Origin of the sequence: Granulicella mallensis, assembly GCF_014203225.1 — a bacterium.
GTDB classification, from domain to species: Bacteria; Acidobacteriota; Terriglobia; order Terriglobales; family Acidobacteriaceae; genus Granulicella; species Granulicella mallensis_A.
The window spans coordinates 57,672-115,342 of sequence record NZ_JACHIO010000020.1 but is presented as its reverse complement, the minus strand read 5'-3'; the positions used below and the strand labels follow the sequence as shown (position 1 = coordinate 115,342).

Annotated in this window: 36 protein-coding genes and 1 pseudogene (1 of these 37 only partly in view); 23 read left to right on the top strand and 14 right to left on the bottom strand. The window is 57.9% G+C overall.

Translation table 11 applies throughout. From position 1 onward, the window contains the following. Window positions 1–766 carry the 3' portion of an energy transducer TonB gene (locus HDF15_RS20410; protein ID WP_184258922.1) on the top strand. The gene continues 251 nt to the left of window position 1, outside the view, so only the last 766 of its 1,017 coding nucleotides appear in the window; its start codon lies beyond the left edge, outside the window; its stop codon occupies window positions 764–766. A gap of 57 nt (window positions 767–823) precedes the next feature. Next, window positions 824–1,867, top strand: a complete 1,044-nt coding sequence (locus HDF15_RS20405; protein ID WP_184258920.1) for an NAD(P)-dependent alcohol dehydrogenase — start codon at window positions 824–826, stop codon at window positions 1,865–1,867. A 71-nt stretch (window positions 1,868–1,938) separates the two neighbouring features. Here the strand turns inward: HDF15_RS20405 and HDF15_RS20400 are convergent, their stop codons facing one another. Both HDF15_RS20400 and HDF15_RS20395 read right to left on the bottom strand, forming a co-directional pair. After that, window positions 1,939–3,102 (bottom strand): lactonase family protein, encoded by a 1,164-nt coding sequence (locus HDF15_RS20400; protein WP_184258918.1) that lies wholly within the window; start codon window positions 3,100–3,102, stop codon window positions 1,939–1,941. Between the two features lie 52 nt (window positions 3,103–3,154). Then, the gene (locus HDF15_RS20395; protein WP_184258916.1) at window positions 3,155–3,601 is read right to left on the bottom strand and encodes a hypothetical protein; all 447 of its coding nucleotides are present in this window, start codon (window positions 3,599–3,601) and stop codon (window positions 3,155–3,157) included. Window positions 3,602–3,811: 210 nt separating this feature from the next. Between HDF15_RS20395 and HDF15_RS20390 the strand changes: the two genes are divergently transcribed. From HDF15_RS20390 to HDF15_RS20380, 3 genes are all read left to right on the top strand, one after another. Beyond that, on the top strand, window positions 3,812–4,972 hold the full coding sequence (locus HDF15_RS20390) for a DUF481 domain-containing protein (RefSeq protein ID WP_184258914.1): 1,161 nt from the start codon (window positions 3,812–3,814) through the stop codon (window positions 4,970–4,972). 183 nt (window positions 4,973–5,155) lie between these two features. Further along, window positions 5,156–5,884, top strand: a complete 729-nt coding sequence (locus tag HDF15_RS20385) for a hypothetical protein (RefSeq protein WP_184258912.1) — start codon at window positions 5,156–5,158, stop codon at window positions 5,882–5,884. A 49-nt stretch (window positions 5,885–5,933) separates the two neighbouring features. Further along, window positions 5,934–6,194, top strand: a complete 261-nt coding sequence (locus HDF15_RS20380; RefSeq protein ID WP_223295460.1) for a hypothetical protein — start codon at window positions 5,934–5,936, stop codon at window positions 6,192–6,194. A 159-nt stretch (window positions 6,195–6,353) separates the two neighbouring features. On the opposite strand, the gene HDF15_RS20375 is transcribed toward HDF15_RS20380, so the two are convergent. From HDF15_RS20375 to HDF15_RS20360, 4 genes are all read right to left on the bottom strand, one after another. Then, window positions 6,354–7,130: an SDR family NAD(P)-dependent oxidoreductase gene (locus HDF15_RS20375; RefSeq protein WP_184258910.1), complete on the bottom strand. Its 777-nt coding sequence runs from the start codon at window positions 7,128–7,130 to the stop codon at window positions 6,354–6,356. A gap of 377 nt (window positions 7,131–7,507) precedes the next feature. Next, entirely contained in the window at window positions 7,508–7,993 is a 486-nt protein-coding gene (locus HDF15_RS20370; RefSeq protein WP_184258908.1) for a nuclear transport factor 2 family protein, read from the bottom strand. Window positions 7,994–8,398: 405 nt separating this feature from the next. Beyond that, window positions 8,399–9,940: an OmpA family protein gene (locus tag HDF15_RS20365; protein ID WP_184258906.1), complete on the bottom strand. Its 1,542-nt coding sequence runs from the start codon at window positions 9,938–9,940 to the stop codon at window positions 8,399–8,401. A gap of 408 nt (window positions 9,941–10,348) precedes the next feature. Next, window positions 10,349–11,899, bottom strand: coding sequence for a fumarate hydratase (locus HDF15_RS20360; protein ID WP_184258905.1), 1,551 nt, complete (start codon window positions 11,897–11,899; stop codon window positions 10,349–10,351). 147 nt (window positions 11,900–12,046) lie between these two features. Between HDF15_RS20360 and HDF15_RS20355 the strand changes: the two genes are divergently transcribed. Next, window positions 12,047–13,003: an ABC transporter ATP-binding protein gene (locus HDF15_RS20355; protein WP_184258903.1), complete on the top strand. Its 957-nt coding sequence runs from the start codon at window positions 12,047–12,049 to the stop codon at window positions 13,001–13,003. Window positions 13,004–13,022: 19 nt separating this feature from the next. Beyond that, window positions 13,023–13,883: an ABC transporter permease gene (locus HDF15_RS20350; protein WP_184258901.1), complete on the top strand. Its 861-nt coding sequence runs from the start codon at window positions 13,023–13,025 to the stop codon at window positions 13,881–13,883. Between the two features lie 259 nt (window positions 13,884–14,142). On the opposite strand, the gene HDF15_RS20345 is transcribed toward HDF15_RS20350, so the two are convergent. After that, window positions 14,143–15,171, bottom strand: a complete 1,029-nt coding sequence (locus tag HDF15_RS20345) for a YpdA family putative bacillithiol disulfide reductase (protein ID WP_184258899.1) — start codon at window positions 15,169–15,171, stop codon at window positions 14,143–14,145. A gap of 125 nt (window positions 15,172–15,296) precedes the next feature. Between HDF15_RS20345 and HDF15_RS20340 the strand changes: the two genes are divergently transcribed. Both HDF15_RS20340 and HDF15_RS20335 read left to right on the top strand, forming a co-directional pair. After that, entirely contained in the window at window positions 15,297–16,616 is a 1,320-nt protein-coding gene (locus HDF15_RS20340; RefSeq protein WP_184258898.1) for a hypothetical protein, read from the top strand. A 65-nt stretch (window positions 16,617–16,681) separates the two neighbouring features. Continuing rightward, on the top strand, window positions 16,682–17,458 hold the full coding sequence (locus HDF15_RS20335) for a lipopolysaccharide assembly protein LapB (protein ID WP_184258896.1): 777 nt from the start codon (window positions 16,682–16,684) through the stop codon (window positions 17,456–17,458). Between the two features lie 269 nt (window positions 17,459–17,727). On the opposite strand, the gene HDF15_RS20330 is transcribed toward HDF15_RS20335, so the two are convergent. Beyond that, window positions 17,728–20,472, bottom strand: a complete 2,745-nt coding sequence (locus HDF15_RS20330) for a DNA translocase FtsK (RefSeq protein WP_184258891.1) — start codon at window positions 20,470–20,472, stop codon at window positions 17,728–17,730. A 202-nt stretch (window positions 20,473–20,674) separates the two neighbouring features. On the opposite strand from HDF15_RS20330, the gene HDF15_RS20325 reads away from it, so the two are divergent. The 3 genes from HDF15_RS20325 (at window position 20,675) to HDF15_RS20315 (ending at window position 23,436) form a co-directional block, all read left to right on the top strand. After that, window positions 20,675–21,811 (top strand): alginate lyase family protein, encoded by a 1,137-nt coding sequence (locus HDF15_RS20325; RefSeq protein ID WP_184258890.1) that lies wholly within the window; start codon window positions 20,675–20,677, stop codon window positions 21,809–21,811. 641 nt (window positions 21,812–22,452) lie between these two features. Continuing rightward, entirely contained in the window at window positions 22,453–22,926 is a 474-nt protein-coding gene (locus HDF15_RS20320; protein ID WP_184258888.1) for a PA2169 family four-helix-bundle protein, read from the top strand. Window positions 22,927–23,031: 105 nt separating this feature from the next. Beyond that, window positions 23,032–23,436: a DoxX family protein gene (locus HDF15_RS20315; protein WP_184258886.1), complete on the top strand. Its 405-nt coding sequence runs from the start codon at window positions 23,032–23,034 to the stop codon at window positions 23,434–23,436. 274 nt (window positions 23,437–23,710) lie between these two features. Here HDF15_RS20315 and HDF15_RS20310 read toward each other — a convergent pair whose 3' ends face one another. Further along, a complete protein-coding gene (locus tag HDF15_RS20310) occupies window positions 23,711–24,616 on the bottom strand; it encodes an undecaprenyl-diphosphate phosphatase (protein ID WP_184258885.1) in 906 nt (301 codons plus the stop codon). A gap of 122 nt (window positions 24,617–24,738) precedes the next feature. Here HDF15_RS20310 and HDF15_RS20305 point away from each other — a divergent pair, with 122 nt between their 5' ends. The 4 genes from HDF15_RS20305 to HDF15_RS20290 all read left to right on the top strand — a co-directional run bounded on the left by HDF15_RS20305 (window position 24,739) and on the right by HDF15_RS20290 (window position 32,346). Next, the gene (locus HDF15_RS20305; RefSeq protein ID WP_184258884.1) at window positions 24,739–26,049 is read left to right on the top strand and encodes a chloride channel protein; all 1,311 of its coding nucleotides are present in this window, start codon (window positions 24,739–24,741) and stop codon (window positions 26,047–26,049) included. Window positions 26,050–26,118: 69 nt separating this feature from the next. Next, complete coding sequence (locus HDF15_RS20300; RefSeq protein ID WP_184258937.1) at window positions 26,119–26,874, top strand: ZIP family metal transporter; 756 nt, start codon at window positions 26,119–26,121, stop codon at window positions 26,872–26,874. 222 nt (window positions 26,875–27,096) lie between these two features. Then, window positions 27,097–28,554: a DHA2 family efflux MFS transporter permease subunit gene (locus HDF15_RS20295; RefSeq protein WP_184258882.1), complete on the top strand. Its 1,458-nt coding sequence runs from the start codon at window positions 27,097–27,099 to the stop codon at window positions 28,552–28,554. 192 nt (window positions 28,555–28,746) lie between these two features. Further along, the gene (locus tag HDF15_RS20290; RefSeq protein WP_184258880.1) at window positions 28,747–32,346 is read left to right on the top strand and encodes a chemotaxis protein CheB; all 3,600 of its coding nucleotides are present in this window, start codon (window positions 28,747–28,749) and stop codon (window positions 32,344–32,346) included. Between the two features lie 9 nt (window positions 32,347–32,355). Here HDF15_RS20290 and HDF15_RS20285 read toward each other — a convergent pair whose 3' ends face one another. Further along, window positions 32,356–32,781 (bottom strand): helix-turn-helix transcriptional regulator, encoded by a 426-nt coding sequence (locus tag HDF15_RS20285; protein WP_184258878.1) that lies wholly within the window; start codon window positions 32,779–32,781, stop codon window positions 32,356–32,358. 670 nt (window positions 32,782–33,451) lie between these two features. On the opposite strand from HDF15_RS20285, the gene HDF15_RS20280 reads away from it, so the two are divergent. Further along, a complete protein-coding gene (locus HDF15_RS20280) occupies window positions 33,452–35,938 on the top strand; it encodes a TonB-dependent receptor (RefSeq protein WP_184258876.1) in 2,487 nt (828 codons plus the stop codon). Window positions 35,939–36,448: 510 nt separating this feature from the next. Here the strand turns inward: HDF15_RS20280 and HDF15_RS20275 are convergent. After that, complete coding sequence (locus HDF15_RS20275; protein ID WP_184258872.1) at window positions 36,449–37,357, bottom strand: extracellular solute-binding protein; 909 nt, start codon at window positions 37,355–37,357, stop codon at window positions 36,449–36,451. A gap of 571 nt (window positions 37,358–37,928) precedes the next feature. On the opposite strand from HDF15_RS20275, the gene HDF15_RS20270 reads away from it, so the two are divergent. The 4 genes from HDF15_RS20270 (at window position 37,929) to HDF15_RS20255 (ending at window position 49,353) form a co-directional block, all read left to right on the top strand. After that, window positions 37,929–41,423: a carboxypeptidase regulatory-like domain-containing protein gene (locus tag HDF15_RS20270; RefSeq protein WP_184258870.1), complete on the top strand. Its 3,495-nt coding sequence runs from the start codon at window positions 37,929–37,931 to the stop codon at window positions 41,421–41,423. A 205-nt stretch (window positions 41,424–41,628) separates the two neighbouring features. After that, a complete protein-coding gene (locus tag HDF15_RS20265; RefSeq protein ID WP_184258868.1) occupies window positions 41,629–44,277 on the top strand; it encodes a glycoside hydrolase family 2 protein in 2,649 nt (882 codons plus the stop codon). Between the two features lie 236 nt (window positions 44,278–44,513). Continuing rightward, a complete protein-coding gene (locus HDF15_RS20260; RefSeq protein ID WP_184258866.1) occupies window positions 44,514–47,918 on the top strand; it encodes a DUF5107 domain-containing protein in 3,405 nt (1,134 codons plus the stop codon). Window positions 47,919–47,922: 4 nt separating this feature from the next. After that, window positions 47,923–49,353 carry a sugar porter family MFS transporter gene (locus HDF15_RS20255; RefSeq protein WP_184258864.1) on the top strand — a complete coding sequence of 477 codons (1,431 nt, stop codon included), beginning with the start codon at window positions 47,923–47,925 and terminating at the stop codon, window positions 49,351–49,353. A gap of 290 nt (window positions 49,354–49,643) precedes the next feature. On the opposite strand, the gene HDF15_RS20250 is transcribed toward HDF15_RS20255, so the two are convergent. Next, window positions 49,644–51,881 (bottom strand): alpha-galactosidase, encoded by a 2,238-nt coding sequence (locus HDF15_RS20250; protein ID WP_184258862.1) that lies wholly within the window; start codon window positions 51,879–51,881, stop codon window positions 49,644–49,646. Between the two features lie 160 nt (window positions 51,882–52,041). Between HDF15_RS20250 and HDF15_RS20245 the strand changes: the two genes are divergently transcribed. Next, on the top strand, window positions 52,042–53,136 hold the full coding sequence (locus HDF15_RS20245) for a LacI family DNA-binding transcriptional regulator (protein ID WP_184258861.1): 1,095 nt from the start codon (window positions 52,042–52,044) through the stop codon (window positions 53,134–53,136). A gap of 14 nt (window positions 53,137–53,150) precedes the next feature. On the opposite strand, the gene HDF15_RS20240 is transcribed toward HDF15_RS20245, so the two are convergent. Beyond that, complete coding sequence (locus HDF15_RS20240; protein WP_184258859.1) at window positions 53,151–55,151, bottom strand: glycoside hydrolase family 97 protein; 2,001 nt, start codon at window positions 55,149–55,151, stop codon at window positions 53,151–53,153. A 684-nt stretch (window positions 55,152–55,835) separates the two neighbouring features. On the opposite strand from HDF15_RS20240, the gene HDF15_RS20235 reads away from it, so the two are divergent. Further along, entirely contained in the window at window positions 55,836–56,789 is a 954-nt protein-coding gene (locus HDF15_RS20235; protein WP_184258857.1) for an aldose epimerase, read from the top strand. A 455-nt stretch (window positions 56,790–57,244) separates the two neighbouring features. On the opposite strand, the pseudogene HDF15_RS26005 reads toward HDF15_RS20235, so the two are convergent. Further along, a pseudogene (locus HDF15_RS26005) lies at window positions 57,245–57,457 on the bottom strand (cupin domain-containing protein); the annotation flags it as partial. Between the last annotated feature and the right edge of the window lie 214 nt (window positions 57,458–57,671).

Sequence of the window (57,671 nt, the reverse complement as noted above, 5' to 3'; positions counted from 1 at the left end):
TATCACCAGTCCTTCTTTCAACGAGACAATTCCATCCGCGAAGAATGAGCCGACGACTATAAACCGCGAGGCTTATTTAGTTCACAATCTGCTGGATCAGGTGGCCCATCCTATTCCTCACTTTGGTGGGCCTACGAATTTAAAGGTGGAAGAAAAACCTTACGCCGTTGGCAAAGTAAAGTTATCCTGCCTTGTCGTCACGTCATCCGTTGCCAAGGATAAAAAGGAGTCGTCACAGGCTAAACCCGTCAATTCACAGTTCTGTACTGAGCCTGATCGTAATGTGCTCCGTATTCGCTTTGATGATGGTTATGGTCTTGAGATTGTTCGCAACCGTTTGGCGAATTTTCTGACTACTTCAGTGGCCCTGGAGAACGGTGTTTCGTACGGGAAGTTGGCGATTACGGGGCATGTCGATGTTCTTGAAACTTACGATCCTGTAAAGACGCCTGTTGAGCTCGAGACCTCTTCCAGAGAGCCTGAGACGATTTCGGGTTTGGTCATTGCAGGGCGTAATTTGAGTAAAACTGTTCCCTCATACCCACAATATGCCCGCGATCAGCATATAAGTGGAACTGTAGTTCTCTGCGCTATTATTTCGAAACAGGGAACGATTAGTTCGCTTGATGTTGTTGCCAGTCCTGATCCATCGCTTTCCCAATCTTCTCTCGAAGCCGTCAAGCACTGGACCTATACGCCTTATCTTCTGGATGGGGTTCCAACTGAAATCGATACGACTATTACAGTGAATTACGCACTTCGGTAACGTCTCGAATCTGCATTTCATTCCAAACATCCAATCGCTAAGGAGATCTCTACCCCAATGATTAAGACTCATGGCTATGCAGCCCAGTCCGCTACTACTGCTCCTGCGCCTTTCGACTACGAACACCGTAGCCCTGGCCCCAAAGATGTTCATATCACAGTCGATTTCTGTGGCATCTGCCACTCCGATATTCACCAGGCCCGCAACGAGTGGGGCAATGCTATCTATCCCATGGTTCCCGGTCATGAAGTACTCGGCACCGTCAAAGCCATTGGCTCCGAGGTGACGAAGTTCAAGGTTGGCGATCTTGCGGCCATTGGCTGCATGGTCGACTCCTGTCGCGTCTGCGAGAGCTGTAAGGCGGGCGAGGAGCAGTACTGCAACAACCAGGCAACGGTCTTCACCTACAACTCACGCGATAAGCAGGGCAACCTGACCTTTGGCGGCTACGGCAACAACATTGTTGCGGACGAGAGCTTCGTCCTCAAGGTGCCGGCGAATCTTGATCCCGCCGCGACTGCACCGCTGCTCTGCGCGGGCATCACCACCTACTCGCCGCTGAAGCACTGGAACGCCGGTCCTGGAAAGAAGGTTGGCGTTGTCGGACTGGGCGGGCTGGGCCACATGGCGCTCAAGTTCTCGCACGCTTTTGGAGCCCACACGGTACAGTTCACGACCTCGGCTTCGAAGGTAGAAGACGCGAAGAAGCTCGGTGCGGATGAGGTCATTCTGACCAAAGAGGAAGGTTGGGCGGCCAAGCACGCGGGCAGCTTCGATCTCATCATCGACTGCGTCTCCGCGGATCATGATGTGAACAGCTATCTCAACCTGCTCAAGCGCGACGGCGTGCTCTGCACGGTCGGTGCGCCGGAAGATCCGATCAAGATCGCGGCGTTCTCGATTCTGGGCCGCAAGACTCTTACCGGCTCCATGATCGGTGGGATCGCCGAGACGCAGGAGATGCTGGATTTCTGCAGCAAGCACAACATCGTCTCGGACATCGAGATGGCCAGCTTCGACAAGCTGGAAGAGGTCTGGGATCGCGTCGTCAAAGGCGATGTGAAGTACCGCTTCGTGCTCGACCTCAAGACGCTGAACTAGAGCAACTCGATTGCACACGAGAACGCCCCGCCTGCTCAGGCGGGGCGTTCTCGTGTGGCTCTATTTTTTGTTTATATCCACTGCACGAACATGGGAGTGTCTGCGGCGAAGGTCTTGGGGGTCTCGCTGAGGCGTCCGGTTTTTGCGTCGTGTGCGAACACGGTCACGCTTCCGGGGGCAGTCTGGTTGCAGCTGACGAGCCATTTGCGGGTCGGGTCGAACGCGATGATGCGGGGAATCTTGCCACCGCAGCTCAGCCGCTGTTGTTCGGTCAGCAGGCCTGAGGTTGCATCGACGCGGTAGACGATGATCTCGTCCACTCCGCGGGAGCAGGTGTAGACAAAACGGCCATCGTCGCCGACGATGATCTCGCAGCCGGAGTTGCCGGGGAGAGAGGTTCCCGGCGTGAGCGTGAAGATCGTGCTGCCTTCGCGCAGCTTCATCGATGCCGTATGTTTGTGCGCGCTCCAGTCGTAGAGGTCGATGGTCGCGTCGAGTTCGTGGACGCAGTAGACCCATTTCCCATTCGGGTGGAAGGCCACATGCCGCGGTCCGGAGCCGACGCGTGCCTGCACCCGTGTCGGCGTGCCCAGCGGAGCTTTCTTGCCCGGCGAGATGGGGAAGACTTCAATCGCGTCTTCCCCGAGATTGCAAACCAGCAGGAACTTGTTGTCGGGTGAGACGGTCGTGCAATGCAGGTGGGCGGCTTCCTGCCGGTCCGTCACGGGGCCGAGTACGCCGCAGGAGGGGTTGTTGCGGCAGTCGAGTCCGCCTGCATCGGCCATCTCCCCTGCGGAGCCCAGCGTGTAGGCCGACATGCTTCCGCCGCCGTAGTTCGCGACAAAGGCTGTCTTGCCCGTGTGGTCTACCGACACGTAGCAGGGACCGTTGCCATGGGAGCTTACCCGTTGTACGAGTTCCAGGCTTCCCTGGGCTGCGTTGACGCGAAAGCTGGAGAGTCCGCCGTCGCCTTTGGCTGCTTCGTTCGCGGCATAGAGCAGGGGCCGCTTCGGATGCATCGCCAGGAAGGTGGGGCGCTCGGTTGCAACCGCGAGTTCTATGGCGCCAAGTTCGCCGGTAGCGGCGTTCCAGGGCGCGCGGTAGATACCTTTTCCGTCACCGGTCCCCAGGAGGACCCAGCGGGGTTCGGCTGACGATTGCGCAAAGCTCCGCAGTGCAAAGGGAAGGGCAGCGGAGGCGACGAGGAACTGGCGGCGTGTGGATTTGGTGAGCATGGGCAGCAGCTCCTCCGCGATGAAATGGCAGTGCGAATAGAAGAAGCTACAGCTAGATTGTCTCGGCCACGGTGCGCGGCTCGCCAGGGAGTTTGAAGTCGAGTTCGGACGGGTGCGTGTCCTGGTTGATGACCGGCAGGCTGGGCAGGTTGTCGGTGCGGCCAGCTTCTTTTACGACGGCTGCGGCGTGGTCCAGGACCTCGTCCACCGTCATGGTGTACATCTCGCGGCCGTTGTCGTAGCCACTCTCAATGGCGTGCTTGAGATAGCGTCCGGCGATCTGCGCGGCAAGATAGTCGGTGATGACCTTGCCGTTGCGGCGCTTCTGTTCGACCCATGCCATGTTGGGCATGGCGACCCAGAGGGGACGGCCATTCACGGCGAAGCGAATGTCGGTTGCGTCAGCATGGCGCGTCGCGATGGCGACGACGGTGCCCTTCCAGACACAATGCTGAGGTTCTCCAGTCCAACGGTCGGTTGCTACGAAGTCTTCATACATGGCCTTCTCAGGTTAGAGCATTTCTCCCGTTCCTGTAACCCGGATAAATTTCGGAGATCGTTTTTCAGAAGAAATGGCAGTTTTTAGCGTGCAACGGCGGGGAAAACGGTCGAGTTGGTGGGGTACAGACCGGCAAGCGGTAGCGGCAATGACACTTGGAGAAGAGCAGACCGACGTTTATCCTAGGTGGCTATAAGGAGACGAACCCCCTTGCGTCGATTCCCGGTCCTCTTTTCTGCCGCAATCCTCGGTTTATCCGGCCTGATCCAGGCCCAGGCCCAGACCCCCGCACCTAAGCCCACCCCCGATGTGTTGGTCTTTTCCAATGGCGACCAGCTTACGGGCAAGCTCGAACGCGTTGCCGGCGGCAATGCTGTCTTCAAAAGCGATATGGCCGGGGAGCTTACCATCTCCCTCGACAAGGTCAAAGAGCTGCGTTCCGGCGAGAAGTTTGCCCTGCTTCGCAAAGGCATTCCGGTTACGAAGGCAGACGCCCCGACCGGAACCGTGGATATGGCGGGCGGCAATGTCGTGCTGACAAATCCCGGACATGAGCCCGATACCGTTCCCACCAAGGATGTCAATTACCTGATCGACAAGGACTCTTTCGACAGACAGATCGCGCGCAAGACGAAGTTCCTGCAAGGCTGGAATGGCACCGTCACCGGCGGCGCCACGGTGGTGCGCGCTACAGACAACGGGACCACGTTTACGGCGGCCGTCAACCTCATTCGGACGACCCCCGTGGTGCCTTATCTTCCGCCGGATACGCGTACGACCGTTAACGTTGCGGAGAGCTATGGCAAGTTGACCACGCCGTTGATTCCGCCGACTGATCCACCCACGCCGCCTTCGGTCGCCAAGACGAGCATCTTCCATACCGATGCCGAGCATGACAAGTACTTCAGCCCACGTTTCTATGCTTTGGCCGATCTCTCTTTCGATCACAACTTCTCGCAAGGCCTGCAGTTCCAGCAGGTCTACGGTGGTGGTGTCGGCTGGACAGCCATCCAGAAACCCAAGCAGCAGCTTGATCTCAAGGTCGATCTGCACTATGAGACGCAGCAGTTCATTCAGCAGCTTGGCGTTCCCAACGTTCCCAGCGTGAATCTCATTGGTTCGACCTTTGCGGAGACGTACCACTACAACCTTCCGCACGGCATCCTCTTTACCGAGACCGGCGATGTCCTGCCGGGCTGGAACGACATGACGGCGTACTCGGCGAATGGGACCGCGACGCTGGCACTGCCGGTCTACAAGCGTCTGAGCGCCTCGTTCTCGACCACAGACAACTTCCTCAATAACCCCCCGCCGTTCAATAAAAAGAACTCTTACCAGTTCGTTACCGGCGTCACGTACACCCTGCACTAGAGGCTGTTGCAAGACTCGCAAGGAATGGCGGAAGGGCATGGCTGAGGCCATGCCCTTCCGTTTTAGGGGATTTCCGGCACGAACCAATCCTGCGAATGGACGCCCCTTCCGCCCTCCGGAGATGTTCTAATGAAGAGATGCGGGCTTTCCTAGCCTGTGAGTGTTTCCAGGAGTTTGAGATCGATGTGTGATGTGCGGAAGTCGGTAGTGCGTTTGATGGTGATGGGGTTGGCAGCCGGGTTGTTCGCCGGAGTTTTGACGACGGCAAATGCCCAAACGAATAAGCAGCAACAGCAGCGTCACACCCGCCGTGAGACGAATGCCAGCCGTCAGGCCCGCATCCAGCGCACCATCGACTACACGTACTCGCATCGCTGGGAGGTCTTTGGTGGTGGCGGCTACCTGCGCTTCAGCAGTGGCGACCTGACCAAGAGGACCAACCAAGTGAGCTGGGCAACGGCGGCCAACTACTACCTGAACCCCAAGTTCGCTATTGTAGGCGACGCCCGCGGCTCCTTCGGCAACGCGAGTCCGCTCCAGTTCAACAACAATATCAATCTCGCAGTTCACAATCCTCAAATCAACGAGTACACCTTCATGGGAGGCGGCAGCTACCGCTTTTATGCCCAGGAAAAGTACGCCCTTAGCGTGCAGGGGCTCGGCGGCGTGGGCTGGGGTATCTTCAGCGGCGGCGCAAAGGGATTCACCGGCCCTCAGGTTGGTTTCTGGCAGGACGGGTTCAAGCCCGCTTTCTCGATCGGCGTCAGCGGAGATTACAACGTCTATCCGAATATTGCCGTTCGCTTTACCCCGACCTATGTTGCAACCATGTTTTCCGGGACGAGCGGAACGAAGGTTCAGAACAACTTTGGATTCAACGCCGGCGTTGTCTATCGCTTTGGACGCCGGTAGGGAAACCGGCGATTTCGGTTCTGGTAAGTTCGCGGCGTAAAATACATTTATGTCTAAAGGCTGGGAATCGAAGAGCGTCGAAGAACAGCAGGCGGAGGCTGTCATGCCCAAGGCCGCCCGCCCAGAGGATGACCCTGCGGTCAAGGCCGCCGAAGCGGATCGCAAGCGCCGTATCCAGGCCCTGGAGATGACGCGCGAGCGTGTACTTTCGGAGCGCACATCGAGCCCGCATCGTCGCAGTGCGTTGGAGCTTGCACTGGCGACGATCGAGCGCGAGTTGGAGCAGTTGGGGTGGTCGATTAAGCTTTAGGGGCTTGCTCCGGAAGCATTCCCTCAGTGGCTAAAGCCACGGCGCGTAGCGGGTTCTAGCGGCGGGGCTGAAGCCCCGCCCTTTCAAAGCTCCCGTTTCAGATCCTGCCCTTTCAAACCCCATTTTTTCAAAATCCTGTTTTTTCAAAGCCTCACTGATTTAGATCTTCCGTGTGAGAACGAACGGGTTGGCCTGGGCGACGCATGTCAGCACAACCGTCTGGATGCCTACATGGGCTGGCCGGGTTGCGGCCCACACGATCGCGTCGGCGATGTCTTCCGGCTGTAGCGGATCGATGTTCTGATAGGTCTTTGCCGCCCGCTCTTCATCCCCACGGAAACGCACCTTGCTGAAGTCCGTCTCCACCATGCCAGGATCGATGGACGTCACGCGTACCGGAGTTCCGTTCAGGTCGAGGCGCAGGCCATCGCTGATGAAGCGTTCCGCGGCTTTTGTCGCGCAGTACACGCCGCCGTTGGGATAGGCCATATGTCCGGCGATCGACCCGAGGTTAATGACGTGCCCGCTGCCGCGCTGGACCATGCCGGGAACGACGATGCGGGTCACGTAGAGCAGCCCTTTGACGTTGGTGTCGATCATCTCCTCCCAGTTCTGAATGTCGTCCTCGTAGAGCTTGTTCAGCCCACGGCTGAGGCCGGCGTTGTTGACCAGGATGTCGATCTCGCTCCAGGAATCGGGCAGGGTCTGGAAGGCCATCTCCACGGCGTTGCGGCTCTGGACGTCCAGCTCAAAGCTGAAGACAGAGGCCGCGCCCGCCGCGAGCAGGCTGGGTTCCATCGTGTGCAGCAGGTCGCGGCGGCGGGCACAGAGCAGAAGCCGCGCTCCAAGTTTTGCAAACTCCATGGCCGTTGCCGCGCCGATACCGGCGCTTGCGCCGGTGATCAGGACTACCTTGTTTTTTAGCGAAATGCCCAAACGAACCTCCCAGGCTTGTTCATCGGATGGAGGCAGACCGGGGTATTCGCGGTCTGTGTCTCTTTATTTATTAGAGCATTTCCGGAATGGGGGTAAGGAGGGTAGGTGCTTTTGCTTTTCTGGTTGTCATTCCGAGCGCAGCGAGGAACCTCCTTCCTCCCGCTCTTTGCTCATGCTCCCAGAAAGTATAAGAGAGAACCTGAACAGTCTGGTTTTCGCTGGCCCTGACATTTGCGGCGGCATAGCCGAAAAACGGGAGGAAGCAGGTTCCTCGCTGCGCTCGGAATGACAACCAGAAAGGCAAAAGCAAAGGCAACTGCCTTGATTTGTTTGTCCTACCCTAGTCAGTCCTGTTTCACAGGCCATTTTGCGGAGGTTTATTTCGCGCTCCCGTGGTCGTAGCTGATCACGCGGGTTATCTGCCATGCTCCGTCTTTGAAGCGCCAAAGGTGAATGAACTTGGCTTCTCCGACGACATCATGGTCTTGAGCGCCGATGTGGTGGAAGCGATGAACGCCGATCTCGACGGCTCCGTAGCCTTGAATCGGGTATACCTCGAGCGAGCTGGGTACCAGCTCTCGTTGGATCTTGCCGCAGAGATTGTTCTTGATGCCGTCGACGACTGTCTTGCGCCCGTATTGCGGATCGTTCTTATCGTGATAAAACTCCAGGTTTTCTGCAAACTTGCTTTCCACCGTGGGGAGATCGCAGGCGTTTACGGCGTTAAACAACACGCTGTCCTGTGCCGAGATTGTCTGGAATAGCGTCTGGCTTGGTTCTGGTGTTGATTGAGCGAAACCGCGGGTGAGCGGCGTGATGCAGAGGATGAGAGCCAGACTACGCAGGACGATGGGTGTGTTCATGAGGAATGCCTCTTTGAGATCGAGATGAGTGCAGTACGTGGGCCGGGGGATGCAGGTTCCGTGGGGAAGAGGGCAACTTGGGTATGGTGCTCTTTGCGTCTGAAGCGGAGGCGGGCTTGAGGGTGCTGACGGGCTGTGGCGCGCTGAAGCGCGTTCCCTCAGCGGCTAAAGCCGCGGTGCAAGGGAAGCATCTATGGCACGGCTGAAAGCCGTGCCCTTAACGAAACAGGGCTATTTAGGCGCAGAGCTATTGCACTACGAGAGTTATTGCAGCAGACAGTTATTGCATATTGCAGCACAGAGCTATTGCAGCAGACTGCTGCTTGATTTCAGCAAACTGCTGCTTAACGCGCGAAGGCCGCGATATGAATCGCGGCCTTCGTCTTGTTCCAAGCGGTGGTTTGCTTATTCGGGGTTGGTGGTTTGTACGCCGATCGCATCGCCTGAGACGACCAGGTTTACGCGGCGGTTCTGTGCACGGCCAGCGGCTGTGCCGTTATCCGCTACAGGCTTATTTTTGCCGTAGCCGGCAGCGGTTACGTTCGCCGCGGGAACGCCGTTCTGCACCAGGAAGTCGTGCACTGCGTTCGCGCGGTTCTCGCTCAGCTTCTGGTTGTACTCATCGCCGCCGACCGAGTCCGTGTAGCCCTCGACCTGGACCTTCAGCCCAGGATAGAGCTGCAGGATCGTCGAGACCTTTGCGAGGCTTACCTTGGTGTCGGGCTTCAAGGTGAACTTCGCGGTGTCAAAGAGCACATCGCTCAGGTTGACGATCAGGCCGCGTGCGCTTTCGCTGGTTGCGAGGACCGAGTTCAACTGTGCGCGCAGTTTCTCGCGCACAGCTGAGGCGTCCGCTTCGCTCTTCTGGGCGTTGTGCTGTGACTCTGCCGCCTGAGCACGAGCGTTGGCCGCATCGGCCTCCGCGCGAGCCTTTGCAGCAGCGGCGGCTTCAGCCTGGGCGTTGGCGTTGGCGGCTGCAATCTGCGATTGCGCGGCGTCAGCCTGGGCTTGTTCCTTGTCTGCGCGCTCCTGCTGCTGGCGTTCGGAAGCCTGCTTGCGCAGAGACGAGATACGCGCATCCTCGGCCTTCTGGACGGCTTCACGAGCGTAGGTGATCTCCATCTTCTGATCGCGATGCTTGGAGCTGTCCATCGTATCCGCGTTCTGCAGGTCGGTTGCAACGTCCTGCATGATGTCGGGAGAGTACTTGTCCGCACCGTTCATGCGGGCGATGCGTGCGGCGTTGTGCGCTTCATACAGCTCTAGCGGGCTGTGCTCGTTGCGCGTGATGGGATTCAACTCCGATTTCGATCCGCCGGTGTCGGCGTAGAGGCCGCGGGGCAGCAGGGAGTAATGCACGTTCACGTGTTCCAGCACGCCCTGCGTTTTATCGCTGAAGACGTTCTGCAGCACGATGACATCGCTTGGCATGGAGACCGAGAAGTACGGCTCAGCCGTTACGATCAGGCCGAACGACTGGAGTGAAGTCGTTACCTCGATGTTGTTCTTTGTGCCTGCAGGCAGGACCTCGCCGAGGTTCTGGGGACGGCCGTCGGCGGAGATCGCCCACAGGACGTAGGTCATGTACTCAGGCCCGAATCCGTTGGCCGGAGTGAGTCCTTTGAACTCCGCGGAGATATGCAGACCGCCCCGTTCACTGACTACCTTGGCCTCGCCCCTGGCTCCGGGGAGAAGGTTCGTGCCTGTAAAGTTGATGTGCGTCGAGCCGCTGCGATGGAAGTAGTTCACGGCATCGAGATCATGTTCCACGACCTTGATGCGATAGACATACGTGCCGTCCGGTCCCTGTGCCGTTACCTGGCCCGTGCGGGCTCCTGGAGCTACGGTGGTTGGATTGGGCTCCTGGCCCGTCGCACTAAGGCACACGATTCCAAAAATCGCTGCGAATGAAGCTGCAGTTGTAGTTTGCTTCCACGTGCTGAGCATTGTCCCGTTCTCCTTGCTGACTGGCCGCTGCTAAAAACGCAACGGCTCTTGGCGATAAATCGCTACAACAAGGTCGGATGCCCCACATAGGACAAAAGGTATCCGCGAAATAAATGTCTAAATCAGGCAACCAAAGGGGTTTGCGTGGGGGTTGTATGGGGATTTGGGAAGCTTGAAGTTTCCTGGGAGTGTTATTCAATCGCGCGAAGAGCGCAGCTGGCTTCTTGCCTGCATTAGCAAAAGGCCCGGGCCTAAAGGCCGATTCTCGCGGAGGGTCTTATTCCGTAGCCTAAAGGCTACGGCTCCCTCCGTCTCCGTGACGCTGAAGCGTCACGGAACGCGCTTCGCGCAATTTTGATGACAACCAGAAAAGCAAAGAACAGCAACAACAAAGGCAAAGATGACGTGCTACTGCCCGAGAATCGGCACGCCGCCTACGGCCATGCTTTGCGCGATGCGTTCCTTCCACTCTGCGGGGCCGGTGATGTGGACGCTGGAGCCCTTGGTATCGACCGCTACGGTCACAGGCATATCCACGACCTCGAACTCGTGGATCGCTTCCATGCCCAGGTCCTCAAAGGCAATAAGCTGCGAGTGCTTAATGGCCTTTGAGACCAGATAGGCCGCTCCGCCGATGGCGATGAGGTAGGCTGCTTCATTGTCACGGATGGCGTCGATGGCCGCCGCGCCACGCTCCGCCTTGCCGATCATGCCCAGCAGTCCGGTCTGTTCGAGCATCTGGCGGGTGAACTTGTCCATGCGGGTTGCTGTGGTCGGCCCGGCGGGGCCGACGGCTTCGTCGCGCACCGCATCGACCGGGCCGACGTAGTAGATGAAGCGGTTGCGGAAGTCGACCGGCAGCTTTTCGCCGCGGTTGAGCATGTCGGTCATGCGCTTGTGGGCGGCGTCGCGGCCGGTGAGCAGCTTGCCGTTGAGCAGCAGCACCTCGCCCGGCTTCCAGGTTTTGACCTCTTCGTGCGTCAGGGTGTCGAGGTTGACGCGCTTCGCGCCGTGCACGTCATAGGTCAGCTTGGGCCAGCTCTCGAGTGACGGGGGATCAAGAGAGACAGCGCCGGTTCCGTCGAGCACGAAGTGTGCGTGGCGTGTGGCGGCGCAGTTGGGGATCATCGCGACCGGGAGGTTGGCGGCGTGCGTGGGCCAATCGAGAATCTTTACGTCGAGCACGGTTGTAAGGCCGCCGAGGCCCTGTGCTCCAATGCCGAGCGCGTTGACCTTGTCGTAGATCTCGACGCGCAGCTTCTCGATGTTGGTCTGGGGGCCGCGCAGCTTGAGCTCCTGCATGTCGATGTCTTTCATCAGGGCTTGCTTGGCCAGGAGCATGGCCTTTTCGGCGGTACCTCCGATGCCGATGCCGAGCATTCCGGGAGGGCACCAGCCCGCGCCCATGGTGGGGATGGTCTTGAGGACCCAATCGGCGACCGAGTCCGACGGGTTCAGCATGACGAACTTCGACTTCGCCTCGCTGCCGCCACCCTTTGCCGCGACGGTTACGTCGACCGTGTTGCCCTTGACCAGGGAGACCTCGACGACGCAGGGGGTGTTGTCCTTGGTGTTCTTGCGGCTGAAGGCGGGGTCGGCGAGGATGCTGCCGCGCAGCTTGTTGTCGGGATCGAGCCAGGCGCGGCGTACGCCCTCGTCGCACATCTCCTGCAGGTTCAGGGTGGCGGGGCCGCCGTCCTTGCTGACGAGGTGGCACTCCAGCCCGAGCTTGATGAAGATGGTGACGATGCCGGTGTCCTGGCAGATGGGGCGATGTCCCTCGGCGCACATGCGCGAGTTGACGAGGATCTGCTTCATCGCGTCCTTGGCGGCGGGAGACTGCTCCAGCTCGTAGGCGCGGGCGAGGTTTTCGATGTAATCGACGGGATGGTAGTAGCTGATGAACTGCAGCGCGCCGCGCACGCTCTCGATAAGGTCGTCCTGTTGGATAGTCACCATCACCAGAACATGATAGCTGCGTGGAAATCACGTTGTCCCGGAGGTGGCGCCGATAACCGCGCTACCGGTGGTTGGCGCGTAGCGGCCCAACCCGTAGGCGCTCCTTTTACAGCTCCTTATAATGGGTCTGCCGGGGGATGAAGACATTTGAGCGATACCATCGTTGAAATCAAGGGCCTGCGTAAGGTCTACAGCGGCAAGAACTCAGTCACAGCGGTGGATGGCATCGACCTGCGCGTGCCTGCCGGTGAGATCTATGGGCTGCTTGGGCCGAATGGCGCGGGGAAGACGACGACCATCTCCATTGCGACGACCCGGGCGATACCGACTGCCGGTTCGGTGCGGATCGCGGGGATCGACGTGGTTGCGCATGCGGCTGTCGCGCGGCGGTCGATCGGCGTGGTGCCGCAGTACAACACGCTCGACCGCTCCTGCACGGTGGAAGAGAATATCTTCTTTCACTGCCTGTACTTCGGAATGTCGCGCGCCGAGGCTCGCGCTCGCACGGCGCAGTTGCTGGAGCAGTTTCGTCTGAGCGACCGTGCGAAGGCGTATCCGCAGGCGTTGAGCGGAGGACTGGCGCAGCGGCTGCAGATTGGGCGCGCTATCGCACATCGGCCCAAGGTGCTGTTTCTCGACGAGCCCAGTGCGGGCCTCGATCCGCAGAGCCGCATCGCCATGTGGGAGGCCGTGAGCGGTCTGCGCGACGAGGGCATCACGGTTGTACTGACCACGCACTACATGGAAGAGGCGGACGAACTGTGCGACCGGCTCGCGATCATCGACCATGGAAAGATTCTGGTCGAGGACACGCCGGCCGCGTTGAAAGCGAGTGTCGGCGGAGACAAGATTTATGAACTGCGTCTGCAGGATGGCGACCGCAGTGGCCAGTTGGAGGCTCGGCTGCGGGGGCTAAGCGGCGTAAACGGCGTCGAGCCTATCAACCATGGGAGCGGGCTGCGGGTGCTCGCGAAGGCGCAGGACGGGCTGCTGGCGAGTGTTGTGACGACAGCGAACGAGTTCGGGCTGCGCGATGTGACGACGGCTGAGCCGAGCCTGGAAACAGTGTTTATTCGATTGACCGGACGCGATCTGCGCGAGTAACGATTTGAGGGTGAGCGATATGGCAGCAAGCGTTGCAGTGATGAGTGAGACAGGCATAAGCAGACGCACGAGCTACACGCGAGCGTTTGGCGGGTTGATGCTGCGTGATCTGCGCGTGTTGATGCGCGAGCTTGGGCCCTTCCTGGTTCGCGTGGCGATGAACCCGCTCTTGTTTCTGTTCATCTTCACGTACGTTATGCCCCATATGAGCGGCGGGGCGGCGCTGAATCCGACGGCCCAGATGGCTGGAGCCACCGGGGGCAGTTTTGGCACGGTGCTTCTGCCGGGACTGATGGCGGTGGCGATCATGTTCTCCGGGATCGCAGCGGTGGCGCTGCCGCTGGCACAGGAGTTCGGCGTTACGCGCGAGATCGACGACCGTGTGATGTGCCCTCTGCCGATTGCGGCGGTGGCCGCGGAGAAAATCATCTTTTCCGCGCTGCAGAGTCTGATTGCGGCGGCAGGCGTCTTTCCGCTGGCCTATTACATTCCCAGCACGCCGGTGATGGTGCACGTGTCGAACTGGTTCTTCCTGGCTGCGGTGCTGGTGCTGGCGAGCCTGCTGGCGGGTGCGCTGGGGCTGACGATCGGTACGTCGGTGCAGCCGAAACAGATCGGCCTGATCTTCGGCGTTGTGGTCATGCCGATTACGTTTCTTGGCTGCGTGTACTATCCGTGGGCTGCGCTTGCACCGATTCGGTGGATGCAGTTGGGCGTGCTGGTTAACCCGATCGTGTATATGAGTGAGGGGCTGCGGGCGGCGTTGACGCCTACGCTGGGTCACATGCCTGAGGCGATGATTCTCTTGATGCTGTGCTTTTTTCTCGCACTGCTGACATGGCTGGGGATGAAGGGATTTCGGCGGCGGGTGCTGAGCTAGCGGCTGGTTTTTGTTCTTGCTTTTCTTGTTGTCATTCCGAGCGGAGCGAGTGAATCTGCTGTCTCCCGTTCTTCGGTCGATCACCAGGAAAATATGGGGCAGAACCGGGGTTTAGTTTGAGCTCGCGCACAACGTTAGTGGCAGCACTGGCAAAAAACGGGAGGAAGCAGGTTCGCTCGCTCCGCTCGGAATGACAACAAGAAAAGCAAGGGCAAGAACAGAGGTGGTCTGTTCTTGCCCTTGCTGTTGCTGAGCTGCCTTACCGCTGCATCTTCGCAGCAAGATCCTTCGCGATCAGATCGCCGTGGAAGCGGCCGTTCTCGATGAAGATTTCGTTGGTGCGTTCGCCCGCGACGATGACACCCGCGAGATAGATTCCCGGCACATTCGATTCGTGCGTTGCAGGGTCGCAGATAGGGCAGCGTGCGTTGGATTTATCGAGCCGCACGCCCAGTGATTCGATGAAGCCGAAGTCCGGGTGATAGCCCGTCAGTGCGAAGACAAACTGGTTGGGAATCACCTTCGGGCCGCCTGGAGTGAGCAGCGTGACGGCGTCTTCGGTGATCTCACCGACTGTCGACGAGAGGTGCGCTGTAATCTCGCCGTTCTTGATGCGGTTCTCGATGTCGGGCTTGATCCAGTACTTGATGTGGCGATGCAGCTCCGCGCCGCGATGCACCAGCGTGACGCGAGCGCCATGCCGCCAGAGATCGAGTGCCGCGATGGCCGCGGAGTTCTTGCCGCCGATGACCAGGACGTCCTGCGCGAAGAAGGGGTGCGGCTCGTGGTAATAATGCTTTACCTTGGGCAGGTCTTCGCCGGGGATGCCGAGGTAGTTGGGGAGATCGTAGTATCCCGTGGACACGATCAACTTGCGTGCACGGTGCGTGAGCTGGCGGCCGAACTGATCGGTCGTGTGCACGGTGAAATCGCCGTCTGAGCCGCCGATGCGGTCGACGTTCTGATACTGCCGGATGTCGAGCCGATAGTGCTCGGCGACCTTGCGATAGTACTCGAGGGCTTCCGAGCGCGTAGGCTTCTGGTTCGGGGAGGAAAACGGCATATTGCCGATCTCGAGCAACTCCGGCGTGGTGAAAAAGGTCATATGTGCCGGGTAGTGGAAGAGCGAGTTGGTGAGGCAGCCCTTGTCTACGAGGACAACGCGCAGACCGGCGTTCTGCGCGGCGATGGCACAGGCAAGGCCGGTGGGACCGGCGCCGATGACGAGAACGTCTACGAGGTCATCGGGGAGGCCATCGGGGAGAACGTCGTGGGGGGCTTCACTCATATCGTTGTTTTTTCACTCATTCCTGTTTTTCTTATTGTATGGATGCGCGAACCGGAAAGACGCTTCACGGGATTGCCGGAGAAGGATAAAGTAAGGGCCATGAAGGACATGCGGCGGTCGCCACGATGAAGACACTCCTCGCGCTGGTGGCGACGCTGCTCCTGCAGATGGCGAGTGTCTCCGCCGGCCCGGTTGCGGAGCCGCAGCACCTTCGCTATGAGCGCGTGGTGGATCTGCCGGGCGACGCTTCGGGGCAGGCCTGCGTGACGCTGGATTCCACCGTGTTTGCCCATGCCGCTACCGAATCGCTGAATGATCTGCGGCTTTATGCGAAGAATTCGACGGTGGAAACCCCCTTCACCCTGACGGAGAGTGAGCCGCAGCACCCGGAGGATGAATCGGCCCAGGTGCGCAATGTAGCCGGTGGCAAGGGCGAGGTGAGTTTCGATATCGTGATGCCGCCCCGGCCCTATACGGCTGTGGTGCTCGATCTTGCGGCGCAGAACTTTTTCGCTACGGCGCATGTCTCCGGTGCGGAGGGCATTGGGAAGAGGACAGAGCTGGGCAGCTTTGAGCTGTTCGATCTCAGCGCGCAGCATCTGTCGCGCTCGACGACCTTGCCGCTGCAGGAGTCGACGTTTTCGGAGCTGCACGTAGAGCTGCACCTGACGCCTGCGCCGGGGTCGCGGGGGGCTGATTTTGGCCCGGCCATTGTGAAGGGAGCGAGGGTGCCGCCGAGCCGAGAGGCTCAGACGCTCTACACGACTGTTGCCGAGACGGATTCGATCTCGCAACGCGGTCACGAGACCCTCGCGAAGATTGCTATTCCCGCGCATGTCCCGGTAGAGCGCGCCTCGTTCGTGCTGGACCCCGGCTTCGACAGGAACTTCGCGCGCGAGGTTCGGATTACGGCAACTCCACATGCTGCGAGGGATCGAGAGTCGATTGAAGCGATCGAGGGAGAGATCTCGCGAGTGAAGTTGCCTGGCACTCAGTTCGGTGCTCCGATCGACAGCCGCGAGATGAGCGTCGATGCCGTGCTGGGAGCGAATCTCCGCAGCAGCGCAATGGTGGAACTTGCAGTTGCAGATGGGGAGAAACCGCTGCCTCTGCGGTCTGTTCGATTGGAGATGCGGCAACGCAGAATCTGCTTCGATACTGCTGTGAGCGAGGCTCCCTATACCCTGAGGTATGGCGATGCGATATTGCATGCCTCGCTCTATGACTATGCGCGCTGGTTCGTCCCTGCCGAGAAGCCGCTTGTGGCTACTTTGGGTGCGGAACGGGTGAATCCTGGTTTTGTCGCGCGTGTGGACAGACGGCCTTATATCGAGAGGCATCCCGAGCTGGTTTGGGTGGTGCTTCTGGCGGGGATTGCCGTCCTGGGCAGCTTTGCCCTGCGCAGTACCCGCAGGCATAGCCAATCAAGGTGGGAAGAGAAATAGACTCATAGGTGTCGAGGCTCACGAGTGGTAGTGCGAAGAGTCATTCAAATTGAGGGATGAGAAGCATGCAGGTTGTTGGTCGGTTGATGGTAGCGATGATGCTGGCGGGAACGGTTGCGGCACCCACCCATGGAGCAGCACAGATGAGTGCCGCTCCTGCGCAGAGCGCTCTCGTCGAAGGCAAGCGCGCGTTGGCGGCGAAGCAGTTCGTGCAGGCCAAGAAGATCTTTGAGGCGTTTCTGCAGACGCATCACGACGACGTCGAGGCCCAACTTGGATTAGGGGACGCGGAGCTTGGGCTGCATGAGTATGAGGCTGCCGAGCTGACGTATCGCCGCGTCGTCTCGGCGCAGCCGGAGCTGTGGAATGCGCACAAGAATCTGGTCATCGTGGAAGCGGCGCTGGCCCGGTGGGAGGAGTTCGACCGCGAGCGCGCGCTGCTGCGTGGGGCTCGCGAACGGGATGCGCCGGGGATCTCCGCTCGCGAGAGCGATGTGATCGACAGCTTCACGGTGCAGGGGCAGCACTGGGTGGTGCGCGAGTACTTCGAGCCGGTGGGGCGCTCGCTGACGCGGTATAACTTCGAGCACTTTTCACCCGATGGCAAGGCTGCGGAGTATATTTCGCTGGAGTCCGCCGAGGCTGCGCAGAAGGCGCTTAAGCCGGGGGATGTCCGTATTGGTACAGAGCAGAGCAGCCGGTTGAGTGTGAAGGATTTTGCTCTCAACTGGTATACGAGCAAGGCCCATGGGACGGTGGCGCGTTATGCTGCCGGTGAGCCGAAGTATGAGCGGGTGCGTGGGGATGTTTTGCGGTGGTTGCGTCGCGCGGGTGCGAAATAGACTGTGCTTCTGGGAGCGTGAACTATGGGCGGGTGCCCCATCCTCGACGCGCGCTTTTTGCGCGGCAGGGTGGGGTATGGATGCTAAGCGAATCCCACAGATCTTCGAAGCGCGCTCTGCGTCGGGGGTATCGTCTGGGGTAGGAAAACGACCGCTTTTCTCCACCTTGCCACGGTCGCTACTACAAGCTAAAGACGGTCGCATACGCGATACCCCACCCTGCCGCGCAAAAGCGCGCGTCGAGGATGGGGCACCCGGTTCTATGGCGCTTACCGTGATGCTGCGTCTACCTCGGCGAAGTAGCCGGGTGACTTGAGGATCTCGCGGGGCTTCGATCCGTCGGCTGGGCCTACTAGGCCGTCGCGCTCCATCATGTCGATCAGATGAGCCGCGCGACCGTAGCCGATGCGGAGCCTGCGCTGCAGCAGCGAGGTCGAAGCCTTTCCGAACTCGAAGACCAGCCGCACGGCATCGTCGAACATGGGGTCGTTGTCCTCGCCGTCGTTCGCGCTTCCGCCATCGGAGCCCTTCTCGTCCTTCGGTCCTTCGAGGAAGCCTTCGACGTACTCGGCTGTACCCTGTGCCTTCCAGAACTCGGTGACGGCGGAGATCTCCTTCTCCGTGACGAACGGTGCATGGACACGTTGCAGACGCGAGGTTCCGGGAGGCAGGAAGAGCATATCGCCTCGTCCCAGCAGGCTTTCCGCGCCGTTGGAGTCGATGATGGTGCGCGAGTCCACCTTGGTGGCGAGGCGGAAGCTCATGCGGGTCGGGACGTTCGCCTTAATCAGGCCGGTGATGACGTCCACGGAAGGACGCTGCGTCGCGAGCACGAGGTGAATGCCGACGGCGCGAGCCATCTGGGCCAGACGGGTGATCGCCTCTTCCACGTTGGCGCGGTCGAGCATCATCAGATCGGCGAGCTCGTCGATGATGATCATGATGTAGGGTAGCGGCTCCTGGTTTACGTCCTCAAAGAGGTAGTCGCTGCCGTGGTCGAAGAGCTTGTTGAACTGGTCGATGTTGCGGACGTGGTTGGCGGCGAGGAGCTTGAGCCGCCGCTCCATCTCACGCACGGCGTTTCTGAGGGCGTTGGCCGCGAGCTTGGCCTCGGTGATGATGGGTGTGAAGAGGTGCGGGATGCCTTCGTACATTCCGAGCTCGACGCGCTTGGGATCGACCATGATCATGCGCACCTGCTCGGGTGTGGACTTGAAGAGCACGCTCATGATCATCGCGTTGATGGCGACCGATTTACCGGAGCCGGTTGAGCCGGCGATGAGCACGTGCGGCATGCTGGCCAGATCGCCGGTGACGATGCGGCCGCTGATGTCCTTGCCCAGAGCGATGGGGAGCTTCGACTTCGACTGCGCGAAGCTCTCGCACTCGACGACATCGCGCAGCCAAATGGTCTCGCGATTGTGGTTCGGGACCTGGATGCCGACGGTGGACTTGCCCGGCATGCGCTCGATGAGGATGGATTCGGCGGCCATGGCGAGGCAGAGATCGTCAGCCAGGCCGGTGACGCGCGAGTACTTCACACCGGCGTCGGGACGGAACTCGAAGGTCGTAACGACGGGGCCGGGGTTGATCTGTTCGACGTTGCCGTCGACGCCGAACTCGGCGCATTTTTCGACCAGGGTGCGGGCCTCCTGGCGGAGTTCGTCCTCGCGCACCTGCGCCTGCTCCTCGCTGCGATACAGCAGGGAGCTGGGTGGCAGCTTGTAGCCGCGGATCGATTTGGTGGTCATGGCAACGGCGCGCATGTCCGCGTCGGCGCGCTTGCCGAAGGCAATGTTCTGCGCGGCGATGTCCTGTGTGGGCGAGGGCATCGGCGGGAGCGGCGGTTGTACCATCTGCGGGCGTGGCGTGGGGATGCGCGCCGGTGGTGGCTCGGGAATATCGAATGCGGCCAGCGAGGGCTTCGCGGAGATAGGCACTCCGCGCTCAGGAGCATCCAGCCAGCCATCGTCGTGTCCCTGGGTCTTTCTGACGGGCGGATTGCCGTTGTAGGGAAGATCAGGGTCGCTGCCGGGTGCGCGCAGGGGGGTGGACGCGGCGGCGAGCTGGGCGGCGTAGGGTGCAGCAGCAGCGGCGGCAGCGCTCAGGCCGGTCAAGGGAACCTCGTCGACCATGGTGCGCGGCATGGTCTGCCACATGGAGGGCGCTTCGGCGGCAAAGTCGGCGCGGTCGCGATCGTTCGGGTCTACGGCAAGGTCGGAGCCGTGATTTTTGCGGCGGCCAAACCAGCCCAGGAAGCTGGAGAGCAGGGAGGTGCTGGCCGGCTGAATCTCGCTGACGGCTACTGGGGCTTTCCCGGCACGGCTGCGAGCCTTGGCGGTGGCGCGCTCGCGCTTGGTCTCATAGGCGCTGACGGCCTCTTCGGTCTCATTCTTTCTGCGGCTCTCCTTCCACGCGGTATAGCGTTCGCTGGCGTTGCGGATGAACGCGAAGTGCGAGGTGAACCACTCGCGCGCTGTCGCGAGCGTGAAGGTGGTGGTCAGGTAGAGCGAGAACGCGACCATCAGGACGCAGAGGATGATGGTTCCGGGCAGATTCACGAATTGGATCAGGCCATCGGAGAGCAGGCGGCCCACTACGCCGGAGAATGGCAGCGTGTGTTTCCAGAGCAGATGGCCCGGCAACAAATAGATAGATGCTGGGGCGAACATCAGCCACAACGCGAGCCCGAAGACCTTGGCCTTCGTCGAGCCGACGGCGCGCGAGCGCATCCACGAGAGGCCCAGCCGGATCATCACCAGGGGCAGGAAGAGCACGGAGATGCCGAGCGTCTGAAGCAGAACGTCGGAGACGTACGCGCCGATCAGGCCGGTCCAGTTGTGCGCCGAATGGGGCCCGGTGGCTCCGCTCACGGTGTTAAACGAGGGATCGGTGGGCGTGTAGCTGAGGAGCGAGAGGAGGAGGAGGCCGGCGGCGACCAGGACGACGAGGCCTAGCATCTCGTTGAGACGGCGGCTACGTGTGGGCGAATAAACGAGTCTCTGAGGCTTCATAGGTGGATGGACGCACACGATCACGTTCGCCTGCCGGTGCCAGACCTCGGCGCATGGACGGGGACAACGAGACCTGGAACCACCAGAGCACTTTTATTGTTCCATAGTGCGCTGTGCGGTGCGCAGAGGCTGGGGGTGGAACCATAGTGGTGACGGGTAGGTGCAAAACGTTAGGATGGAAGCGTTTGACAGGAGACTGCTTATGGTACGAGGTTTTTGGCTCGGATTGACGCTTGTGATGGGTTTTACGGCTGGTTCCGCCCGGCCAACCAGGGCAGAGGCTCCCTGCGGGCAGCAACTGCCCCCGACGGTCTCTGGGCATGGCGCTTCGTGGGCGATCTTTCCGCCGGAGAGCCTGGCGGGGTTAAAGGCGCAGGCGGAGACAGAGACTGGCCGCAGCGTTGTGCGCATGGCCACGACGTTCCTCAGCGAGACGCCCCATCCCATGGCTCGCATCCACACCGAGGGAACGCTGCCGCATCATGGGATTCGCGACGAGAGCGTTGCGGCGGAGAAGGACTGGGATGGGATGCTGGCTCTCGGGCTGGCGTATCGCCTGACTGGCGACAAGAAGTATCTTGCGGCGGAGGACTGCTATCTCGGCGCCTGGACGGCGGTCTATCGCGTGAGCCTGAACCCGATCGATGAGACGAACCTGGACAAGTGGATGTTGGCCTATGACCTCACCCGGGGCAATCTTTCGCCAAAGACAGAAGAGCAGACCGCCGCTCTTTGGAAGGCGATGGCCGCGGGCTATATCGACTGGATGGAGAAGAACGGCCAGAAGGATACGGGGAACTGGTCGAGCCATCGGGTGAAACTTGCGGTGATGGCGGCTTATGAGGCTGGCGATCCTGCACTGGAGGCTCGGGCGGCGGCGGTCTTCCGCGAACAGGTGAAGCGCAATATCCGCCCTGATGGCTCGGTGGAAGACTTCTACAAGCGCGATGCTTTGCACTATGTGGTCTATGATCTCGATCCGCTCCAGATGGCGGCATTGTCGGCGAAGGTGCATGGCGAGAGCTGGTTCCATGAGGGGGCCGGTGGGAGGAACATTGCTCACGGTGTCGATTGGCTGGTGCCCTATGCGGTGGGCCAGACGAAGCATATGGAGTTTGTGCACTCGACCGTTGCTTTCGATGCGGCACGCGATAAGGCGGGCGAAAAAGGCTACTCCGGCGAATGGGACCCTGCTGCTGGGGTGCAGACGCTTACGCTGGCAGCGCTGCTCGATCCTCAGTATGCGTCGGCTGCGCGGCAGTGTGTTGAGCATAGCGGGCATAATCCGCAAGCGTGGCTGACGCTGTTCGGGGCTGTTGTGGGTGGTTCTGTGCAGTAGCGGGTAGTGTTCGGCTTTCGTCCGAAACGAAGATCGATATTTCCATAGTGCTTTGGTTTTATCCCACGGAATCGTCATCCTGAGCGAAGCGTCCCGGCCTTTGGGACGCGGAGCCGAAGGACCCGAGAGGCTTTATCTTGCCCATACTCTTAGGACCTTTTCTGCCTCAAGCACTCGAGCCTGGACGTCCGTGCTAGAAAAGGTCCCAGCATCATGGGCGAGATCAAGTCCTTCGGGGTCCTTCGACTGCGTAGCTCGCAAAGTGCGCGAGCTACTTCGCTCAGGATGACGATTCCGTGGGGATGTGAACAAGACCTGTGGTTGATGACGATTCTGTGGGAATGCGAACAAGACACGTGATTAAAGCTGGTGTCAGGCATTACCTGACGGCTGCTCTTCCGCTGCCAAATTTTTTGAAATCTCGTGCAACCCTTAATCATGAAAATCATGAGCTAACGCGGGGTGCGAGGTCTGCATCTAGTGGTGTGAATGGGATTGCGTAACTCTGCAAAGAGCAATTCCCGACACAGGGATTGGGGGAGCGGGATTTTCGCGATTTCTCCCGCTTGCTGCCGGTGCAGGAGAATCGCGCACAACCGGCAGACCCCGATCGCTGTCTAAATCACTCAACCGAGGACATTATGGCAAATAAGCTGGATGGATCGACTAAGAACCAGGAGATGGAGAGCGTACTTCTGGATTTGATCAAGTCGCTGCAGGATGGTCAAAAGGGCTTCGCCGAAATTGGAGAGCACTTGAAAGATGCCACCCTCAAACGTTATTTTCTCGCCGAGAGTCTGAAGCGGGCGAGCTTCCGTGCTGAACTTGAGGGCCAGTTGCATCTTGCGGGCATGGCGGATATCGAGGAGTCAGGCAGCGTGGCCGGTGCCTTGCATCGTTCCTGGGGCGAGCTGAAGGCGAAGCTGGGTGGCGGCGATCATTCGCTGCTCGAAACAGCCGAGAAGGGGGAAGACGAAGCGAAGGATGCCTATAAGAAGGCGTTAGAGCATGAGCTGCCGTTGCCGATTCGCAGCTTGCTTGTGGATCAGCAGGCGCATGTGCTGACTTCCCATGACTATGTGCGGAACCAGAGGGATGCGCTGGCAGGAAAGTAGCTTGCCTGGATCTTTGTTGCAGGCTGTGTCAGAGTTGGTTGGAACTCCCTCGTTATCGGCGATGTCTATGCCGGTAACGAGGGACACGGCTTTAAAGGGGATTCCATGCGGGTTGGGCGGATCGTGATGGGGGTGTTTTACATTGCGGCAGGTACAGCTCATTTTGTTGCGGTGCGCCTGTATGAGAGCATCATGCCGGCTTACCTTCCGGCGCATCACTCGCTTGTACTGCTGAGTGGTGCTGCCGAGATTGCGGGTGGGCTTGGCGTCCTCATTCCGAGGACTCGTCAGGCTGCGGCGTGGGGGGTTGTACTGCTGCTCGTTGCCGTGATGCCCGCGAATGTGTGGATGGCACAGCATCCGGAGTTCTATCCGAATATTCCGCGTTGGGTGATCTGGTTTAGGCTGCCGTTGCAGTTGCCGTTGATCTGGTGGGCTTGGCTGTATACGCGGGATTCCGTTGAATTGAATGAGAGAAGAGTCAACACATTCAAACAGGTGAAGTTCTAGCGCCAAAGGCGCGATTCATACCAGCCCAGGCCGCAGGCCTGGGTATATAGATAGATTGAGCTATAAGGGCTGAAAGCCCGCCTCATAGGGGGTAACTATGAAGCGGGCTTTCAGCCCTTACCTTTTCATGGGTTTCAAACCCAGGCCTGCGGCCTGGGCTGGTATGAGTCGCGCCTTTGGCGCTTGGAGCGATTTTCCGGACAGAGGGATTGCAGTAGAGAGAAGGCTATTGCAGAACCTTTCTCCAAACCTCTACTTCGTCTCATCTTGATATTTAGTGCAGACGCAGATGCAGATAGAACACCACGCAGCTCGCGACCAGGCAGTAGATCCCGAACAGATACCAGCGTCCATTTTCCAACCATGAGCTCAGCCACCGTAGCGCGGCGAGTCCGGCGAAGAACGAGAAGACCATGCCGAGCAGGGAAGCAATCAGGCTGGCGTGCAGGTTGATCGGCATACCGGCGGCCGTGGCTTCGTGGGAAGCTTTTAGCAGCCTCAGGGCTTCGCGGCCCACAACTGCTGGTGTGAGAATGACGGCCAGGGCGAAGGAGAAACGCTCTGCTCGTTCGCGGTTGGCGCCGGTCAGGAGACCTGTAGAGATAGTCGAACCTGAACGCGAGAAGCCGCGGAAGGGAAGACTCAGGCCCTGGATCGCCCCCATCCACCCAGCCTGGCTGAAGGTGACGTTGTCTCCCGAACGAGTAACGGAACGATCGTAGGCGTTGGTAGCAACGGCTTCCGCGTTGCGTTCTTTCATTCCCGCCCACAGAATCAATAAGCCAACGGCAAAGAGCGCATAGGCGACGAGGTCGAGGCGGCCAAAGAGATCTTCAATCTGCGCCTTAGGAGCACCAGGGAAAGCGATCTTTGCCACGATCTTCTGAAGCGGGTAGCCGATGACCCCCGTCAGCCCTGTTGCCCAGATCGCGCGGATCGCGAAGCGCTTGAAGGCGTCGGCGGTGGCGAAGTAGGCACGCTTCCACTGCGCCCAGAAGTAGAAGATGACGGCAAACATGGTGCCGGTATGCAGCATCACGAGCACCAGGGTCATCTCTGGCGAGGAGGGATCGAGCCCCAGCAGTTTTTCCGCGACGACAACATGAGCGGAGCTGGAGACAGGCAGGAGTTCGGCGAGTCCCTGAACGATGGCCAGGATTAAAACCTTCAGTAGAGGCATAGGTAAATTCTAAATTGGTTCCGGTGTCAGGGCCCAGGGCTCAGGGTATAGGGGGCAGGGCTTCGGAGCAGCAAACTTTGCACGCTGAGCCCTGGGCCCTATACCCTGAGCCCTGTATCCCCTTGCCGACAAAAGTCCAGAACGGATCGTCGCACTTCGCACACGCACTCTGGGCGGTTGTGCTGGGCGTTGTGAGCAGCCTGGCCTGTGTGGGGGTGCGTCTTGCTCTTCGTGGGATGCAGTGGGTCTTCACGCAGCAGGGAGGCCTGCTGTCGGAGGCCGCGCAGCACCTCTCTCTGACGCGCCGTGCGATGACTCCTGTCCTTGGAGCTTTGTTGGCCCTCGCCGTTCTCTGGCTGGCGCGAAGATATTTTCACGCGACTCCTGCCCGGGAGTATGTGGAAGCTATTCACTGTGAGGAAGGCCGGATTCCGCTCGCCCCTAACGTGTGGCGCACCCTCTCATCGATCTTCTCCCTGGCTAGCGGGGCGGCGGTTGGGCGTGAGGGCTCGATGATTCAGTTGGCTGCAACCGCGGCGTCCTGGGTGGGGGAGCGTTCTCCGGTCAGGGGCATCTCTTTGTCCCGGCAGGTGAGCTATGGAGTAGCGGCTGCTGTGGCTACGGCCTATCAGGCTCCGATTGCCGGTATCTTCTTTGCCACGGAGATTGTTCTCGAAGAGATGCCCTGGATGGAGCTGCCGTTCTTTGCGCTGGCCTCCGTGGCGGGTTGGCTTACGAGCCGCTGGCTGCTTGGTGCGGGCCCGATCTTCGCAGTCCGTGTGAGCCTGCCTGCTCTCTCAAGGGAATGGTTGTATCTTCTGCCGCTGGCGATTGTCCTGGGGGCGTTGGGACCGCTTTATCAGGCGATCCTTCGTAGTCTGCGATTCGCTAAAAAGTGGCCGCTGGCCCTGGTCTGGGGCGGTCTTGTCGTCGGCTTGCTCTCGCTGGCACGGACAACGGTCTGGGGGAATGGGGATGCCGCCTTGTTATCAATGATGCAAGGGAAGGCGACCCAGGGTATTTTGATCGTCCTCGCGCTAAGACTGATAGCGACGACGTTCTGTGTTGGAACAGGAACCGTCGGAGGCGTGTTTACACCGACTTTGTTTGCCGGAGCCGCTATCGGACTGGTGGCCGGGCAGATGCTCCATCTCTCGCAGCCCGTGCTGTTTGCTGTGTTTGGGCTCGGATGCTTTCTCTCCGCCGTGACTCATGCTCCCTGGATGGCATCGTTTATGGCTGTGGAATTGACCGGGGAGTGGCATCTGCTTCCGGTTGTGATCGTTTGCAATCTGCTGGCGAGCTTTGTAGCTCACCGGATATCTCCACGCTCGCTCTATGCGATTGCCTCCCATGAGCCTCTGGATAGTATTGCGGCAACTCATCTGGGAGAGCATTCGGGAGAGCATCCCAGTCTCCAGTTGCGGAGCTAAATAACAGGGGAGGAGCGTTGTGATTTACAATCACAGGCTGTAAATATTGAGAATGTATTATCAATTGTGATGCATTTTGCAAATGAACCAATTCCTCTTTTACTTCTTATCGTTCCTGTCTTCGCAACTCTCCTCGGCGGTCTCCTGGCACTTCAATTTCGCAGGTCTTTAGCGCTGTTGATGGCGCTGGGGGCGGGCCTGCTGCTGGGAGCCGCTTTTCTCGATCTCCTGCCTGAGGCCCTCTCCCTGGGGGCGCTGGTAGAGATACGTTCCGCCGATATCCTGGCGCTGGTACTGATCTCCTTTCTTCTTTTCTGGAGTATCCAAAGCGGACTGGACGGATTGGCTGCACGATGGGGTGGAGGATCGGGCAGCTCGGGGAGGACGCTCGGGAAGATCGGCGGCGGCATGCTCATCTTTCACAGCCTGCGCGATGGCATGGCCATTGGCCTCTCCTATGCGGCCTCGCATCCGGCGGGCTACGCGGTTGCAGTAGGCATCGCGGCGCATGATATCGGCGACGGCATGAATACGGTCATCCTGACGACAGGCGGCGATCAACCGAGGTTGAGCGATTATCTTTTTCTGGCTGCTGACTGCCTTGCTCCTCTCGCGGGAGGTCTTCTTACGGTCTGGTGGACATTTTCTTCAGGGAGTTCGGCGATGCTTCTTGCCGTGGCCTCCGGCTTCTTCCTCCAGATGGCAACCAGCGATTTTCTTCCGGAGGTGCGCCAACACAAGGGATTGAGGTATATGCTCCCCACTGTGCTTTCAGGCTCTGCACTCATCTATGTGGCCAATCTGTTGGTCGATCGCTTTCACTAAGCCCAAGTTGTTTGCTTTGAAGCTTGCCGGGCGGCAGGCGTTGGCAGCTTGCTTGTTCTCGATCCTGCTGGCATGGCTGGGAACGCTCTAGCGGATTTAAAGCAGTTCCCGTGAAGAACCCTGCGCGAGTGCGCACTTGTTTGCGTGCGTTCTTAAAGCTGCATCGAATGAAAAGGTGTTGTCGTGTTCTCATTGACCTGAGCTCCTTCTTTCCTATTCCCTATGAATGTGCCTGACTCCGTCGCCGCTCCTTCTCCGTTTCTTCATCCCTCCGAAGCCAGCAAGCGGCTTTTGCCGTGGCTGGTGGCGGTCGCATTCTTTATGGAGTCGTTGGACACAACGATTCTGAATACGGCAGTGCCTGCGATCTCCTCTGCGCTCAAGGTGGCGCCGCTGAGCATGAAAGCCGTGCTGGCCAGTTACACGTTGAGCCTCGCGGTCTTTATTCCTATCAGCGGCTGGATGGCGGACCGCTTTGGAACACGTAGGGTCTTCGCATCGGCTATCGGCCTCTTTACTCTTGGATCGTTTCTCTGTGGTATATCGACCGATATCCATGTCCTGGTAGCGTGCCGCGTTCTGCAAGGCTGCGGCGGGGCCATGATGGTGCCGGTGGGCCGGCTTACCCTGGTGCGGACTTTCGCGAAATCGGACTTGCTGCGAACCATGAGCTTTGTGGCGATTCCCGCCCTGGTGGCTCCCATGCTTGGGCCGATTGCCGGCGGCTTGATCGTCGGTTACCTGCATTGGCGATTCATCTTCTTTCTGAACCTTCCGATTGGCCTGGCTGGCTTGTTGATGGTCTACCTGCATCTGCCGGACTATCGCGAAAAGAATATCCACCCTCTCGACATCGTCGGCTTGATTCTCTTCGGGGCCGGTGTAGCGCTGTTGTCGTATGTGCTGGAGATCTTCGGGGAGCATGCTCTGAGTTCACGCGAGATCTCGGGGTTGCTGGTGCTTTCACTCGTCCTGCTTGCAGGCTATGGACTCCATGCGAAGAGCCCAGCTTATCCGCTGCTGGAGTTGAGTCTCTTTCGCATTCGTACCTTCCGCGCCTCGGTGAGCGGCAGCTTCTTCACGCGCCTGGGAATCGGTGGTGTGCCCTTTCTGCTGCCGCTGCTCTATCAGGTTGGGCTTGGCTTCACGCCGATTCAATCGGGGTTGCTCATTATGCCGCAGGCCGTGGCCGCGATGAGTATGAAGCTGGTTATGCCTCGTCTCCTGTCTTTCTTCGGCTATCGCGGAGTGCTGATCTCGAATACAGTGATTCTCGGATTCCTGCTGCTGCTGTTCGCGACCATTGGAGTCCATACGCCTGTCTGGGTCATTGTTCTGCAGGCGTTCTCTTATGGAGCGTTTACCTCGCTGCAGTACACGAGTATGAATACGCTCGTCTATGCCGACATCACGGAGGAAGAGACCAGCAATGCCAGTTCTATTGCGAGCACGATGCAGCAGATGTCGATCAGCTTCGGTGTTGCGGCTGCTGGGCTGGCCACTGCTTTCTTTATTCCTGACAGCGTTCGCTCCAATCCAGCGGGAATGATCCATGGGATTCATGAGGCGTTTCTTGTGCTCGGCGGCCTGACCATTGCCTCTACGATCGTCTTCCGCAGCTTGAAGCGGGGCGATGGGGATGCGGTGAATCAGCAGAAGATCCTTCATCCTGGTGGGTGAGGCTTTCGCTCACGAAACGGCTACTGTCAGGGACTTACTTCAGGGGTAGCGTACACTTGGGACGGCCATTGATTGAAGAAAGATCAAGCCGAACCGTTCCGACGCACGACGTTCTCGGAGGGATCCCGGTGTCGAATGCCTTCCCCATTACAAAGACCGCCGCCTAAAAGCACATCACTGGAGATTCCAGTTGTGGCCATTGGGGCTTCGGCAGGCGGGCTGGAAGCTCTTACGGCGATTCTGCGTGCCCTTCCCACAGACATCGCCATGGCGTTCATGCTGATTCAGCATCTCGACCCTAAACGCCACAGCATTTTGCCGGAACTGCTTTCGAAGACGACCAAAATTCCCGTACTAGAAGCAATCCATGCGATGAAGGTGGAGTCGAATCGTGTCTATGTGATGCCGAGTAACGTGGATATCTCCATCACGGATGGCCACTTTGGACTGACTCCGCGAGCCATCGACCACAAGCAGCATTTGCCCATCGACATCTTCATGCGTTCTCTGGCAGAGGTCCGCAAGAGCAACGCTATCGGCGTTATTCTCTCGGGCACAGGATCGGACGGTACTGCGGGGATTAAGGCGATTCGCGCTGAAGGAGGGGTAACCTTCGCGCAGAGTACAGAGAGCGCCAAGTTCGATGGCATGCCTCGGAGTGCGATCGAATCCGGATGCATCGATTACGTTCTATCCCCCGAAAAGATTGCGGCGGAGCTGGGCCGCATGAGCAGCCATCCCCAGGTTCGGCAGAGGCCGAAGGTCTCGCGCGAAGAGCCAAAGTCCGACGGCGACGTATTCGATTCAATCCTGAACTTGGTGAGTATTTCGCAAGGCTCTGACTTCACCAAATACAAGCCCAATACGATTCATCGGCGTATTCAACAGCGTATGGCGGCTCTGCGGATTCTCTCTCTTCCTGCTTATCTCACTTATCTGAGAGAGCATCCGGAAGAGGCGGCAAAGCTCTCTCATCATGTCCTGATTCCTGTGACCGAGTTTTTCCGCAACCCGGAGATCTTTGAAGGTCTTGCAAAGACAGCATTCCCAGCGATGATCGAAGAGAAGGTCGGAGAAGCGCTGCGGTTATGGGTAGTTGCGTGCTCTACCGGAGAAGAGGTTTATTCGCTGGCGATCACCTTGCTGGAGTTTTTAGGTGCAAGCGCTGAGGGGATGCGCATCCAGATCTTTGGCACGGATATTAATGAGAAGGGGATTGCGAAGGCGCGCTCCGGCATTTATTCCGAAAGCGCGATGAAGAACGTCTCAGCAGAACTGACTGCAAAGTTTTTCACGAAGGTAACGGGTGGGTACCGGGTTAACAAAGTCATCCGCGATCTGTGTGTCTTTGCACGCCAGGACGTCACCAAAGACCCACCCTTTTCGAGCCTGGATCTTATCTCCTGCCGCAACTTTCTGATTTATGTCCAACCGGAGTTGCAGGAGAGGATTATCTCGACCCTGCACTACGCCTTGAATCCATCCGGCTTTTTATTGCTGGGCAATGCCGAGAGCGCAGCTTCTTATCCGCAGATGTTTACGCCCCTGAATAAGAAGAGCAAGATCTATTCCAAAAAAGTCGGCGATCATCGCCAGCAGCGTACGTTTAAGACAGCCCGGAATCCCTTGCAGGCGGTTGCCTCCCCCATAGAGAAAGTGCAGCCCATCAGCCGTGCAAGTCAGAATGAACTGGAGTTACAGCAGCTCGCAGATCGAATGGTGCTGAGAGAGTGTGCTCCGCCGGGTGTGATCGTGAATGACGCGCTTGAGATTCTTCAGTTTCGTGGGCGCACCAGTCCTTACCTGGAACCCGCATCCGGACGCGCCAATCTCAATATTCTGAATATGGTTCGCGAGGAGTTGGCGATTGCTCTGCGTACCGCCATCGCATCGGCCAGGAAAAAAGCCGCTTCGGTCAAGAAGAAGAACGTCGCCTTTGAACATAACGGTAAAAGGCGTGTCGTGCATTTGTCTGTGATGCCCATGGATGAACTTGTTTCAGGAGTGGGCAGATGCTATCTCATCCTCTTTGAGGATGTAGTTCCTCTGATAGAGCCGATTGGCAAGACGGGCCAGCGATTCCCTGTGCAACCGGGCGATCTTTCCCGGAGAACACTTCTTGACCAGAAGCGTGAGTTGCAGGCGACACGCGCTTTGCTCAAAGAGCACACGCGCACGCAGGAGGCGCTCCGCGAAGACTATCAGTCGGCGAACGAGGAGATGCTCTCCGCAAACGAGGAGCTGCAAAGTACCAACGAAGAGCTCGAGACTTCGAAGGAGGAACTGCAGGCCACCAATGAGGAACTCAACACCGTTAATGATGAGTTGAATAGCAACAACTCGACTCTGCATCTGCTGGGGAACGACCTGAAGAACCTGCTCGAAAGCACGGTCATCCCTATCGTGATGGTGGATGGCAGTCTGTGTATTCGTCGCATGACTCCAACGGCAGAGGCTGTCTTTAAAGTGCTTCCGTCCGACATTGGACGGCCTATCACCGATATCAATCCGGATCTCAATATTGATTTGAAGCCTTTGCTTACCACTGTCCTTCGGGACGTCGTGAGCCTTGAACGAGAGGTACAGGACCAGCAGGGGCATTGGTATCGGTTGCAGGTAAGACCCTATGAAACATTAGATAATCGCAGCGATGGCGCGGTCCTGGTTCTTATGGATATCGATGTCATCAAGAAGCGCAATCAGGAACTGGTGCTCGCGAGCGAGTTCACTAAATCCATCATCGAGACTATGCCGGAACCTGTGCTGGTGTTGAACGCGAACCTGCATGTGCTGATGGCGAATTACTCCTTCTACAAGGCTTTTGAAGTGAAACCGGAGGCGACGTTGAACCGGTTCGTGTACGGCCTGGGGGACGGACAGTGGAATAAACCCGATCTGCGAACCCTGCTGGAAGAGGTTCTACCGCATGACAGGGATTTCCTGAATCATGAGGTCATCTACGACTTTCCCGGCATCGGCTGGAAGTCTTTTATGCTGAGCGGACGCTATATGGTGCAGGAGCCCGCGGCTGCGCCCCTGATTCTCCTGTCGCTTACCGACATGACCAAGCGCAAGAAGATTGAAGCAGCGCTTGTTCAGGCGGAGAAGCTGGCGATTGCGAGTCGCCTTGCCGCGACCATTGCGCATGAGATCAATAACCCGCTGGAAGCGATTACGAATCTTCTTTATCTCGCCTCAACCGGTGATGATGCCGCGGCGGCAAAGACCTATGCTGCCCAGGCTCTTGAAGAGGTCGGCCGGGTGTCGCACATTACGCAGCAGACGCTCAAGTTTTATCGGCAATCAACCGCTCCCTCCTCTGTGCAGGTCTCGGAGATTCTTGATTCTCTGCTGGTGCTGTATCACGAAAAGCTTCTGGCCAATAACATCACGGTCCATCGCCAATACAGAGAAGGTCCCTCGATCCTTTGCCTGGCGGGAGACCTTCGTCAGATCTTTGCGAACCTTCTCTCAAACGCTGTCGATGCGATGAGGTTTGGAGGTTCGCTTACGATGAGGGTAAGCAATTCCTACGACTGGCGCGATCGAGAGCGCCTCGGCATACGGGCTACCATCTCTGACTCCGGTACAGGAATGACCGCCAAGACGCTCGAGAGGATTTATGAGCCGTTCTTTACGACCAAAAATGAGACCGGCACAGGGCTTGGGATGTGGGTATCTGCTCAACTCGTCGAACGCTTGCAGGGCGATCTAAGGGTGTCCAGCACGATGCGCCGGGGCAGAAGTGGGACGACTTTTTCTCTGTTCCTGCCACTTGAGCTATCGGCGTAGCGCAAGCATTCAGGCGGGATCGTCGAGCCGTTCAATCATGACGTCGGTAGATTTGATGAGCGCTGCCGCCGCATCACCCTTTTTCAGCCCAAGCTCTCGAACGGCGCTCGCCGTAATGATCGCTGTGAGGTGGGTGTCCCCGGTGCCGATGATGACTTCTGCAAGAAGACCCTCAATGCGGATGCTGACTATTTTTCCGGAGATCTGATTCCTGCCGCTTACGCGACGGTAGCGCTCTCGCGATTCCGCAGGGGGCTTCGCCTTGTCTTTGGCTACGAACGGCTTAAGGGCTGATTCGGGAATGCGGTGATGGCCGCCCGGAGTCGGGTTGGTCTTCAGCTTACCCGCCAGAATCCATTGTTTGATCGTGGGATAGCTAATGCCCAGCAGTCGAGCTGCTTCGCGGGGAGTCAACATGGGATCGAGTTTTGCCATGGACTATAGATTTAGCACCTTTGCGTGAGATCTGCATCGCAGCCTGCTGCTTGCCGGGCTTGTTCCCAGTGTTACAGCGAGGTCATTTTGGGTGAGTGGGTGATGCGGCAAAATATGGCGTGTCATCAAACTCGCAGGTTCAAGCTGCGGACGAGTGTGAAATGAGAGCCCAAGATTTGTTTTGAAGGGGCGGGGCTTCAGCCCCGCCGTTAGAAGCCGCTGGATACAGTGACTTTAGTCACTGAGGGAACGATGCTTGGGCAGATCCAGGCGCTTCTGAAGGGCAAGAATATTCCAAGGGACTGAGTCACTACCCCGATAGACATCGTTTCCTCCGCGGCTGAAGCCGCTTTATTTCCTATGTTGTCCCAACGGCGGGGCTGAAGCCCCGCCCCTTCAAAACAAAGGCATAGCCAAACCCTGAAACAAAGTTTGATGGCACATCCTGGTCTTCTGGGCGGTCCGCTAAACGGATTGTCAAATTGACCCTACGTTTTGATTCGTATAAATTCAAGAAATTAGAACTATTGTCCTTATAGGCAAACGGAGTAGCGGCTCTGTGCGCGTGTAGCCGTCTAGCTACAGAAGATAGTCCTTCACCACCCAGCTTCTCCAAGTGGTCTTAGCTTTAGATGCGTCGAGACCGGGAGAGCCACTCTTAAGGAGCCCGATGTATCGCCACTCCGTTATTCACCTGCCCTTTTGCAAAAGCATTCGCTTCCATCTTTCGTTCTTAGCCGTGTTTTTGCTGCTTGTATCCTTGCCGGCTTTGGCCCAGTCAGTTCAAGTAAGCGGTACGATCAAGGACCCTGACCAATCGGTGGTGGGCAACGCTGTTGTGTCCCTGGAAAACCTGCAGACTACCCGCACCTTTCAGGCGGCTACCAATGAGTCAGGGCAGTATGTTTTCACCTCCGTGCCCCAGGGAACCTACAGGCTGGAGGCGCATAAGCCGGGGTTTGCGGCGATCGTTGTTCCTTCCCTCACGATCTCTGCCGGACAGAACCTTACACGGGACCTTTCGTTTGCTTTGGCTGGAACAAGCGCGTCCGTTACCGTCAATGCCGGACAGACGGGTACGGCGGCAGAGGGCTACTATGTGGACCACGTCAACCAGGGCGTCCTGGGAAATGCCCCCATTGTGAACCAGCCCTATACGATCACGGTGCTTCCAGCCGACGAGATCGTCAATACCCAGGTGAAGAGCTTCCGCGATGCGATGAAGTATCTTCCGCTGGTTTCATTCACGGAGCAGCAGGGGTCGGAGATCCTTCGTCCGGCGACGCGCGGTGTTCAAGGCAGCATTGCGCAGAACACGCGCATGGATGGCATGGCCATCGCCATCACCGGCGGCAATGCGATGGAGCAGTACCAGAGCCTACAGGTTGAGAACGGCCTCGGTGCCTCTATGTACGGCCCGGCCAATCCTTCCGGCATGTTCGACTTCATGCTCAAACGGCCCACCGAGGAACGCTTCACCAACATCTATCTTGAGCAGGACAGCAGCTCCATCGGGACGATCTACGCCGACACAGGCGGAAGACTGGGACCGCATAAGATCTTTGGCTATCGCAGCAATCTGCTCTTCGGCGATGGAACCGCCTTCGTGGATCAGAGCCGTCTTCGTCGCCGGTTGGCGGAGTTTGCTTTCGATCTCCGGCCTACCGATAGAACTGTGATCGATGCTCACTATAGTGCGTACGACATTATTCAGCGTGGCTATCCGGGCTGGTTTACGTATGGCCCGGACAAGAGCGACAAGACCGATACTCCGCCGCGTACGTTGCTGTTGCTCGCCGCACCCGATCCCACGCGTGTGGGCTATGGCCAGGCCTATGCTGGTGTGAACCTGACCACGCAGAGCACCAGCGTCCGCCTTCTCCACGACTTCTCTCCGAACTGGCATGCCATGGCCGGTGGGCTGGCGCAGCGGCTTGACCGCTTCATCGACACCCCGGTCAACAACCTGACGGATAACACCGGGGACTACAGCACCTCTCTGGCTACTGGATTCGCACCGCGCTTCGGTGTGGAGAGTGACCTCGGCTACATTACAGGAGTGATTCAGAAGTGGGGCATCAAGCAGGATGTTGTTGCCGGCAGCGAAGGCTATCGGTTTAACCAGTACGCTTACACCTCACCAGCGGCCGCCAATGTTCTCCTCGGTACGGCGAACATCGCGAATCCAAAGATCTTTGCTCCACCTGTTGTGGGCCTTCCTCAGAATAAGGGACTGTATCAGTCGTCCGTGGTGCATCAGCAGGGATTCAACCTCGGCGATCTGGTTTCGTTCCGCAATCGCTTCCTCGTACGTCTCGCTGCCAGCCAGGACTGGATCGGTGTGGACAACAACTCGGCGACCGCGCGCACCAGTGGATCGAACAAGCAGGGAATCAGCCCTTCGGCGAGCGTGATGTATAAGCCGACGAGTTGGTCGACTGCCTATGCCACGTACGCGAGCAGCCTGCAGCAGGGAGACATTGCTCCCGGCGGCGCAACTCTCGTGAATGCGAACCAGGCGCTCGCCCCGTATCGCAGCAAGGAGTGGGAACTGGGCTTCAAGACAGATGCGCATCCGATCGCGTTTACGACCGCGTTGTTCCGGCTCGAACGGCCCTTTGCGGACACCATCCCATTCAATAACAGCCCCACCCAAACGATCTTTGCGATCGTCGGCCAGCAGGTCAACTATGGCGCCGAGATCTCCGGGCAGGGCACGCTCTTTCATAGCCTGCTGCTGAATGGCGGCTTCACCGCGCTCAATGCGCGGTTGAACAATACCAACGTAGCTTCGACCGAGGGTAAGCGCTTTGTCGGTATTCCCGACTATAAGTCGAATCTGTTGGCAGAGTACCGGCTGCCGGGCGTTGTGAATCTGAATATTACAGGCGATTGGCAGTTTGTTGGGCAGCGTCCGCAGGACGACCAGAACCTGCACACTACGGTTGGCTACAACACGTTCGACTTCGGCTTTCGCTACTCACATGCCTTCTTCACGAAGGTGGCGACGCTGCGATTCACCTGCGACAACATTACCGACACTCGTTACTACTCGACGATTGCGGCTGGCGATATCACCGGAACCAATGCGAGCAGCAATACCGCTCACCTGGGCGCGCCGCGAACGATCTCGACATCCTTGCAGTTCGCGTTTTAGAGCCTGTGATTAAACTCGCATGTTCACGCTATGGATCAGGGGTAAGGTCAGAGCGCAAGTTTTTGCTTTGAAGGGGCGGGGCTCCACCGGCTGCGGAAAAACTCATAGCTGGGGAGAGAGCCTTGATCTTTAGGGCCAAGGGCCCGTTTCATACCAGCCTGGGGTGGAGCGCAGCAGCGAGCGGTTTTTAGCTCGCTGCAAGCGTAGCCCCAGGTATCGGATCAACAGGAAAGCAGAGGGCTGTAAGCCCGATTCATCGTGCTTGCACAAAAGATGAGTCGGGCTTACAGCCCTCAACATCTTCTCCTGCTAACCTGGGGCGTCGCTCCCGGAGCCACCACGCTATCGCGTGGTGACCCTGGGTTCGCTTTGCCCCAGGCTGGTATGAAACGGGCCTTTGGCCCTAAAGATCAAATGGAGATTTTCTTCGCAGCCTGTGAAGCCCCGCCCTTTCAAAGCAAGAGCTCTGGCTCAACTTGGAACGAAGTTTGATGACACACCCTGCAGATCTTATGCGTGGAGTGCGGTCGCGCTTCCGGGTGGATCGTACTGGCTCTGCCGGAATAGCGCCTGGGCCTCGTCGCCTTTGAGCCAGGCTGTAAAGGCTGGAGCGCCCTTTGGGTTGGCGGCGTTCTTGAGAATCGCAGCATAGTAGACCAGCGGTTCTGGATAGAAGGTCTTGCCGTTGAGGGACAGGCTTACATCCGGATGCTCCTCGTGGACGTTCTGGCCGCTCAGGTTGATGTCGCTGGACAGGGTGATGTAGAGCAGGTGAGACTCGCCGGGCCCGATCTTGTATGAGGCGCTGGCGTCCAATTCGCCGTTTTGCAGGCGTGCCTGGTTGTTTCCTCCCGTAAGAATCTGTTCGGGATTAAGGGTCGGACCGAGAACTTTCTCCACCAGGTTCGGCTGCTTGTATTTCTTTGCGGCCAGCATCATCGTGAAGATGATGTTGCGTCCGCCGGGATCGCCGGCAGGATTGCCGCGCGCGAAGCGCAGACCCGGCTCCTGCAGAATCTCCCACCAGTTCGACTGGCCTTTGGCGGCGGCGTCGAACCGGGACGCGAAGCGGCTCTTCGGGCTGTATACGAGAACCATCTCCGTACGGGCGATTGGTTGTGCAACATCGGCCTTGCCGGCGCGCATGACCGTGTACATCGGGCCGGGAGTGATGGGGATGAATACGTCAGCGTGCAGGCTTCCATCCACAATCGACTGCGCTACGGCATCGGCTCCCTGGGCGTGACTGTGGAGGTCGAGCTTCAAGGCTGTTGCTATCGATGCCTTGATGGGGCCTTCCAGGATGGGGCGAATGGAACCAGCCGAGGCAACGTCGAGCACCGTCAACTCTTCAGCCAGCAGGCGAGCGGGAGTTCCTGCGGCGATGGCTGCGGCGACAAGAGCGCTGCCACCTATCAAAAGCTCTCTCCTGCTAAAGCTGTTTCTCTGGCGTTGCATCGTGCTCCTTCTTTAGCCCTGTCGTAAACAGTGACGCGAGATAACGATTTTATACGAGTAAAAATGATATTTCTGGTTCCTGCCTCAGGGCTGAAGAGATTGCCGGGAGCGGCAATTTTGCTTCGCCTGTCCAGATCGCATCCGCACAGGAGAGGTCATGGGTTTTGTTTTCGGTGGACGTACACGGAAAGGATGGCCATGCCTCTGGCCGTTATCTTCCGATACCCCTTTCCCTGGTCTTTCATTGTTAACCGGGAGACGAGAGTGTTTTTGAGCGCCGGGGCAGGAATTTTTCATAGGCGAGACGATTCCCGCTTGACAATGCATTGTGCAGGCGTCTAGTGTGGATTTCCGGTAACGTACACGAAGTTCGTGGATGGGTCTACAAGCCATCGCTCACAGTTCGCCTGTTCGGCGGGCCAGCGGTTTCTTGCGCCTTACTGAGTGTTCCACCAATTGAATATTCGATTCCGAGGGGCCAAAGGTTATGAGAGCAAAGAAAACGAGATGGATGGATAGAAGGAGCACTGAGATGACGGAAAAGAAATCGCAGAAGAGTTCTGCACGAGCCCGATATTATTCGCTGTTGTTGATCTTCCTGCTGGCCCTGACGTTTACCGGCCAGAGGGCAATGGCCCAGGTGGACCAGGGCGCTATTACAGGTGTCGTACAAGACGGCACAGGCGCGATCGTTCCCGCGGCTAAAGTCGTTGTGAGGAACATCGACACGGGACTGGTACTGGAAGGCACTTCCAATGGAAGCGGCGTCTATGTGTTTTCGCCTTTGAAGATCGGAAACTATACGGTTAGCGCGACAGCGAAGGGCTTTCAGACCACCATGCAGGAAAACATTCACCTCGATGCTCAACAGAGGCTGAATATCGTCATCGCCCTTCAGCCTGGTGTTGTGTCGGAAACTGTAACCGTCACGACCGCTCCCCCCTTGCTTGAGACTCAGACCAGCGAAGTGGCGCAGGTGATCAGCAGCGAGACCATCAACAACACGCCTCTGAATGGCCGTAACTTCGTCTATATCGCTCAATTGACCGCGGGCGTCGCGCCTCCTTTTGGAAACACTCGAGGTTCAGGCACGGGCGACTTTGTCGCGAACGGCCAGCGGACATCGCAAAACAATTTCATCCTGGATGGCGTCGACAACAATACCAACCTGGTCGACTTCCTGAATGGATCCAGCTATGTTGTTCGTCCCCCGCCTGATGCCCTGTCGGAGTTCAGTCTGCAGACGAGCAATTTCAGCGCGGAGTTCGGGCACTCTGCCGGCGCTGTTTTGAGTGCCAGCATCAAATCGGGTACGAATCAGATTCACGGAAGCTTGTGGGAGTATGTCCGCAACACGGACCTGGATGCGAAAGACTGGTATGCACTCAGTATCCCGGCCTATCATCAGAACCAATTCGGAGCCACACTCGGGTTACCGATTTGGAAAGACAAGCTCTTCTATTTTGGCGATACAGAAGCCAATCGAATTGCTTACAGCCATCCCAATACGGCTAGCGTCCCTACGGCTCTTGAGCGGCAGGGTAACTTTTCGGAGCTTCTCAACTCAAACCTGAATGGCCAAAGTGTTCAACTTTATGAACCGAACTCAGGAGGGGGCGCAGCTAATAAGTTGTCCTGTAATGGTCAAAATAATGTGTTCTGCCCGGGACAAATCAACGCGGTGGCCCAGCATATTTTGAACCTGTATCCCGTAGCCAACACGAATAACGGGAGGACTACAAGTAACTATACGGTCAATACTCCTACGCACAACGATACCTATCAGTGGGACCAGCGGCTGGATTGGAACATCAGTGCTCGTGACCAGGCCTATGCACGTTACAGCTATGTGCACCAGATTACAGTGAACGGACTTCTTCTTGGAGATCCGCTTGACGGCACAGGGTATGGTGGGCAAAACGACGTCAATCTGGCGCAGAATTTCGTCGGCAGCGAAACACATTTTTTCACCCCCACACTCACTAATGAATTCCGCTTTAGTTTCAATGCGGGACGGTTCTCCTTTCTTCAGCCAAACGCGAATGTCGACCTGGCTCCAACTTTAGGTCTGGGTGGTATTCCTTTCACTCCGAACGAGGGCGGTTTGCCGCTCGGAATTGTTTATGGCATCAACAGTTGGGGCTCGCAGGGCACGTCGAATGAATCGCAGAACGTTTACCAGATCCTCGATAACGTGTCGAAGACAGTGGGTAACCATTCTCTGAAGGCCGGTGTATCTTTCCAGGCGATTCGGTTCTTCTACAGGTACGCTCCGTCAAACCTCGGGAACTATTACTTTACCGGCCTATACACCAGCGATCCTGCTGTGAGCGCGACGACGGGCTCCGGCGTGGCGGATTTTCTTGCCGACCAGATCAACACCTCTGCCATCTCCGACGCTCCGAACGTGAACGATGCCTTGTGGTATAACTCTGCGTATTTTCAGGATGACTGGAAATTGACCCCACGGCTGACACTCAATCTGGGGTTGAGGTATGACTACTATCAGCCCTACAAGGAAAATTCCGGTAGCCAGGAGAACTTTGTTCCTGACGAGGGCTCTCTTGGAGTAGGGACTGGATCCGGCACTTTGATCCTGCCCAAGAAGATTCAGAACTCAGTTTCTCTTGGCAGCGTCTTCCCGGGGATTCTGGCTAAGGACCATATCGGCATTCAATACGTCGACAATGAACGTCTGGCAACAGGCCAGAAGACGAACTTTGCGCCGCGAGTGGGAGTTGCTTATCAGGTGGACCCACAGACAGTGCTTCGCGCCGGCTTTGGTATTTTTTATGGCGGCCTGGAGAGCAATGGTGGCAACAATCTGGGGGATAACTTCCCTTTCAGAGGGCAGATCAATATCAACCCCAAATCCTGTACGTTGGGTAATTGCCCTTCGAATGGAACTACGTTGGAGACAGGTCTGTCAGCCTATCTTGGCAACGGCATTCTGGATGCTGTCAATACGCCCGGCTTCCATGCTGTTGATAGCCAGATTAAGACCCCGTACACGATGAACTACAACGTGTCATTCCAACAGCAGCTATCGACCAATATAGCGACAACCATCAGCTATGTTGGAAATGTCTCACGCCACCTGGGTACCTATATCGATCCGAATACTGTTCGCGCGCTCTATCCGGCCGGCACGAGCACGCAGCAATTGCAGCCGTTTCCCGATCTGGGTGGCGTCGGCACGATCCACTATGGCGGGGTAAGCACCTATAACTCACTGCAGTTGAAGGCGGAGAAGCGGGCCTCTCACGGCTTGAGCTTTCTGGCCACTTACACCTGGGCGCACTCACTGGATGACACCGGCTCTGCTGGCGGACTCTCAACCGGAATCGGAGACCGGCAACGGGCGATTATTCCGATCATTGAGGAGTACACCAATTCAGTCTATGACGTTCGAAATCGCTTCACGCTGAATGGCAACTATGTTCTGCCTTTTGGCAGAGGACAGGCGTTCTTGAATCGTTCGGGATTGTTGGACCGTGTTGTTGGTGGTTGGTCCAGCAGCTTGACCTTCGCGGCCCAGAGTGGAACCCCGTTTACCGTCAGCGCGAGCAATAGTGGGCCGGCTGGATCAACGGATACGAGAAGAGCGATTCAGATCGCGAATCCTTTTGCCTCTGGTGGAGGCCCCGGATGCCCCACTGAAACCAGGACGAAGTTGAACTATTACAACCCGTGCTCCTTTGCAGACCCTCTGTCCGGCAGCCTTATTACTACGCCGATCACGGATGCTGCAACGGCAATTCAATATCTCGGTGGAAGGGATAACCAGATTTATGGACCTGGATACTATGGCGTGAATATGTCGATCTTCAAGAACTTCACTACGTGGCACAAACAGTACTTCCAGTTCCGTGCTGACTCCTTCAACGTTCTCAATCACCCCACTCTCGCGAACCCTTCCAACACGAGTGATAACTCGACTGGCGGACAGATCACGGGAGCCAAGACGTTCCAGAACAATACTCCAGATGCTCGATTCTTCCAGCTCTCACTGAAGTACGAGTTCTAACCGAAGGAGAATGGCGATTGCAGCGAGGGAAGGGCTTTAAGGGACGAAGGGAACTGTATGTTTTAGCCCTTCGTCCTGCCTCGCTGCAAGCTATACGCTATTGAGGGTGAAGCTCCAGTCCTGAATTATGATGGCTGGTACCTGTTGAGTCTGCTCATGGATCTCAATTGCGCCTATCTTCCACCTTGATGCTGAAGGGATATAAATGGTCAGTCGCGGTCGAGTGCTTCTCTGTCTTCTTACCTGTGCATTGGTTGCCCCGAGTTCCTGGGCTGCGACAGAGGCACGACCTCGGGTACGAGTTCCTCTGGACAGTCAGTGGACCGTTCGCCAGTTGCCGGATGATGGCCTGGCGGCGAGCCGGGATAGCACGCCACCTCGCGCAGATGGCGGCTGGTTTCCGGCAACAGTACCGGGCGATGTTCACCTGGACCTCCTCCATAACGGCAAGATTCCAGATCCCTTCTATCGAGACAATGAATCCAAGCTGCAATGGATCGAGAAGGTAGGCTGGGAGTATCAAACTTCTATCCGTGCGACACCGTCAGTCCTGTCGCGCGAACACATAGAGCTGGTGTTCGAAGGACTCGATACGGCGTGCACGATCTTTCTTAACGGGCAACGTGTCGCTGCTCCCGACAATATGTTTCGCGAATGGCGGATCGATGTTAAGCCGCTGCTTCGCGCAGGCTCGAACGAACTGCAAATCGTTTTTCCAGCACCCATGAAGGCCGCGGAAGCTGTAGCGGAAAAAGATCCCTGGCACTCACGCACCCACACCGACCCCAAGGGATATATCAGGAAGGCTGTCTATGAGTTTGGCTGGGACTGGGGACCGCGTTTCGGTACTAGCGGAGTATTTCGGCCTGCCTATCTCGAGCTGTGGGATGATGCGCGTGTAGACGATATCTTCGTCGAGCAGGAAAATATAGCGGCAGGTTCCGCACACCTGGATGTCCATACGGATATTCTGGCTTCCAGCCAGATCAAAGCGCTGGTCAGCATCAGCTATGGCACAGGCAAGACGGAGCTGCATGCGGATCGTGCTGTAACGCTTACTCCTGGGAATAATCGAATTTCGATCCCGATAGAGATTACTCATCCGCAGCTTTGGTATCCGTCAGGCTATGGGGCTCAACCTATCTATCACTTTCATGTTTCGGTGAAGGAGAATGGTCGCGAGCTCGATGCCAAGGAGGCAAAGACCGGTCTGCGGTCGGTGGTCCTGCGGCGAGACCTGGATAAGTGGGGACGCTCCTTTGAGTTTGTCGTCAATGGCATTCCCGTGTTCGCCAAGGGCGCGGATGTCATTCCGTTCGATAGCTTTCCGAGCCGGGTTACCAGCGCAAACTATCGGCGCATCCTACAGTCGGCGAAGGACGCGAACATGAACATGGTTCGCCTGTGGGGCGGCGGATATTACGAGACGGAGGAGTTCTACGACCAGTGCGATGAGCTGGGACTGATGATCTGGCACGATCTTATGTTCGGCAATAACTGGCAGCCTGGCACCTACGCGTTCAAGCAGGATATTGAGCAAGAGGCGGAGTATCAGATGACGCGCCTCCGCAACCATCCGAGCATCGTTCTCTGGTCGGGTAACAATGAGACCGAGTTACTGCGGGACTGGAATGGGAACGGACAACTCCCAGCCCCGGTGCACGAGCGTATCTGGGAGGATTACCTTACGGAGTTCAGCGGGATTCTCGCGCGGACCGTTGCGCGTGTAGATCCGCAGACGCCCTATTGGCCCAGTTCGCCTAGTGCCGACTACGAAGAACTCAGCGATACCTACCAGAGTGGCGACAATCACGACTGGACGGTGTGGCACGGGAATGCGGACTTTAGCGAGTATGAAAAACGTCCCTGGCGCTTCGTCTCAGAGTATGGCTTCCAATCTTTTCCGGAATTGAAGTCGGTGGAGTCTTTTACCCTGCCTGAAGATCGGACCAGTATCTTCACTCCGGTCATGTTGATCCATCAAAAGAATAATGATGGCAACAAGATCATCCACGATTACATGACGCGCTATTATGGCGAGCCGAAGGACTTCCCGTCCTTCCTCTACGCCAGCCAGGTCCTACAGGCGGAAGGCATCAAGGTGGGTGCGGAGAGCTTCCGGCGCAAGCGGCCTGAGACGATGGGCTCGATCTTCTGGCAGCTTAACGACTGCTGGCCTGTGGCCTCATGGGCAAGCATTGACTACTACGGACGCTGGAAGGCCCTGCAATACTACGCACGCAGATTCTATGCGCCGGTACTGGTCTCGCCACACGTTGAAGACGGTACGCTGGCGATCTATGTCGTCTCTGACAGGACGAAATCCGAGTCCGCCAACCTCCATCTTCGGATTATGCATTTCGATGGCAGTGTCGTGAAAGAGATCAAGCAGACGGTGGATGTGGCGCCGTTGGCTTCAACGGTCTATCTCAAGGTTCCGCTGGCAGACTTGAAGGAGCAGGACGGAAAGAGTGTGGACCTGACGAAGGTTTTTGCTTCGGTAGAACTTTCTGCTGAGGGTGAGACACCCTCTTCGAACCTTGTTTATTTTGCGCCCACGAAGCAGATCAAGTTGCCGCAACCGGACATCAACACCGTTCTGACAAAGGATGGCACTGGCTATGATCTTGAATTGAAATCGGCCGTACTGGCGCGAAGCGTGTTTATTTCGTTCGATCATCTGGATGCTCAGCTATCGGACAACTACGTCGATCTGTTGCCGGGACAAGCTGTACGGCTACATATCAAGAGCGATGCGGGGCTCAACCAGATCAAGTCGGAGATGAAGATCATCTCGCTGGCAAACGCGTTCGCACCGCAAGCAGAGGGACATGTGGTCCGTTCCGGACGTTAGTGTTTGTTTACGGGCTGTAGCGAATGAAACGCGCTGCAACCCTGTGGCAGGCGAAGTCGATTTGTTGGAGTATTTTCGCAGAGGGTCAATATCTTAATTCGGTAAAGTCCTGAGAGTAGCTTGTAATCTGCTCAAAAGTCCTTTACGGTAACGTACACAGTCGGTACGACGTATAGTCGAAGCCGGAATCTTGTCCCGCTGCTCAGGCGGGGACGGAAGCCATTCCTGGAGAACACATGGTGTTGGACGAGATCATCGACAACAAGGGGCGCGCCGAGGGTGTAGCTGCGGCAAAGCTGGAGCTGCCGATCGCGCCTGTATCTGAACAAGGCCCCGTCAAAGTGTGGGAGGAGCCGGTGACGATGCTCACCTATACTCCTGCGCCTCCGGATAAAAATCCTCTTTTCCTGGAGAAACGTGTGTACCAGGGCAGCAGCGGCCGTGTGTACCCGTTGCCCGTCATCGATTTCATTGAGACGAAACCGCATCCGCACGCGTGGAAGGCGGTCCATCTGGAGAACGAATTTATTCGCCTGATGGTATTGCCGGAGATCGGTGGCCGCATCCACATCGGAGTCGATAAGAGAAATGGCTACGACTTTTTCTACCGGCAGAATGTCATTAAGCCGGCGCTGGTCGGCCTGGCGGGTCCGTGGGTGTCGGGGGGCGTGGAGTTCAACTGGCCCCAGCACCATCGCCCGGCGACCTTCATGCCGGTCGAGGTGTCGATCGAACGCGATGCCGATGGCTCGGTAACTGTCTGGTGTTCCGATCACGATCCGATGGCGCACATGAAGGGGATGCACGGCCTGTGCCTTCGTCCTGGCAAGGCGTTTCTTGAGGTGCGCGTTCGGCTCTACAACCGTACGCAGGATACGCAGACCTTCCTGTGGTGGGCGAATGTAGCCACCCGCGTTCATGAGAAGTACCAGTCGTTCTTTCCGCAGGACGTTCGTTTTGCCGCCGACCATGCGAAGCGGGCTGTTACGGAGTATCCGCTGAGCCGGGGTTCTTACTATGGCATTGACTATGGCGAGCGCGCACGTCATGGGGTGCCGAAGGAAGAAGAGCCCAGCAATTTTGTTCCGGATGGGTCTTATGCTCCGAACGATCTGAGTTGGTATGCCAATATTCCGGTGCCTACGAGTTACATGATTGTCGGCTCTCGCGGTGACTTCTTCGGTGGTTACGACCACAAGCATCGGGCGGGCACGGTGGCCATCTCTAACCACTGCATTGCCCCTGGCAAGAAGCAGTGGACGTGGGGCAATCACGACTTCGGCTATGCGTGGGATCGAAGCCTCACCGACTCCGACGGGCCGTATGTTGAGTTGATGTCGGGCGTTTACACCGATAACCAGCCCGACTTTTCTTTCCTTGCTCCGGGCGAGACGAAGACCTTCAGCCAGTTCTGGTATCCCATTGGGGATATCGGCGTGCCCGATCTCGCGAATCTCGATGCGGCATTGCGAGTCGAAAGAACAGACGCAGGTGTGCGTGTGCATTTGCAGGTTACGAATGCGCGACCGCAGAGCACGATCGTTGTGCGCCTGGAGGGTAAGGAGATCGACCGCTGGCAGGGAGACCTGAACGCGGAGGAGCCCTGGCACCACGACTTCTTAACGGGCACGGCCGCGGGCTCTCTGCAGGTATTGCTGCAGCAGGGAGACGATGTCCTGTTACGGTATGCTCCTGCGGAGATCATTCCGGTGGAGTCGTGCGATGTTGCTACCGAACCTCCACTGCCGGAGGACGTTGCCAGCAACGACGAGCTCTTTCTGAACGGGCTTCACCTCGAGCAGTACCGCCATCCGACGCGGTCGCCCGAGACGTATTGGATCGAGGCTATCCGCCGCGATGCCGGTGACAGCCGCTGCAACCATGCGCTTGGCCGCTGGCATCTGCGGCGAGGTGAGTTTGAAGAGGCGGAAAAATATCTGCGTGCATCGATTGCGCGGCTGACACGGCGCAATCCGAATCCGTACGATGGCGAGCCTCACTACAACCTCGGCGTAACACTGCTTTATCGGCAGCGTACAGGCGAGGCGTACGAGGCGCTGTATAAGAGCACCTGGAATGCAGCCTGGCGTGGGCCTGGGTATCATCGCCTCGCTGAGATCGACTGCAGCCGCCATGAGTGGAAGACGGCGCTGGAGCACCTCAACCGTTCACTGCGCGCGGAGGCTGACAATCTCAACGCACGCAACTTGAAGGCTGTTGTGCTGAGTAGACTTGGCCGCAAAGAAGAGGCGGCTGCGCTTCTGGATGAGACACGGGCGCTTGATCCGCTGGACATCTTCAGCCGTCTGCTGGCGAAGAATGAGGTGCCTGCAGTGGGGCAGCAGCGGCTCGACCTGGCATTCGATTTAATGCGGGCGAGCCTCCTGGAGGAGGCCCTCGCGGTGTTGTCGACTCCGCCTTTGACCGTGAAGGATGGCACCGAGGCCTTGCTGCTCTATGCGCAGGCAGAGGTGCTACAGCGACTGGAGCGCAAGCAGGAGAGCCTGGAGATCTACCGGAAGGCTGCGACGGCTGATTCGGACTATGTCTTCCCGAGCCGGCTGGAAGAGATGGTCCTGTTGCAGAACGCCATCCTTGCCAATGCGGAGGATGCAAGGGCTCCGTACTATCTCGGCAACCTGCTCTACGATCGCCGCCGCTACCAGGAGGCGATTGCGCTCTGGGAACGTGCGACGGAGTTGGATCCGTCGTTTCCAACAGCATGGCGCAATCTTGGCTTTGGCTATTACAACGTGTTGCATGACAGCGCGCGTGCGTTGAAGGCCTTTGAGAGTGCCCGCGCCCGCGCACCGCAGGACGCACGCATCCTCTATGAGGAGGACCAGTTACTCAAGCGCACGGGGGAATCGCTCGAACAGCGGCTATCCCTCCTTGAAGCGCAGAGAGAGCTTGTAGAGAAGCGCGACGATCTATCGGTCGAACTGGCTTCGCTGTACAACAGCACGGTGCAGCCTGAGAAGGCGCTGGCGATCCTGCTCTCACGGCAGTTCCAGCCCTGGGAGGGCGGTGAGGGACTCGTGCTCTCACAGTACGTTCGCGCCTACATCCTGCTTGCCCAGCGTGCGCTGCACGCAGGCGACGCACAGGGTGCGCTGCAATCGTTGCAGGCTGCTTGGAATCCGCCTCATAGTCTGAGCGAGGCCAAGCATCTGCTCATGAATCTGAGCATGATCGACTACTGGCTCGGCGTGGCCTATGCCGAAGGTGGCGATCGGGAGAAAGCTGTCGCGCATTGGGAGCGTGCGGCCAATCAGAAGGGCGACTTCCAGCAGATGCAGGTGCAGTCCATCTCGGAGACGACTTACTGGAGTGCCATGGCTCTTCGTAAGCTCCATCGCGAGCAGGACGCAGCGGCACTCTTTCATCGGATCTTCGACTATGCGCGCTCGTTGGAAGGGCAGACGCCGAAGATCGACTACTTCGCAACTTCCTTACCTGCCATGCTGCTGTTCGACGAAGACCTGAAAGAGCGGCAGACGATTACGGCGCGTTTCCTGCAGGCGCAGGCTATGCTGGGGCTGGGAGAAGAACAGAAGGCATTGAGTCTGCTCCAGCAGGTCCAGGAGCTGGACCGCAGTCATACAGGCGCTATCGATCTGGTAAAGACATTCACAAGGTGAAGCAATGCAGGGACCGATGATCACAGGGGCGCAGTCTGCCTCCACGCCCGCTGAACGCACGACCTACGTCTGGGGCATCGCGATCGTCGCTGCCCTGGGCGGATTGCTCTTCGGTTACGACTGGGTAGTGATCGGCGGCGCGCGGCAGTTCTACGAACAGTACTTTCACCTGACTTCACCGGCACTGGTGGGCTGGGCCAATAGCTGTGCGCTGGTAGGCTGCCTGATTGGCTCGCTGGCGGCGGGCTTCTTTGCCGACCGGTATGGGAGACGTCGCGTGCTGCTGGTTTCGGCTGTGCTGTTTGCCGTCTCCTCTGCGCTTACGGGGTGGGCCTACTCGTTCAATAGCTTTATCGTGTGGCGCATTCTTGGGGGCACGGCCATCGGGCTTAGTTCCAATGTCTCTCCGCTTTATATTGCGGAGATCAGCCCTGCGGCTATTCGCGGCCGCCTGGTCAGCCTGAACCAGTTCGCGATTGTCGTCGGAATTCTGCTGGCACAGATCGTCAACTGGTTGATCGCCAGGCCTGTGCCGGCCAACCTGTCCGCGGACGTTCTTCTGCATTCGTGGAATGTCCAATATGGCTGGCGATGGATGTTCATGGCGGTTGTTGCTCCTGCCATCGTCTTCACGATCGCCTCTCTCTTCATCCCTGAGAGCCCTCGCTGGTTGTTGACGCGCGAGCGTGAGACGGATGCCCGCGAGGTCCTTCAGCGTATTGGAGGGCAGCTCTACGCGAGCGCCGAGATTGAGAGCATCGAACGGGCGATCCGTGCCGAAGCCGACACGGAGCCTTCGTCGTGGCGAGAGTTATTGCGGCCTTCTGTTCGGCGTATCGTGCTCGTCGGCATTGGGTTGGCGGTGTTGCAGCAATGGACGGGGATCAATACGCTCTTCAACTATGCGGCAGAGGTCTATCGCAGCGCCGGGTATGGGGCGAACGATATTCTTCTCAACATCGTGATTACCGGTGCGATCAACCTGGTATTTACGGTGCTTGCCATGCTGCTGGTGGATCGTCTCGGCAGGCGCTGGATGATGCTCTTTGGTTGCGTTGGCATTGGAGTTTCGCATCTGCTCTGCGCCTTCGCCTATCGGGCTGGATGGCGGGGAAGTGCTGTGCTGGTGCTGACTCTCAGTGCGATTGCCTGCTATGCGTTGACGCTTGCGCCGGTGACCTGGGTGCTGATCTCTGAGATCTTTCCGAATCGAGTGCGCTCGCATGGAGTGTCCGCAGCGGTAAGCGCGCTCTGGGCGGCCTCGTTTGCGCTGACGTATACCTTTCCAATCTTGAATCGGAGTCTTGGCACCAGCGGTATTTTCTTTTGCTACGGCTTGATCTGCCTGCTTGGATGCGGGTTGGTGGCGATGTTTGTTCCTGAGACGAAGGGGCGGACGTTGGAGCAGATTGAGGCGAGTGTTACGGGTGGTTAGGGTAAGGCAGGTTGTCTTTGCTTTGCCTTTCTGGTTGTCATTCCGAGCGCAGCGAGGAACCTGCTGTCTCCCGTTTTTCGCTTGTGCTACCGCAAATGCTATAGATCAGCTCAAGTCAGACCTCAGCTCTATCCCATATGTTTCCGGGTAATGCGAACGAAGAGCGGGAGACAGCAGGTTCCTCGCTGCGCTCGGAATGACAACCAGAAAGGCAAAAGCAAAATACAGGCACAGCCACTCTGGGCTGTGCCTGTAACGTTCTTTCGAGGCTGAGTGTGATTGAAGCCTCTCTAGTTGCTTCGCGTCAGCGTAAACGCCGCTGCCTGGAAGTCGCCACGCAGATCGAGATCGAGGCCGTGATGCATCCAGTACGCGCCGCTGGCCTGGGCAGGAGTATCGCCAGCCAGCTTGCCTGCGAACGCGTGAGCGCTGTACATCGCGTTCTCATCGAGTCCACGCAGGAAAATGCGCGGGAAGGACGAGTACTCGGTGCTGGAGTGGAGAAACGCGAAGGTGACTGCCTGCTTTCCGTCGCGTGAGACAGTCTCCGTAACGGATTGCTCGCTGTTGTTCTCGGGAGTGATCAGGCGATAGAGCTCTCCGCGCTGCACTGTTTCGCGAATGGATTTGTACTGTGCCACCATCTGCGTAGCCTTCGTGAGCTCTTCGGGCGTCCACTTGTTGAGGTTAGCTCCGATGCCGAGTGAGCCTTGCATCGAAGAGAGGAATCGATACTCCAGAGAGAGCGTGCGGTTGTTGACCCAGGTGGGAGACTCCGTCACCCAGGCCATCATGACTCCCGGTGTATACGGATAGCTGAAGCCATTCTGGATCTGCAGACGGTCATAGGCATCGGTGTTGTCGGAGGGCCAGACCTCGTCGGTGTACTGCATGACACCCAGGTCGACGCGGCTGCCTCCGCCGGAGCAGGACTCGATCTCTACGTTCGGATGATTCTGTCGCAACTCCGCAAGGATCGAGTAGAAGTTACGAGTGAAATCGACATAGACATTCTTCTCCTGGTCCTGCGGAACAGCGGGCCAGCCGGGTTCGGACCAGTTGCGGTTGTAGTCCCACTTGAGAAAGGAGATGTCATTTTCCTTGAGCAGCTTGTCGAGAAAGCCGTAGACATACGCGCGCACGTCAGGCCGGGCGAGATTCAACACGAGCTGATTGCGTCCCTCGGTGCGTGGGCGGCCGGGGAAGTTCAGCACCCAGTCCGGATGCTTGCGATAGAGATCGCTGTCCGGGTTGACCATCTCGGGTTCGACCCACAGGCCGAAGTCCATGTTGAGCGAGTGCACTTTGTCGATCAGCGGCTTGAGGCCGTGCGGAAACTTTTGCGGGTTCACATACCAATCGCCCAGTCCTGCGTGATCGTTCTTGCGTCCGCCGAACCAGCCGTCGTCCATCACGAAGCGCTCTACGCCGAGGTTCGCAGCCTTTTCTGCAAGCGCCATCTGTCCAGGTTCGTTGACGTCGAACCCAGTGGCCTCCCACGAGTTGTAGAGCACAGGACGCAGCTTCGGCGTGGGATGATGCGGCAGCAGGGAATCGATCTCAAAGCGATGCAGCAAGCGAGAGGCGCCTCCGATTCCATGAGCCGAGTAACCGCCATAGAAGTAGGGTGTAGTGAACTTTTCGCCCTTCTTCAGCAGGTATCCGAAGTCGAAGGCATTGGGGCCGCCGGTTACGCGCACCTGCTGCTTCATATCCTGTTCGATAGCGATCTGCCACGAGCCACTCCAGCCGAGCGCGCCAAACCACACGCTGCCCTCGTCCTGGTCTGTGCTGACGTTGTGATCGATGGCAAACCACGGGTTGTTCTGGGCTCCCGTGGTGCCGCGTCGGCTTTCAAGAATGGTCTTGCCGGGATGGATGGACTGCTCCTGGAGATTCCACTCGGCGGCCCAGCCGCCGGTGAGATAGCGCAGCCGGTAGTCCGTGCCGTGCGGCAGATTCCACGTGCCTGCCGCAACCTGCTCGATCGTGAACGGCGCATCGGTGCGGTTTTCGATGGTGGCTGAGCGGCGCAGGATGCCGGTCTCCGCGTCAGGCTGATACTCGAGCGTGACGTAGACTTCGCGTGAGATGTCCTTCATGATGACCGAGAGCGTATTGCCGTCGATGTGGTGCGAGACATACTTCAGCACCACGTCGCGATTGCCGTCCGGAAAGGTGATCTTCAGATCGGGCTCAACGGTGAGACCTCCGCCCCAGCTAACAAACTCCTGGGGCGTGTTGGAGGTCGAGAGATCGAAGCCCCCACCGGACGTAGCTTTCGCGGCTGGAAAGGGATCGTTCGCCGAGAGCCGCTTTCCCCAGTAGAGTGTTTGCAGCTGACCGTTTTCGTTGATGCCGAGGACATACGTGCTGTCTGCGGCGTCGATACGAAAGACCCGTGACGAAGCGTCGTATTGGGTGGTGGCTGGCGCCGTCTGGGCCACTACGGTTGAGGCGCAAAGGCCAGTTGAAACAAGAAATGCACAGGCGATCAGGCCCCATTTCGTCTTCGATCGGTCTTTCATTGGTCTCCTTAAGAAGCTGTCAAAAATAGAGGTGGAAGGTTTCAGAGGCTCAAAGGGATGAAGATGACTTTTTCCATCCTCGATGAACAAGATTCACCTGTACCGCAGAGATGAGAGAATGGTGCGGTAATCTTCGTGTTGAAACCACGCAAGGCAGGCCATGCAAAACGGAAACGCCGGAATCAAGGATATTGCAAAGGCACTGAAGATCTCGATTGGCACGGTTGACCGGGCATTGCACGAACGGCCTGGTGTAAGCGCCAAGACGAAGGCGCGCGTGCTGCAGATGGCCGAGCAGCTCGGCTACAAGCCGAACCTCGCGGCGCAGGCGCTCAAGCTGAATCGACGGCTGTCGATCGGCGCGGTTCTGCCGAAGCATATCTCGCACTTCTTCGATCCACTGCGTGCCGGCATTCGTGCCGCTGCTGCCGCTGCTGTTGGAATGCAGGTGAGCCTTACGTTCCACGAGTATCCCCGGCTTGGCGTCGGAGACGTCGAAGCGATCGAGAAGGCTCTGCAGCAGCACTACGACGGGATTATTTTTCTGCCGGGTGATACTCGCAAATTCGATCCGTTGATCCGAAAGCTCTCTCGCAGCGGAACGGCGATGATGTGCGTGGGGAGCGATGCTCCGAATACGGACCGGGTAGGCTCCGTGGCGGCGCACGCGTATGTCAGTGGCGCAATTGCGGCGGAGCTGCTGGCGCATAAGCTCACGCGCAAGGCGAATGTGGCTGTCTTCAGCGGTGAGCTGTTCACGCTGGACCACGCCGAAAAACTTCGGGGCTTTGCGGCGACGCTGGCCGTACAGGCTCCTCATCTGACGCTGCTGCCCGCTCTCGAGAGCCACGAACGGCCTAAGGAGGCCTACCGTCAGGCACTCACGCTCATGCAAAGCAAAGACCGGCCGGAGGGCCTTTACCTGAGCACCGCGAACAGCATGCCGGTATTGCGCGCACTCGATGAACTCGGCCTTCTGGGCAAGGTTCAGATCGTTACGACGGACCTCTTCCAGGAGCTGGTGCCGCTGATCGAGTTTGGGAAGGTGCTCGCGACGATGTACCAGCGGCCCTACACGCAAGGGAAGGTCGCCTTCGAGAGCCTGTTGGCTTACCTGAAGGAAGAGAACAAGCCGAATCCTGTGATCCGGCTTGCTCCTCATGTGATCTTTCGCAGCAACCTGTCGCTCTTTTCCGGCCTTATCATCGACACGGACGAAGAGCTTGAGACAGAGTTTCGGTCGCGCAAGAGTTAGGGACTCCATACGAATTACCGCGATTTCCTGAGCGGCAGGAAACGAATCGCGCATCCGCCACCCTCGGCAAGCTTGAGAGTGAGCGTCTGGCCTCTGCGCACGGTCTGTTTGCGAATCACGACGTGCTTCGGATTGGTGTTGGCGTCCGCGCAGTCTTCATACAGCTCAGCTGTATATTCCCCCTCCGGGAGAAAGCTGAGAGGGACCTGCAGCGTGCGTGAGGTCCAGTTCGTCATACTGCCCAGGTACCATTCGTCCCCGTGCTGGCGTGCGATGGTGACGAACTCACCCGGCGTTCCATTCAGCACGTGAGTGCTGTCCCAGGAGACAGGAACATCCTTGATGAACTGGAAGGCGGGCTGGCCTGCATACATCTGCGGGCTGTCGGAGACCATCTGGATCGGGGTCTGGAAGATGACGTACAGCGCAAGCTGCTGCGCTCGCGTGCCCATCACCATGGGGCTGGTGTCCTGCGGGAGGAAGCCGTCTTCCGTCGCATTGTTGAAGCCGCCGGGGGTGTAGTCCATAGGGCCTGCGAGCAGGCGGGTGAAGGGGAATACGGACCTGTCCACCGGGCTGTCGCGGCGGCCCATCTTATTGTTTTCGAGGCCCAGCACGCCTTCGTAGCTCATCACGTTAGGATAGGTGCGCTCCAGGCCCCAGGGCGTGCGCGTGCCATGAAAGTCCACCATCAGATGGTGCTCCGCGGCCTCTCGTGCCGTGTCGTAGTAGAACTGCACGCCCTCCTGATCGTCGCGGTTGATGAAGTCGATCTTGATTCCTGCTACGCCCCATTTTTCAAAGACAGGGAAGGCCTCTTTCATCTGGTTCTTTACCGCTTCGGAGTAGCACCAGATCCAGACCTTCACGTTCTTGGTTGCCGCGTAACGCACTAGTTCCGGCACATCGACCTTCCCATTCAAGTGGGAGAGGTCACGCCCTGACCAGCCCGCGTCCAGCATCATGTAAGGAAAGCCGGACTGCGCAGCAAAGTCGACGTAGTGCTTCATATTCTCAGTTGTAAAGGAAGGCTTGTTGTTTTGATCGACATCGTTCACCCACCAGTTCCAGGAGGCCTTGCCGCCTTTGATCCAACTGGTGTCCTGCACGCGGCTGGCAGGATTGAGGTCGTACTGAATGGTCGATTCCACCAGCCTGCCCGGATCGTCGGCTACCAGCAATACGCGCCAGGCAGAGTGGTGCGGAAGAGTGCCCACCACTGCATACTCCGGTTGATCGGCACGCGGAGCGAGTTTGGAGACGAACCAGTGTCCGGCCCAGTTTCCGGAGGGGTTGGTGACGTACATCGAGCTGTTGCCCTCGATATCGGCTTCCATGAGAGCCAGCCAGGCTGTACCGGGTTCGTGCATGAGCAGCGGCAGGCCGATCAGGAAGTTGCTCGAAACACCACCCTGGTTGCTCAGCGCGGAGGTCACCAGCTTCACATACTCGCTTTCGTAGCTGCTGCGATAGTTCGGCAAAGCCAGCAACCAGTCTGTCGCATCCGTGGTGAGTTTGAACTCCGTATCCTCCTGCTTCAGATGGAACTCTTTGTCGGAACCCTGCTCAGGCAGCACATAGCGGAACGCGATACCGCCGTTGTAGGCGTGTGCCTCGATGTCCATCGTGCGATGTCTGGCGCCTTCTTCGGCAACGTGCAGCGTAAGGCTGTTGTAGGCATCGTGCACCTTGCTGGTCTTCTGGTTCTGCAGGGTGTAGTCATCCACTCCCTTTGCCGGGTCAGCTCCCGTGATGCGCACGTTGGAGCCCAGCGCCGGTTCGTCCCCCAACTCCAGCGCCAGCGCGGAATCGGCGAGGACGGGTTTACCGTGGAACTCCAGGGAGTACACCAGCTTCCCGCTGCCATTGGTACTGTTCTTCTCCGGCGATGTTTTGAAGTGCATCACCAGCTGTTGATCGGGAGAAGAGAGAGTCACAGGAGATGTCTGGCTGTACGAATGGGTGGGAAGGACGAAAGCCACGCTGGCGACGAGCAAAGAGCTGCAAATCTTCACGGTGGTATACCTCGAACAAAGTTGAATGGACGAACTTGGTGAATCGGAAGAAGGAGCTATTATTGTGTACGTTACCGGAATCACAGTAGGCGTTTCAGGCTGATATTGTCAAATGATTTATCGCATTACGTGTACGTTACCTATTGGTCTTTTATGTATGAAAAACCTGATCCATCGAAAAGGCTGATGTGGGGGATTTCGCTAAAATTACGATTTCACCGGCTGCGGAAAACTCTTAGCTGGGAAGAGAGTTTTGCTCTTTAGGGCCAAAGGCCCGTTTCATACCAGCCTGGGGTGGAGCGCAGCAGCGAGCGGATTTTGGCTCGCTGCAAGCGTAGCCCCAGGTACAGAGTCCACAAAAAACAGAGGGCTGTAAGCCCGATTCATAGTGCCTGCACAGATGAGCCGGGCTTACAGCCCTCGACTTCTACTTCTGCCCATAACCTGGGGCGTCGCTCCCCGAGCCGCCACGCTATCGCGTGTTGACCCGGATTCGCTTTGCCCCAGGCTGGTATGAAACGGGCCGTTGGCCCTAAAGATCAAATGGAGACTTTTTCCGCAGCCTGTGAAGCTGTACTGGTAAAGTCTGTATTCGTAATTGGTTTGCGCCGTTACCCTCTGAGCTTCAGAGACGATAGAGATAACGCTCAGGTAGCCTGATGGAATTCAAAGGAAGAGAAAGTGATGAGCCAACCAGAGACCTGCCTGCTGCAGAATGCTGAGCTTGCTGTTACTGTCCTGCCGGCCGAGGGCGGGCGCATTGCCTCGCTGGTAAGCCGGCGCTCCGGGCTTGAGTTCCTTACGCAGGCCCGTGTCGATCGCACGCCTGTTGCGCCCAGCCTGAAGGCAGCCTTTCGAGACGGGCCGTGTGCAGGTATAGAAGAGTGCCTGCCTACGATTGGACCTTGCGGCGAGGAGACCGAAGGCGGGGCCGCTCCTGACCACGGCGACTTCTGGCAGCTTGGCTGGGACGTAACCGGTACACCTGATCGCGCACACCTGCGGCTCCAGGCAACAGGATTCAGCCGTCCGTTGAGGTTCTCGAAAGAGCTCTCGCTGGAGGGCAGCACACTCCATATCCGGTACCGCGTCGAAAATCTCTCCTCGTTGCCGGTTTCCTTTCTTTACGCATGCCATCCGCTGTTTGCCGTCTCTGAGGGAGATCGCGTGGTACTGCCGGAGGAGATTCGGGAGCTCGAACTGTATTACTCTCTTGGCGATCGCCTCGGCGCACCGGGCACGGCAATCTCATGGCCCCAACCTGTAGAGGGAATCGATCTTCGCATTGTCGGCGCTCGTAACGCTGCAATCGCAGAGATGCTCTACACCGATCGGCTGCAGCGAGGCCGTTGCGGTCTATATCGTGCTGCCGCAGGGCAGGGGCTCATCCTATCCTTTGACGCGGCGCAGCTGCCCTATCTTGGCCTATGGCTCTGTTATGGCGGATGGCCCGAGCCTGGCGTGGAGCCTCTCCAGTACGCAGTGGCTCTTGAGCCTACCTTTGCGCCTCTCAATACATTGCTGGGGGCACAACGGGCAAACCTCTCCCCTGTGCTTGCCGCAGGGGAGAGCCAGGAATGGAGTATCGCCTTTCAGATCACGGCACCCGGCATTCAACTGGCAGATTTTTCGCTCTGAGATTGCTGACTTTACAGAAGAGCATTCGCCGGCCAGAGCGTAGGGCGTGTCATCCAACGATTGTTGGAGTGTAGTTGAGCTATGCAAGCAGTTTGATGAGCCCCGAATCGGAAGGGCCTGGCTTCAGCCAGGCCGGAAAATGCGGGTCAAAGCCTCTTTCCACTCTGCCGAAGGCTGGAGCAGAGGCGTAGCCGGAGCGACTGAATTGCTTTCTTTGATTGTGGCGAAATGGGTGGGCACGTCCTCGAATGTGTCCCCCCGTGCAGCCTCGGCCGCACGAAGGAAGGCAATTCAGTCGTTGCGCCCTGCGGGCTTCACTTCGGCCTTCGGCAGAGTGGAAAGGGCCTGTAAACGCTACTTTTTGCGGCACGGTTGAAACCGTGCCCTTCCGATCCGTGTCTCAACAAACGGCTTGCATAGCTCGACTACACTCCAGTGCAGTTTGATAACACTCCTTAGCTCTTCCCACGAATAAAGCTCTCCGGCGTGCCGTCTTCAGGATTTACGAAGATGATGTCCGTAGGATTGCGCCAGGGAGTATCAACCGAAAAGAAGACGACAGGTCCTTCCAGGATGCTGGGTAGAGCGTGAACGACGCCGCGTTTGAAGAAAAGAAGATCGCCCGGGGCAAACTCTGCTCCGTTCGACGCGTCGCCCATCCAGAAGCTTCCTCTACCCGATAGAACGTAGAGGTACTCATCCGAGCCTGCATGATAGTGTGGCGGGTCTCTCGATAGACGCGAAAGACACGAGCACTTGCAGCCTCTTCGTCGGTCAGATACGTGTCCAGCAGTAAGGTGTCGGCCGTATCGGGAAAGGCTCGTGCGATTTCGTTTAGTTTGAAGCGCTGGAAACTTTGCTTTTCTTCCATGAGATTTCTCC

What these genes read in the sequence shown, in the direction of transcription:
- HDF15_RS20365 (WP_184258906.1), bottom strand. Translation starts at nt 9,940, where the DNA reads ATGCTCAGCACGTGGAAGCAAACTACAACTGCAGCTTCATTCGCAGCG.
- HDF15_RS20340 (WP_184258898.1), top strand. Translation starts at nt 15,297, where the DNA reads ATGAAGACACTCCTCGCGCTGGTGGCGACGCTGCTCCTGCAGATGGCG.
- HDF15_RS20350 (WP_184258901.1), top strand. Translation starts at nt 13,023, where the DNA reads ATGGCAGCAAGCGTTGCAGTGATGAGTGAGACAGGCATAAGCAGACGC.
- HDF15_RS20255 (WP_184258864.1), top strand. Translation starts at nt 47,923, where the DNA reads ATGCAGGGACCGATGATCACAGGGGCGCAGTCTGCCTCCACGCCCGCT.
- HDF15_RS20315 (WP_184258886.1), top strand. Translation starts at nt 23,032, where the DNA reads ATGCGGGTTGGGCGGATCGTGATGGGGGTGTTTTACATTGCGGCAGGT.
- HDF15_RS20300 (WP_184258937.1), top strand. Translation starts at nt 26,119, where the DNA reads ATGCATTTTGCAAATGAACCAATTCCTCTTTTACTTCTTATCGTTCCT.
- HDF15_RS20285 (WP_184258878.1), bottom strand. Translation starts at nt 32,781, where the DNA reads ATGGCAAAACTCGATCCCATGTTGACTCCCCGCGAAGCAGCTCGACTG.
- HDF15_RS20245 (WP_184258861.1), top strand. Translation starts at nt 52,042, where the DNA reads ATGCAAAACGGAAACGCCGGAATCAAGGATATTGCAAAGGCACTGAAG.
- HDF15_RS20395 (WP_184258916.1), bottom strand. Translation starts at nt 3,601, where the DNA reads ATGTATGAAGACTTCGTAGCAACCGACCGTTGGACTGGAGAACCTCAG.
- HDF15_RS20320 (WP_184258888.1), top strand. Translation starts at nt 22,453, where the DNA reads ATGGCAAATAAGCTGGATGGATCGACTAAGAACCAGGAGATGGAGAGC.
- HDF15_RS20400 (WP_184258918.1), bottom strand. Translation starts at nt 3,102, where the DNA reads ATGCTCACCAAATCCACACGCCGCCAGTTCCTCGTCGCCTCCGCTGCC.
- HDF15_RS20235 (WP_184258857.1), top strand. Translation starts at nt 55,836, where the DNA reads ATGAGCCAACCAGAGACCTGCCTGCTGCAGAATGCTGAGCTTGCTGTT.
- HDF15_RS20335 (WP_184258896.1), top strand. Translation starts at nt 16,682, where the DNA reads ATGCAGGTTGTTGGTCGGTTGATGGTAGCGATGATGCTGGCGGGAACG.
- HDF15_RS20370 (WP_184258908.1), bottom strand. Translation starts at nt 7,993, where the DNA reads ATGAACACACCCATCGTCCTGCGTAGTCTGGCTCTCATCCTCTGCATC.
- HDF15_RS20380 (WP_223295460.1), top strand. Translation starts at nt 5,934, where the DNA reads ATGTCTAAAGGCTGGGAATCGAAGAGCGTCGAAGAACAGCAGGCGGAG.
- HDF15_RS20295 (WP_184258882.1), top strand. Translation starts at nt 27,097, where the DNA reads ATGAATGTGCCTGACTCCGTCGCCGCTCCTTCTCCGTTTCTTCATCCC.
- HDF15_RS20310 (WP_184258885.1), bottom strand. Translation starts at nt 24,616, where the DNA reads ATGCCTCTACTGAAGGTTTTAATCCTGGCCATCGTTCAGGGACTCGCC.
- HDF15_RS20345 (WP_184258899.1), bottom strand. Translation starts at nt 15,171, where the DNA reads ATGAGTGAAGCCCCCCACGACGTTCTCCCCGATGGCCTCCCCGATGAC.
- HDF15_RS20330 (WP_184258891.1), bottom strand. Translation starts at nt 20,472, where the DNA reads ATGAAGCCTCAGAGACTCGTTTATTCGCCCACACGTAGCCGCCGTCTC.
- HDF15_RS20280 (WP_184258876.1), top strand. Translation starts at nt 33,452, where the DNA reads ATGTATCGCCACTCCGTTATTCACCTGCCCTTTTGCAAAAGCATTCGC.
- HDF15_RS20250 (WP_184258862.1), bottom strand. Translation starts at nt 51,881, where the DNA reads ATGAAAGACCGATCGAAGACGAAATGGGGCCTGATCGCCTGTGCATTT.
- HDF15_RS20270 (WP_184258870.1), top strand. Translation starts at nt 37,929, where the DNA reads ATGACGGAAAAGAAATCGCAGAAGAGTTCTGCACGAGCCCGATATTAT.
- HDF15_RS20325 (WP_184258890.1), top strand. Translation starts at nt 20,675, where the DNA reads ATGGTACGAGGTTTTTGGCTCGGATTGACGCTTGTGATGGGTTTTACG.
- HDF15_RS20265 (WP_184258868.1), top strand. Translation starts at nt 41,629, where the DNA reads ATGGTCAGTCGCGGTCGAGTGCTTCTCTGTCTTCTTACCTGTGCATTG.
- HDF15_RS20260 (WP_184258866.1), top strand. Translation starts at nt 44,514, where the DNA reads ATGGTGTTGGACGAGATCATCGACAACAAGGGGCGCGCCGAGGGTGTA.
- HDF15_RS20360 (WP_184258905.1), bottom strand. Translation starts at nt 11,899, where the DNA reads ATGGTGACTATCCAACAGGACGACCTTATCGAGAGCGTGCGCGGCGCG.
- HDF15_RS20405 (WP_184258920.1), top strand. Translation starts at nt 824, where the DNA reads ATGATTAAGACTCATGGCTATGCAGCCCAGTCCGCTACTACTGCTCCT.
- HDF15_RS20385 (WP_184258912.1), top strand. Translation starts at nt 5,156, where the DNA reads ATGTGTGATGTGCGGAAGTCGGTAGTGCGTTTGATGGTGATGGGGTTG.